58 protein-coding genes, 1 tRNA gene and 5 pseudogenes (2 of these 64 only partly in view) are annotated in these 55,358 nt (G+C 58.5%); 37 read left to right on the top strand and 27 right to left on the bottom strand.

Annotation, left to right across the window (positions count from 1 at the left end):
• Together FW789_RS14970 and FW789_RS14975 are read right to left on the bottom strand one after the other, a co-directional pair.
• On the bottom strand, nt 1–252 hold the beginning of the coding sequence (locus FW789_RS14970; protein ID WP_186701370.1) for an LrgB family protein. 435 nt of this gene lie to the left of the window's left edge; only the first 252 of its 687 coding nucleotides appear in the window; its start codon is at nt 250–252; the stop codon falls past the left edge of the window.
• Entirely contained in the window at nt 242–628 is a 387-nt protein-coding gene (locus FW789_RS14975) for a CidA/LrgA family protein (RefSeq protein WP_186701369.1), read from the bottom strand. Before FW789_RS14975 ends, FW789_RS14970 begins: the two co-directional genes overlap by 11 nt.
• 97 nt (nt 629–725) lie before the next feature.
• Between FW789_RS14975 and FW789_RS14980 the strand changes: the two genes are divergently transcribed.
• A complete protein-coding gene (locus tag FW789_RS14980) occupies nt 726–1,604 on the top strand; it encodes a LysR family transcriptional regulator (protein ID WP_103435992.1) in 879 nt (292 codons plus the stop codon).
• Here FW789_RS14980 and FW789_RS14985 read toward each other — a convergent pair.
• Complete coding sequence (locus tag FW789_RS14985) at nt 1,601–2,056, bottom strand: flavodoxin (RefSeq protein ID WP_446431671.1); 456 nt, start codon at nt 2,054–2,056, stop codon at nt 1,601–1,603. The two genes, FW789_RS14980 and FW789_RS14985, sit on opposite strands and share 4 nt — an antisense overlap.
• A 107-nt stretch (nt 2,057–2,163) precedes the next feature.
• Here FW789_RS14985 and FW789_RS14990 point away from each other — a divergent pair, with 107 nt between their 5' ends.
• Both FW789_RS14990 and FW789_RS14995 read left to right on the top strand, forming a co-directional pair.
• Nucleotides 2,164–2,601 (top strand): PAS domain-containing protein, encoded by a 438-nt coding sequence (locus tag FW789_RS14990; RefSeq protein ID WP_103435990.1) that lies wholly within the window; start codon nt 2,164–2,166, stop codon nt 2,599–2,601.
• Between the two features lie 65 nt (nt 2,602–2,666).
• On the top strand, nt 2,667–3,272 hold the full coding sequence (locus FW789_RS14995) for a hypothetical protein (RefSeq protein WP_103438692.1): 606 nt from the start codon (nt 2,667–2,669) through the stop codon (nt 3,270–3,272).
• A 3-nt stretch (nt 3,273–3,275) separates the two neighbouring features.
• Here the strand turns inward: FW789_RS14995 and FW789_RS15000 are convergent, their stop codons facing one another.
• A complete protein-coding gene (locus FW789_RS15000; RefSeq protein ID WP_103435989.1) occupies nt 3,276–4,202 on the bottom strand; it encodes a MerR family transcriptional regulator in 927 nt (308 codons plus the stop codon).
• Between the two features lie 215 nt (nt 4,203–4,417).
• Here FW789_RS15000 and FW789_RS15005 point away from each other — a divergent pair, with 215 nt between their 5' ends.
• From FW789_RS15005 to FW789_RS15020, 4 genes are all read left to right on the top strand, one after another.
• A complete protein-coding gene (locus FW789_RS15005; RefSeq protein ID WP_207073591.1) occupies nt 4,418–4,990 on the top strand; it encodes an antibiotic biosynthesis monooxygenase in 573 nt (190 codons plus the stop codon).
• A 75-nt stretch (nt 4,991–5,065) separates the two neighbouring features.
• Complete coding sequence (gene folM / locus FW789_RS15010) at nt 5,066–5,758, top strand: dihydromonapterin reductase (protein ID WP_446431672.1); 693 nt, start codon at nt 5,066–5,068, stop codon at nt 5,756–5,758.
• A 9-nt stretch (nt 5,759–5,767) separates the two neighbouring features.
• On the top strand, nt 5,768–6,064 hold the full coding sequence (locus FW789_RS15015; RefSeq protein WP_103435986.1) for a DUF1244 domain-containing protein: 297 nt from the start codon (nt 5,768–5,770) through the stop codon (nt 6,062–6,064).
• Nucleotides 6,057–6,398 carry a HopJ type III effector protein gene (locus FW789_RS15020; protein WP_186701365.1) on the top strand — a complete coding sequence of 114 codons (342 nt, stop codon included), beginning with the start codon at nt 6,057–6,059 and terminating at the stop codon, nt 6,396–6,398. Before FW789_RS15015 ends, FW789_RS15020 begins: the two co-directional genes overlap by 8 nt.
• A 40-nt stretch (nt 6,399–6,438) precedes the next feature.
• Here FW789_RS15020 and FW789_RS15025 read toward each other — a convergent pair whose 3' ends face one another.
• The 3 genes and pseudogenes from FW789_RS15025 to FW789_RS15035 form a co-directional block, all read right to left on the bottom strand.
• Complete coding sequence (locus tag FW789_RS15025; RefSeq protein WP_186701364.1) at nt 6,439–7,347, bottom strand: alpha/beta hydrolase family protein; 909 nt, start codon at nt 7,345–7,347, stop codon at nt 6,439–6,441.
• A 77-nt stretch (nt 7,348–7,424) separates the two neighbouring features.
• Nucleotides 7,425–8,636, bottom strand: coding sequence for an enoyl-ACP reductase FabV (gene fabV, locus FW789_RS15030; protein WP_186701363.1), 1,212 nt, complete (start codon nt 8,634–8,636; stop codon nt 7,425–7,427).
• Between the two features lie 86 nt (nt 8,637–8,722).
• Nucleotides 8,723–9,010 (bottom strand): annotated as a pseudogene (locus FW789_RS15035) (LysR substrate-binding domain-containing protein); the annotation flags it as partial.
• A gap of 203 nt (nt 9,011–9,213) precedes the next feature.
• Here FW789_RS15035 and FW789_RS15040 point away from each other — a divergent pair.
• Nucleotides 9,214–10,392, top strand: coding sequence for an acetyl-CoA C-acetyltransferase (locus FW789_RS15040; protein ID WP_186701362.1), 1,179 nt, complete (start codon nt 9,214–9,216; stop codon nt 10,390–10,392).
• A gap of 60 nt (nt 10,393–10,452) precedes the next feature.
• Here the strand turns inward: FW789_RS15040 and FW789_RS15045 are convergent, their stop codons facing one another.
• Both FW789_RS15045 and FW789_RS15050 read right to left on the bottom strand, forming a co-directional pair.
• Nucleotides 10,453–11,172 carry an SDR family NAD(P)-dependent oxidoreductase gene (locus tag FW789_RS15045; RefSeq protein ID WP_103435981.1) on the bottom strand — a complete coding sequence of 240 codons (720 nt, stop codon included), beginning with the start codon at nt 11,170–11,172 and terminating at the stop codon, nt 10,453–10,455.
• A 108-nt stretch (nt 11,173–11,280) separates the two neighbouring features.
• Nucleotides 11,281–12,249 (bottom strand): annotated as a pseudogene (locus tag FW789_RS15050) (5-methyltetrahydropteroyltriglutamate--homocysteine S-methyltransferase); the annotation flags it as partial.
• A gap of 251 nt (nt 12,250–12,500) precedes the next feature.
• On the opposite strand from FW789_RS15050, the gene FW789_RS15055 reads away from it, so the two are divergent.
• Nucleotides 12,501–14,039 carry a methylenetetrahydrofolate reductase C-terminal domain-containing protein gene (locus tag FW789_RS15055; RefSeq protein WP_446431673.1) on the top strand — a complete coding sequence of 513 codons (1,539 nt, stop codon included), beginning with the start codon at nt 12,501–12,503 and terminating at the stop codon, nt 14,037–14,039.
• Nucleotides 14,040–14,197: 158 nt separating this feature from the next.
• Here FW789_RS15055 and FW789_RS15060 read toward each other — a convergent pair whose 3' ends face one another.
• A complete protein-coding gene (locus FW789_RS15060) occupies nt 14,198–15,361 on the bottom strand; it encodes an MFS transporter (RefSeq protein ID WP_446431707.1) in 1,164 nt (387 codons plus the stop codon).
• Nucleotides 15,362–15,545: 184 nt separating this feature from the next.
• On the opposite strand from FW789_RS15060, the gene FW789_RS15065 reads away from it, so the two are divergent.
• The 8 genes and pseudogenes from FW789_RS15065 to FW789_RS15100 all read left to right on the top strand — a co-directional run bounded on the left by FW789_RS15065 (nt 15,546) and on the right by FW789_RS15100 (nt 20,752).
• The gene (locus FW789_RS15065; protein WP_101316326.1) at nt 15,546–16,514 is read left to right on the top strand and encodes an AraC family transcriptional regulator; all 969 of its coding nucleotides are present in this window, start codon (nt 15,546–15,548) and stop codon (nt 16,512–16,514) included.
• A gap of 11 nt (nt 16,515–16,525) precedes the next feature.
• Nucleotides 16,526–16,984: pseudogene (gene tnpC, locus FW789_RS15070) on the top strand (IS66 family transposase); the annotation flags it as partial.
• A gap of 77 nt (nt 16,985–17,061) precedes the next feature.
• Complete coding sequence (locus tag FW789_RS15075; protein WP_103435978.1) at nt 17,062–17,412, top strand: metalloregulator ArsR/SmtB family transcription factor; 351 nt, start codon at nt 17,062–17,064, stop codon at nt 17,410–17,412.
• Nucleotides 17,413–17,431: 19 nt separating this feature from the next.
• Nucleotides 17,432–18,721 carry an arsenic transporter gene (locus tag FW789_RS15080; RefSeq protein ID WP_207073584.1) on the top strand — a complete coding sequence of 430 codons (1,290 nt, stop codon included), beginning with the start codon at nt 17,432–17,434 and terminating at the stop codon, nt 18,719–18,721.
• A 10-nt stretch (nt 18,722–18,731) separates the two neighbouring features.
• Entirely contained in the window at nt 18,732–19,202 is a 471-nt protein-coding gene (locus FW789_RS15085) for an arsenate reductase ArsC (RefSeq protein ID WP_207073583.1), read from the top strand.
• A 57-nt stretch (nt 19,203–19,259) separates the two neighbouring features.
• Nucleotides 19,260–19,604, top strand: a pseudogene (locus FW789_RS15090) (NAD(P)H-dependent oxidoreductase); the annotation flags it as partial.
• Between the two features lie 223 nt (nt 19,605–19,827).
• Complete coding sequence (locus FW789_RS15095) at nt 19,828–20,430, top strand: hypothetical protein (RefSeq protein ID WP_446431674.1); 603 nt, start codon at nt 19,828–19,830, stop codon at nt 20,428–20,430.
• Between the two features lie 37 nt (nt 20,431–20,467).
• Complete coding sequence (locus FW789_RS15100; RefSeq protein ID WP_103435974.1) at nt 20,468–20,752, top strand: hypothetical protein; 285 nt, start codon at nt 20,468–20,470, stop codon at nt 20,750–20,752.
• 412 nt (nt 20,753–21,164) lie between these two features.
• Here the strand turns inward: FW789_RS15100 and FW789_RS15105 are convergent, their stop codons facing one another.
• The 3 genes from FW789_RS15105 to FW789_RS15115 form a co-directional block, all read right to left on the bottom strand.
• Nucleotides 21,165–21,800, bottom strand: coding sequence for a hypothetical protein (locus tag FW789_RS15105; RefSeq protein WP_186701356.1), 636 nt, complete (start codon nt 21,798–21,800; stop codon nt 21,165–21,167).
• Nucleotides 21,801–22,003: 203 nt separating this feature from the next.
• Nucleotides 22,004–22,561, bottom strand: coding sequence for a hypothetical protein (locus tag FW789_RS15110; protein WP_446431675.1), 558 nt, complete (start codon nt 22,559–22,561; stop codon nt 22,004–22,006).
• A gap of 105 nt (nt 22,562–22,666) precedes the next feature.
• Nucleotides 22,667–23,584, bottom strand: coding sequence for a LysR substrate-binding domain-containing protein (locus FW789_RS15115; protein WP_189691832.1), 918 nt, complete (start codon nt 23,582–23,584; stop codon nt 22,667–22,669).
• Between the two features lie 229 nt (nt 23,585–23,813).
• Between FW789_RS15115 and FW789_RS15120 the strand changes: the two genes are divergently transcribed.
• The 9 genes from FW789_RS15120 to FW789_RS15160 all read left to right on the top strand — a co-directional run bounded on the left by FW789_RS15120 (nt 23,814) and on the right by FW789_RS15160 (nt 30,422).
• Nucleotides 23,814–24,038, top strand: a complete 225-nt coding sequence (locus FW789_RS15120; protein WP_446431676.1) for a hypothetical protein — start codon at nt 23,814–23,816, stop codon at nt 24,036–24,038.
• A 9-nt stretch (nt 24,039–24,047) separates the two neighbouring features.
• Nucleotides 24,048–24,659, top strand: coding sequence for a transporter substrate-binding domain-containing protein (locus tag FW789_RS15125; RefSeq protein ID WP_446431708.1), 612 nt, complete (start codon nt 24,048–24,050; stop codon nt 24,657–24,659).
• A gap of 12 nt (nt 24,660–24,671) precedes the next feature.
• Nucleotides 24,672–25,334, top strand: coding sequence for an amino acid ABC transporter permease (locus tag FW789_RS15130; RefSeq protein WP_101316298.1), 663 nt, complete (start codon nt 24,672–24,674; stop codon nt 25,332–25,334).
• A 7-nt stretch (nt 25,335–25,341) separates the two neighbouring features.
• Nucleotides 25,342–26,061: an amino acid ABC transporter permease gene (locus FW789_RS15135; protein WP_150569989.1), complete on the top strand. Its 720-nt coding sequence runs from the start codon at nt 25,342–25,344 to the stop codon at nt 26,059–26,061.
• Nucleotides 26,031–27,533, top strand: a complete 1,503-nt coding sequence (gene argH, locus FW789_RS15140; RefSeq protein WP_446431677.1) for an argininosuccinate lyase — start codon at nt 26,031–26,033, stop codon at nt 27,531–27,533. Before FW789_RS15135 ends, argH begins: the two co-directional genes overlap by 31 nt.
• A complete protein-coding gene (locus tag FW789_RS15145; RefSeq protein WP_411563823.1) occupies nt 27,530–28,270 on the top strand; it encodes an amino acid ABC transporter ATP-binding protein in 741 nt (246 codons plus the stop codon). Before argH ends, FW789_RS15145 begins: the two co-directional genes overlap by 4 nt.
• Nucleotides 28,271–28,347: 77 nt before the next feature.
• Nucleotides 28,348–29,121, top strand: a complete 774-nt coding sequence (locus tag FW789_RS15150; protein WP_340613002.1) for an amino acid ABC transporter ATP-binding protein — start codon at nt 28,348–28,350, stop codon at nt 29,119–29,121.
• Between the two features lie 97 nt (nt 29,122–29,218).
• A complete protein-coding gene (locus tag FW789_RS15155; RefSeq protein WP_446431678.1) occupies nt 29,219–29,785 on the top strand; it encodes a DJ-1/PfpI family protein in 567 nt (188 codons plus the stop codon).
• 115 nt (nt 29,786–29,900) lie between these two features.
• Nucleotides 29,901–30,422: a GrpB family protein gene (locus FW789_RS15160; protein WP_446431679.1), complete on the top strand. Its 522-nt coding sequence runs from the start codon at nt 29,901–29,903 to the stop codon at nt 30,420–30,422.
• A gap of 31 nt (nt 30,423–30,453) precedes the next feature.
• Here the strand turns inward: FW789_RS15160 and FW789_RS15165 are convergent, their stop codons facing one another.
• Nucleotides 30,454–30,945: a helix-turn-helix domain-containing protein gene (locus tag FW789_RS15165; RefSeq protein ID WP_340613004.1), complete on the bottom strand. Its 492-nt coding sequence runs from the start codon at nt 30,943–30,945 to the stop codon at nt 30,454–30,456.
• A 483-nt stretch (nt 30,946–31,428) separates the two neighbouring features.
• Nucleotides 31,429–32,340, bottom strand: a complete 912-nt coding sequence (locus FW789_RS15170) for a LysR substrate-binding domain-containing protein (RefSeq protein WP_446431680.1) — start codon at nt 32,338–32,340, stop codon at nt 31,429–31,431.
• Nucleotides 32,341–32,482: 142 nt separating this feature from the next.
• Between FW789_RS15170 and FW789_RS15175 the strand changes: the two genes are divergently transcribed.
• The 3 genes from FW789_RS15175 to FW789_RS15185 all read left to right on the top strand — a co-directional run bounded on the left by FW789_RS15175 (nt 32,483) and on the right by FW789_RS15185 (nt 35,804).
• On the top strand, nt 32,483–33,241 hold the full coding sequence (locus FW789_RS15175; protein ID WP_446431681.1) for a sulfite exporter TauE/SafE family protein: 759 nt from the start codon (nt 32,483–32,485) through the stop codon (nt 33,239–33,241).
• Between the two features lie 541 nt (nt 33,242–33,782).
• On the top strand, nt 33,783–34,415 hold the full coding sequence (locus FW789_RS15180) for a hypothetical protein (RefSeq protein WP_446431682.1): 633 nt from the start codon (nt 33,783–33,785) through the stop codon (nt 34,413–34,415).
• A gap of 870 nt (nt 34,416–35,285) precedes the next feature.
• Nucleotides 35,286–35,804 (top strand): GNAT family N-acetyltransferase, encoded by a 519-nt coding sequence (locus FW789_RS15185; RefSeq protein WP_446431709.1) that lies wholly within the window; start codon nt 35,286–35,288, stop codon nt 35,802–35,804.
• On the opposite strand, the pseudogene FW789_RS15190 reads toward FW789_RS15185, so the two are convergent.
• Nucleotides 35,787–36,126 (bottom strand): annotated as a pseudogene (locus tag FW789_RS15190) (transposase); the annotation flags it as partial. The gene FW789_RS15185 and the pseudogene FW789_RS15190 sit on opposite strands and share 18 nt — an antisense overlap.
• A gap of 291 nt (nt 36,127–36,417) precedes the next feature.
• Here FW789_RS15190 and FW789_RS15195 point away from each other — a divergent pair.
• Nucleotides 36,418–39,663 (top strand): metallophosphoesterase family protein, encoded by a 3,246-nt coding sequence (locus FW789_RS15195; RefSeq protein ID WP_446431683.1) that lies wholly within the window; start codon nt 36,418–36,420, stop codon nt 39,661–39,663.
• 581 nt (nt 39,664–40,244) lie between these two features.
• On the opposite strand, the gene FW789_RS15200 is transcribed toward FW789_RS15195, so the two are convergent.
• From FW789_RS15200 to FW789_RS15245, 10 genes are all read right to left on the bottom strand, one after another.
• Nucleotides 40,245–41,117, bottom strand: a complete 873-nt coding sequence (locus FW789_RS15200) for a chromosome segregation protein SMC (protein ID WP_446431684.1) — start codon at nt 41,115–41,117, stop codon at nt 40,245–40,247.
• Between the two features lie 88 nt (nt 41,118–41,205).
• Complete coding sequence (locus FW789_RS15205; RefSeq protein ID WP_446431685.1) at nt 41,206–44,106, bottom strand: DUF927 domain-containing protein; 2,901 nt, start codon at nt 44,104–44,106, stop codon at nt 41,206–41,208.
• A complete protein-coding gene (locus FW789_RS15210) occupies nt 44,103–44,387 on the bottom strand; it encodes a DUF3077 domain-containing protein (RefSeq protein WP_446431686.1) in 285 nt (94 codons plus the stop codon). The genes FW789_RS15205 and FW789_RS15210 overlap by 4 nt, the downstream gene beginning before the upstream one ends.
• Nucleotides 44,384–44,665 (bottom strand): hypothetical protein, encoded by a 282-nt coding sequence (locus tag FW789_RS15215; RefSeq protein ID WP_446431687.1) that lies wholly within the window; start codon nt 44,663–44,665, stop codon nt 44,384–44,386. The genes FW789_RS15210 and FW789_RS15215 overlap by 4 nt, the downstream gene beginning before the upstream one ends.
• Nucleotides 44,666–45,221: 556 nt before the next feature.
• A complete protein-coding gene (locus FW789_RS15220) occupies nt 45,222–45,812 on the bottom strand; it encodes a hypothetical protein (RefSeq protein WP_446431688.1) in 591 nt (196 codons plus the stop codon).
• The gene (locus tag FW789_RS15225) at nt 45,809–46,078 is read right to left on the bottom strand and encodes a helix-turn-helix transcriptional regulator (RefSeq protein ID WP_446431689.1); all 270 of its coding nucleotides are present in this window, start codon (nt 46,076–46,078) and stop codon (nt 45,809–45,811) included. The genes FW789_RS15220 and FW789_RS15225 overlap by 4 nt, the downstream gene beginning before the upstream one ends.
• Nucleotides 46,079–46,124: 46 nt before the next feature.
• Complete coding sequence (locus FW789_RS15230; RefSeq protein ID WP_446431690.1) at nt 46,125–47,081, bottom strand: hypothetical protein; 957 nt, start codon at nt 47,079–47,081, stop codon at nt 46,125–46,127.
• Between the two features lie 297 nt (nt 47,082–47,378).
• A complete protein-coding gene (locus FW789_RS15235; RefSeq protein ID WP_446431691.1) occupies nt 47,379–48,674 on the bottom strand; it encodes a tyrosine-type recombinase/integrase in 1,296 nt (431 codons plus the stop codon).
• A 161-nt stretch (nt 48,675–48,835) separates the two neighbouring features.
• A tRNA-Thr gene (locus tag FW789_RS15240) sits at nt 48,836–48,911 on the bottom strand.
• A gap of 117 nt (nt 48,912–49,028) precedes the next feature.
• Entirely contained in the window at nt 49,029–49,439 is a 411-nt protein-coding gene (locus tag FW789_RS15245) for a pilin (protein WP_186701341.1), read from the bottom strand.
• Between the two features lie 215 nt (nt 49,440–49,654).
• On the opposite strand from FW789_RS15245, the gene FW789_RS15250 reads away from it, so the two are divergent.
• The 4 genes from FW789_RS15250 to yacG are packed head-to-tail and all read left to right on the top strand — an operon-like array spanning nt 49,655 to nt 52,552.
• Nucleotides 49,655–50,863: a type II secretion system F family protein gene (locus FW789_RS15250; protein ID WP_446431692.1), complete on the top strand. Its 1,209-nt coding sequence runs from the start codon at nt 49,655–49,657 to the stop codon at nt 50,861–50,863.
• 2 nt (nt 50,864–50,865) lie between these two features.
• The gene (locus FW789_RS15255; protein ID WP_103435971.1) at nt 50,866–51,732 is read left to right on the top strand and encodes a prepilin peptidase; all 867 of its coding nucleotides are present in this window, start codon (nt 50,866–50,868) and stop codon (nt 51,730–51,732) included.
• Complete coding sequence (gene coaE, locus FW789_RS15260; RefSeq protein ID WP_101316258.1) at nt 51,732–52,355, top strand: dephospho-CoA kinase; 624 nt, start codon at nt 51,732–51,734, stop codon at nt 52,353–52,355. Before FW789_RS15255 ends, coaE begins: the two co-directional genes overlap by 1 nt.
• Nucleotides 52,352–52,552: a DNA gyrase inhibitor YacG gene (yacG, locus tag FW789_RS15265; protein ID WP_101316256.1), complete on the top strand. Its 201-nt coding sequence runs from the start codon at nt 52,352–52,354 to the stop codon at nt 52,550–52,552. Before coaE ends, yacG begins: the two co-directional genes overlap by 4 nt.
• Nucleotides 52,553–52,574: 22 nt before the next feature.
• Here the strand turns inward: yacG and FW789_RS15270 are convergent, their stop codons facing one another.
• Nucleotides 52,575–53,255, bottom strand: a complete 681-nt coding sequence (locus FW789_RS15270) for an energy-coupling factor ABC transporter permease (protein WP_340613009.1) — start codon at nt 53,253–53,255, stop codon at nt 52,575–52,577.
• Nucleotides 53,256–53,505: 250 nt separating this feature from the next.
• On the opposite strand from FW789_RS15270, the gene FW789_RS15275 reads away from it, so the two are divergent.
• The 3 genes from FW789_RS15275 to FW789_RS15285 form a co-directional block, all read left to right on the top strand.
• Nucleotides 53,506–54,135 (top strand): DUF1780 domain-containing protein, encoded by a 630-nt coding sequence (locus FW789_RS15275; protein ID WP_101316252.1) that lies wholly within the window; start codon nt 53,506–53,508, stop codon nt 54,133–54,135.
• A gap of 132 nt (nt 54,136–54,267) precedes the next feature.
• Nucleotides 54,268–54,441 carry a DUF3094 family protein gene (locus FW789_RS15280; protein ID WP_101316250.1) on the top strand — a complete coding sequence of 58 codons (174 nt, stop codon included), beginning with the start codon at nt 54,268–54,270 and terminating at the stop codon, nt 54,439–54,441.
• 81 nt (nt 54,442–54,522) lie between these two features.
• Nucleotides 54,523–55,358 carry the 5' portion of an NAD(P)/FAD-dependent oxidoreductase gene (locus FW789_RS15285; protein WP_446431693.1) on the top strand. Its footprint extends 460 nt past the window's final position, so only the first 836 of its 1,296 coding nucleotides appear in the window; it begins with the start codon at nt 54,523–54,525; its stop codon lies off the right edge, out of view.

Genomic DNA, 55,358 nt, shown 5'->3' on the forward strand with positions numbered 1-55,358 from the left:
CGCCCGTTGCTGCCAGATGGGCACGGCGAAGGCCACCGTCACCGGGCCAAGCACGGCCATCAGCCAATGGGTATTGCGCGCGTACTCGGCATAGGCGGTGTGCAGTGGCACGGCCACCGCCAGCAGCAAAGCCGGCACCAGGATCAGCGGCGACAGCAGGTAACGCCCGCTGCGCCGGTACAGCCAGCGGCTGCCTAGATAAGCGGCCAGTGTCAGCGCCAGCCAGAACAGCGGCATCGGCTCAAGGCTCATGTCGCAGGCTCCAGCGGCACACCAGCTCGACCGTCACGGCAGTGACCACCATTACCAGCAGCGTGCTCACCGCGATCACCAGGAGGATGCGCCAGCCTTCATCGCGCAGCAGGCTGCCGTAATCGAGCAGGCTCATCAGCGCCGGAATGAAGAACAACAGCATTTCGGCCATCAGCCAGCCCGCACCGGCCTGGAGCATGGCCGGTTTCAGCAGGCCGCTGGCGAACAGCATCAAGAGCAGGGCCAGGCCGAGCACACCACCCGGAATGGGCCAGCCAGACCAGGCTGCAAGCTGGCTGCCGAACAGAAACAAGGCAAACAGCACCGCCAGCTCGCAGATCAGCCGAGTGAGTTTTTTAAGCAATACAGCGTTCATCAATGGGCTCCTCGACAGGTGCCCATTGTAAATTTGCCGTGCCTAGGCCAGAAGCGAATTGTTAGACTGCCTGCCATTCCAAAAAGGAATTCAGGCGATGGAATTCAAGCAGCTACGCAGCTTTGTCGAAGTGGTTCATCGCGGTGGTTTTACCCAGGCCGCGCAGACGCTGAATATCAGCCAATCAGCGGTGAGCAAGCAGGTGGCTCAGCTGGAGGATGACATCGGCCAGCAACTGCTCGAACGGCAGGGCTCGCAGATGCACCTGACCGCCGCGGGGCGCATCGTACTTGAGCGCGGCGAAGCGCTGCTGCGCCAGCGCCAGGAGCTGTTGAGCGAGCTGGATGATTTGAGCCAGATGCACCGGGGCGAGCTGCGCCTGGGCCTGCCACTGCTGGGCAGTGATGCGCTGTTTGCCGGGCTGTTCGCCGAGTACCGGCGGCGCCACCCGAACATCGTCATTCATCTGCTCGAAGGCGGCAGCCGCACCATTGAGCAGGCGGTACGCAGCGGCGAGCTGGAGCTGGGCGGCAGCCTGACGCCGAATGACGATGGCTTCGCCTTTCAGCCCTTCTGCAACGAGCCGCTGGATGCCCTACTGCCCGCCGGACACGCCCTGGCAGGCTTGACCGAGGTTGACCTGGGCCAACTGGCCGAGACGCCGTTCTTGCTCTATCAGCGCAGTTTCGTCCTCAACGACCGCCTGCTCAGCGCCTGCCAGCAGCTGGGTTTCACCCCCAAGGAAGGCGGGCGCAGCGGTCAGGCGGACTTTCTCGCGGCACTGGTGGCAGCAGGCCAAGGCGTGGTGCTGCTGCCGCGGGTGGTCGCCCGCGCACTGGAGCGCCCTGGGGTGGTCCGTCTGCCATTACTGGCCCCCGAGGCGCTGCGCTGGGACATTGCCTTTATCTGGCGCCGCGGCGCGTATCTGTCACGGGCAGCGCAAGCCTGGCTGGCATTGCTGCGCGAGCAAGCTTAGGCCTTCAGTGCGGCGGCCAGCTCGGCCAACCACGGCTCGGCGTCAGCCTCCGGGGTGACCGTTTCGCTGGCATCCAGACGCAGCATCGGCAGCACTTCGTGCACACCCAGTTCGGCAAACAGCTCGCGCATCTGCTCGCCGCCGCCGCAGTAGGTGTCGCCATAGCTGGAGTCGCCCAGGCCGATCACTGCGCCGGGCAGGCCGCGCCATGCCGCTGGCAGGCTGTCGCGAATAGCGCAGAACAGCGGCATAAGGTTATCCGGCAGCTCACCCATGCCGGTAGTCGAGGTGACAGCCAGCAGGGCTTGCGGGGCAAAGCCTTCGATGTCGGCCAGGCTGGCCCGCGCCGCGTACCAGGCTTCAAGGCCAGCGGCTTTGAGCAACGCCTCGGCATGACGGGCAACTTCTTCGGCGGTGCCGTACACTGAACCGGAAATAATGACGACTTTCATCTGCGGGAGGATTCCGAAACTGAGTAAAAACGTAGGATACTAGCATCCTGCAATGGCAAAAGGCCGCTTGAGGCGTAAGTCGCCGCTATTCAATCTCTGGTCCGCATATGATCAACGCTCAACTGCTGCAATCGATGGTCGATGCCTCCAATGACGGCATCGTGGTCTGTGAACAGGAAGGTGACGACACCATCCTGATCTACGTGAACGCCGCCTTCGAGCGCCTGACCGGCTTCAGTCGCGACGAAATCCTCTATCAGGACTGCCGCTTTCTGCAGGGCAATGACCGCGACCAACTGGCCCGCGCACGCATCCGCAAGGCCATGCTCGACGGCAAACCGTGCCGCGAAGTGTTGCTCAACTACCGCAAGGACGGCAGCCGGTTCTGGAATGAGTTGTCTATCACGCCGGTGTACAACGAAGCCGACCAGCGCCGCTATTTCATTGGCATCCAGAAGGACGTCAGCCGCCAGGTCGAACTGCAGCGCAGCCTGGAACAATGCCAGGCGCAGCTCGCCGATCTGAAATCCGAGCTGCTTAAATGAACCAACCGCCGCCGCCGCTGTCCATCCTGTCACTGTTGAAAAAATCGCCACATTCGGATGCGACCATGCAAGCAGATACCCTGCTCACTCAGGCCGAGATGAGCTTCATCCAAGATTTGCAGCATTCGCCGCAGCTGAACTTGGCTGACCCTATGTCCGGTCTGCTGGTCAACGGCGATCGCCAGTTGCAGACCTTGCTGACGCGCCTTGCGGCCAGTGATCAGGTTACCTTGCAGGCGCATTTCAACAACCAGCAGATCAGCTTTCCGCTGCAACTGGTCGAAGACGAATTCCACGCCCTGCATCTGCAACTCGGCTCTCCGGAAATCTACGAAGACGGCCCGCAATTACGCCCGTGGCGCTTGTCACTCGAAGAACCCTCGGCGCTGCTTGAAAGCAAAGACAAACGCAGCAACCTGTGGGTCCGGGACATCTCGTTCAAGGGTGTGTTGCTTGAAGTGCGCGGCCTGAAACAGGCGCCCAAGCGCTTCGACCTGAGCTTTGCCCCTGACGGCATTGCGCCGATCGGCCTGCACGGCGTGCTGCGGCGGCGTATCGGTGCAAACCTAGCCGCGTACGACCTCAGCCGCAGCCCGGCAGAAGAGATCGAGCGCTTGCGCGAATACATCCTCCAGGCCCACCGCAGCGCCCATCCCGAACTGCACGCTTAAGCTTCAAGTATCGAGCTGACCGGCCAGATACTGGCGCAAGCGTCGGCGCATCAGGCTGACCTCGGCTCCCAGGCAGACCACCGCACTGCCGGCCAGCGTGTCGTGAGCAAACTCCGCCGCCTCCCCTGCCAGCAGTAACGGGCAACCCAAGCCCAAACGTGCCAGGCGCTTACCCAACTCGGCAGTTGGCCGCTGATTGGAGAACAGCACCACCGCATCCGGCTCCAGCTGCCGACAGATCAGCGCCAGCTCCTGCAGCGGCTGACTGGCCGGCAGCAGTACCACGCCGATTTCTTCGCTGCCGAGCAGCAGCCCGGCCACCAGCAACTCCAGCTCCTGCAACGCGGTTGACAGCGGCGCCAGCACGACGCGCTGGCGCCGCGGTGCCCGCGCCAGCTGGAGGCGCATCAGCACCCGCCCGCGCAAGAACTGGTCGAGAAAACCCCACTCACTGGCATGACCAAAACCGCGCGGCGCCGCGCGCAGCGTGTGCCAAACCGGCATGAATATGTCGTTGAAGACCTGCTCCTGGGTAGTACTGGCAAATACCTGATCGAACAAACGATCGAGCCCAGCGCCGTCAAAGCACTGTACTGCCTCGCGCACCTGGGTACGCCACCTGGCCAGGTCATCGGCATTGCTTGCAGCACTGCTGTCCTGCGCCAGCGCCTGGCCACGGGCGAGAATGCTGCCGACCTTGCTCACCGCCACGCCGCGCTCAAGCCAGCCGAGAATGCTGCGTACCGCGTCGACGTCGGCCTGCGAGTACAAGCGGTGGCCGCTGTCGGTGCGAGTTGGCTGGATCAGGCCGTAACGACGCTCCCAGGCACGTAGCGTCACCGGGTTGACCCCGGTCAGGCGCGAAACCTCGCGGATTGGAAACAGCTCTTGGTGGTCCAGATCGGCTATAGGGAGTGCCTGCTCGTTCATGCGTGGTGAAAACCCGGATTTGATTAAACAAAGCACATTCTACGCCGGGACGGGCAAACAAATAACCAACCGTTCGCCCGCTGACACTGACGAGTCACAGTTTATCCGCGATAATCCGCGCCTGATTCTTGCATGCATGCCTGCGTCGCCCACCACCCCGGGCGCGCAAGCCTAAGGGCCGGCTACCCGCCAGCCCTGTCGCCAGGAGATACACAATGTCTACCCCACCCGTAACCCTGATGGTGTCGCGCCGCGCCGCCCATGGCCGCTACCAGGACCTGCTGACCTGGCTGCATGAAGGCGAGCAGCTGGCCACTGACTTCACCGGCTACCTCGGCTCGGGCATCCTCGCCCCGCCCGGTGATGGCGACGAATTCCAGATCATATTCCGTTTCACCAGCGAGCAGACCATGCACGCCTGGGAGCATTCGGCCTCGCGCCGCGCCTGGCTGCAACGCGGCGACGGCCTGTTCGAACGCCCCAGGGAGCAGCGCGTCAGCGGCATCGACGACTGGTTCGGCGCCAATACAGTGCAAAAGCCGCCGCGCTGGAAGCAGGCCGTGGCAATCTGGCTGGCGTTCTTCCCGGTCTCGCTATTGTTCAACCTGATCTTCGGCCACTGGCTCGGCGCACTCGACCTGCTGCCACGGGTGCTGCTCAGCACGTTGGGCCTGACGCCAGTCATGGTCTATGTATTCATCCCGCTGTCGACGCGGCTGCTGGCCAGCTGGCTACACCCGGCGCCAGCCGCCAGCGCAGAGCCCACGCGCGGGCTGCGCAGCGGCTGAGGCGCACCCCAGAGGGAAGCAGTTCGGGTATGCTGGGGCATCACTGCCTGCACAGACAAGTAGACCGCCCTGAACATGAACAGCCCCATTCTGATCACCGGAGCCAGCCAACGCGTAGGGCTGGCTCTGGCACTTGAACTGGCACAGGCCGGCCATACGGTGGTCGCTGCCAGTCGCCATGTCCATGCGCAATCTGCGCACCCCAACATCGTCCAGTTTCGCGCCGATCTGTGCCAGCAGGCCGACCGCGACGCCCTGATCGATCACTTGAGCAGCCACTACAACGGCCTGCGGGCGATCATCCACAACGCCTCGGTGTGGCTGGATGACGACCTGGTCAATCTTGAGCTGATGTTCCGCCTGCACGTCGAGGCGCCCTATCACCTCAACCTGGCCCTGGGCGACATGCTGCGCAAGGTCGACAAGGCCGACATCATCCACATCTGTGACGAAACCTCCTCGCGCGGCAGCAAGAGCCATATCGGCTACGCCGCGACCAAGGCCGCGCTGCAGAACATGGTGTTGTCGTTTGCCGAAAAGTACGCGCCGACGGTGCGCGTCAACGGTATCCTGCCGGGGTTGTTGATCCTCAAGGAAGGCGGCGACGAAGCCTACCGCCAGCAGACCCTGAAAAAAGCCCTGCTGGAATTCGAACCCGGCGCCGGGCCGCTGATCGAGGCTGTCAAGTACCTGCTCGACAGCCACTACAGCACCGGCAGCCAGGTGGTCATCAACGGTGGCCGCCACCTGAAGAACCGCATGATCTGAGAGAAGCCCATGACCCCACAACAACAGCTCGAACTCGAGGCCGCCGCGTTTCGCCGGCTGGTCGATCACCTGCAAAAACGCACCGACGTGCAGAACATCGACCTGATGAACCTGTCCGGTTTCTGCCGCAACTGCCTGTCCAAGTGGTACAAGGCGGCTGCCGATGAGCAGCAGGTAGACATCAGCCTGGATGACGCCCGCGAAGCGGTGTACGGCATGCCCTACGCCGAATGGAAAGCCCAATACCAGAAAGAAGCCAGCGCCGAACAGCAAGCGGCGTTCGAACAAGGAAAACCCCGTGACTGACTTGAACACCCTGCGCGCCAGCCTCGAAAGCGGCGAACACGCCTTTGCCGACACCCTTGCCTTCATCGCCGAGCACTACAGCTATCAGCCGCAGGCGTTTACTAACGGTAACGTGGAAAACGCCGCCGGGCAGAACGAAGGCTCGTGCAAGACCCTCGGCATGGCCGCGCTGGAAGGCTTGAGCGACCGCGAAGCGTTGCTGGCCTTTGGTGAGCATTACCGCAGCGTGGTCGCCACGCCAGATGGCAGCGACCACGGCAATATCCGTGCGTTGATCGCGTATGGCCTGGCTGGGGTGAAGTTCGCCCAGCAGCCGCTCAAGCGCCTGGCTTGATGACAATGGGGCTGCCTGCGTAGCCCCTTTGCTTGCGGCGTCAGCGCAGCCGCTGGCCGGGCGTGCTCGGTGACAGCTGGCCGTGTTGCAACCATTCCAGTGCAATCGGCCACAGCGTCTGCCTGAATCGGTCATGAAAGAAGGCAAAGTGGCCGATCTCGGCGACGCGTAGGTCTGCCGGGGCAATCCGCAGATGCGCGGGTTGCGCCTCGCTCAGATAAGCCAGTAAACGCTCGGTAGCAGCCACCGTACCGAACGGGTCATCGCTCAAGCTGATCGCCAATGTTGCCGCGCGCACCTGAGCGAATGGCTTAGCCGCCAGCAAGCGCCCGCTAGGACGCTGTTCGTACGCAGGCGTGGGCGTACTCCAGTCAGCGACAACCCCGGCCGGGGTATCTTCCAGCCAACCCAGGCGCTTGCCCGGGAAATAGCCCATCACCTTGGTCAGCAGCGGCATTGCCACATGCCATTTAGCCAACAAGCGCCAGCGCTGCGCCACGGCATAGTCGCGCCAATAGGCAAACTGCGCACCGACCATCACCACCCGCCGCACCTTCTGCGCCGAGGGCGCCAGGCCTACCGCCCAACCGCCGAAGCTGTGCCCGACCACATCCACTGGCTGCCTGGGGAAGTGCTCGGCCGCATACTGCAGCATTGCCTCGAAATCCAGTTGCCCCCAATCGCTCCATGACGCCGTGAAGCCACGCAACGACGGCGGCCGTGATTCGCCGATGCCGCGATAATCGAAGCACAGCACATCGCAGCCCTGGGCAAACAGGTAGTCGGCAAAACGCGAGTAGTAAGCGCAGCGCACCGAAGTGGCCGGGTTGATGATCACCAGCGGGCGCTGGGGATCAGGTCGAGCATGGCGCCAGACAAAACCGCCGAGGCTGTAGCCATCGGCGGCTTTGTGGCGCAGGGCGCTGGCGGGTTGGGTCAGGCTGCTCATGGCGGGCTCTTTGTTGGAGTCCGCTCACGCTAGCAAAATTTCAGCCCCACGCCATCACCAAACACACGCTTTGCAGATTACAGCTGAACGCAGTCGAACTGGACGTCGGTCGCCACGTCTGCGTCGTAGTCGACGTCAGCGCGCTCGAAGCCGAACAGGTTGAGGAACTGCTTCTTGTAACCGGCGTAGTCGGTCATTTCGAACAGGTTCTCGGTGGTCACTTGTGGCCACAGGGCCTTGCACGCGTCCTGGACATCGTCGCGCAGTTCCCAGTCGTCCAGGCGCAGGCGGCCTTTTTCGTCGACTTCAGCCGGCGCGCCGTCTTCTCGGAACAAGCGGTCGCGGAACATGCGATCGAGCTGGTCCTGGGTGCCTTCGTGCAGACCCTTTTCCTGCATGATCTTGAACACCATCGACAGGTACAGCGGCATTACCGGGATCGCCGAGCTGGCCTGGGTGACCACCGACTTGAGCACGGCAACGTTGGCGCCGCCCTTGATCTCGCTGGCGAGCTTCTGGTCCAGGCGCAGGGCAGTGTCGTCCAGGTCCTGCTTGGCCTTGCCCAGTGCACCGTGCCAGTAGATCGGCCAGGTGATTTCGGTGCCGATGTAGCTGAACGCGACGGTACGCGCCTGCTCGGCCAGCACGCCGGCATCAGCCAGAGCGTCGATCCACAACTGCCAGTCCTGACCACCCATGACGGTGATGGTGTCGGCGATTTCCTGCTCGGTGGCCGGCTCGATCGAGGCTTCGGTGATCACGTCTTTGTTGGTGTCGATGGCAGTCGACTTGTACGGCTGGCCGATTGGTTTGAGCGACGAGCGAATCACTTCGCCAGTCTGTGGCAGCTTGCGCACAGGCGAGGCCAGCGAGTAGATGACCAGGTCAACCTTGCCGCCCATTTCGTTCTTGATCAGCTCGATGACCTTGGCGCGGGCTTCATCGGAGAAGGCGTCACCGTTGATCGACTTGCTGTACAGGCCTTCAGCCTTGGCGAACTTGTCGAATGCAGCAGCGTTGTACCAGCCGGCGGTGCCTGGCTTGGTTTCGGTGCCTGGCTTTTCGAAGAACACGCCGAGGGTATCGGCTTTGAAGCCGAAGGCTGCAGTGATGCGTGCTGCCAGGCCGTAGCCGCTGGAAGCACCGATCACCAAGACCTTTTTCGGACCATCATCGCGCACGCCCAGCTTGCGGGTGGCTTCGATCTGGTCACGGACGTTGAGCTCGCAGCCCTTCGGATGGGTCGTGGTGCAGATGAAACCGCGAACCTTGGGATGAATGATGGCCAATGTCTGTACCTCGTCAGGTTTAGGCTAGGGAGCCGCGCCGCGCGGGCCGGTTCCGTTTGATCTGAGGGTGAGACTACCCCCGCAAGTTATCCGACACATATTACGGGCTGACGGGGGGTGGTTCCAACCGCAGATCGCCCCAGCTGCTCACGCAGCCACCGCATGAACGCCCGCGCCAGCGGGTCATCCTGGCTGTCGCGGTGCACCAGGCACGCCCACGCCGGGCCCCTGACCCGCTGCGCCGACAACGCCTGCAGTAAACCCTGCGCCACTGCACGTTGGGCCAGCAACTGGCTGACCAAGGCCACGCCCAGGCCCTCGCAGGCAGCAGCCAGGAGCAAGCCCGGATCAGAGAAGTTCAGCCCCTTGCCCCGTGCAGCTCAACATTGACGCCATTGCCGATGGTCGCGGAGGCATTCACTGCGTCACTCATCAGTGTCCGGCCGTTTGAAGGAGTGATTGATTTGCTTTCCAGATCAATGGCAAAGAAAAACAAACTTAACAAATGAACCGTTTGCACCGATGCTGGGTGACACTGCGTCGCCTCGTCGCGCTACCTTCATCGGAGAACAACAACATGCATGAAGTCGTCATCGTCGCCGCCACCCGCACCGCCATCGGCAGTTTCCAGGGCGCTCTGGCCAGCGTGCCGGCGGTCGATCTGGGCGCAGCAGTAATCAAGCGCCTGCTCGAACAGACCGGGCTCGACCCAGCACAAGTCGACGAGGTGATCCTTGGCCAGGTGCTGACCGCCGGTGCCGGGCAAAACCCGGCGCGTCAGGCTGCGGTCAAAGCCGGCCTGCCGTTCAGCGTGCCGGCGCTGACCCTGAACAAAGTCTGCGGCTCGGGCCTCAAGGCCCTGCACCTGGCGACCCAGGCGATCCGCTGCGGCGATGCCGAAGTAGTGATCGCCGGCGGCCAGGAGAACATGAGCCTGGCGCCCTACGTCATGCCCTCGGCCCGCACCGGTCAGCGCATGGGCCACGGCCAGTTGATCGACAGCATGATCAGCGACGGCCTGTGGGACGCCTTCAACGATTACCACATGGGCATCACTGCCGAGAACCTGGTCGACAAGTTCGACATCAGCCGTGAGCAGCAGGACGCCTTTGCCGCCGAATCCCAGCGCAAGGCCGTCGCCGCCATCGAAGCCGGGCGTTTCAAGGACGAGATCACACCCATCGTGCTGCCGCAGAAAAAGGGCGAGCCAAAGGTGGTCGAGCGCGACGAGCAACCCCGCCCCGAATCCACCGCCGAAGCACTGGCCAAACTGCGCCCGGCGTTCAAGAAAGACGGCAGCGTCACCGCCGGCAACGCCTCCAGCCTCAACGACGGCGCAGCGGCGGTACTGCTGATGAGCGCGGCCAAAGCCACCGAGCTGGGCCTGCCGGTGCTGGCCAGGATTGCCAGCTACGCCAGTGCTGGGGTTGACCCGGCGATCATGGGCATTGGCCCGGTGTCGGCAACCCAGCGCTGCCTGGCCAAGGCCGGCTGGCAGTTGGCCGATCTGGACTTGATCGAAGCCAACGAAGCCTTCGCCGCGCAGGCGCTGGCGGTGGGCAAGTCGCTGGAATGGGATGCCGACAAGGTCAACGTCAACGGCGGCGCCATTGCCCTCGGTCACCCGATTGGTGCATCCGGTTGCCGCGTGCTGGTAACCCTGCTGCACGAGATGATCAAGCGTGATGCCAAAAAAGGCCTGGCGACCCTGTGCATCGGTGGTGGTCAGGGCGTGGCGCTGGCGATCGAGCGCTAGGTTGGCGATGTGTGAACCGGGCTGGCGGCGTGTGCCGGCAGCCTGGCTGCTCAAGAAGGTTCAGAAGCGCTCGTCAGCGATGGCTGGCAGAGTCAGCTCACGTACGTAGCTGGCTGGCGACAAGCTGAGCAATGTGCGCACCATCAGCACCACATCGTGCACCGGAATCAACTCCCCTGCACCGCGTGCTGCGGCTTCGGCCAACGGCACTTCAAGGCCATCTTCGGTATTCAGATAGCCAAGATTGAGGCAGGTGACGCCGAGCTGTTGATCTCGGTAGCCTTCGCGCAGCGCTTCGGCGATACCGCGCAAGGCGAATTTCGATGCGCCAAAGGTAACTTCAGGGCGACCGCTCTGACTCAGGCCGGAGGTCGAGCCGGTGAGGATGATTCGCGGCGCTTGGCTGCGTAACAGAACCGGCAGCAGACGTTTGATCAGCAGGATTGTCGCGGTGATATTGCAGCTGACCATGTGCTCCAGCTGCTCATCATCGTCGCTTGAAAAACTGTAGCCGGCTTCGAACGCCTGCGTCTCCCACAAACCAAGGTTGTAGATCAGGGCATCGATACCGCCCGCCTCTACTGCATGTGCAATCTGCTGCGCCGCCAACTTGGGCTGGCCCATGTCCGCTGCGATCCACTGCACTGCAATGCCATCGCGAACCGGCAACGGTTCAGGCTGCGTGCGTGACACCCCGATCAGCGTATCGCCCGTTGCTCCCAGCCCGTCGATCAATGCCTTGCCCAGCCCTTTGCTGGCACCCACCACCAGAACTTTCATCCCAACACTCCCTGTAGGCCGGATGGCCGAGCGGCATCGAAACAGAACTCGGCAGGTGCGGCAAAGCCAGGTTGTATCTGGATATGAACAGTGGCTCGCCTGCTACGCGGCGCGAGCCTGGGCTAAGTCCGATTGGTTGAGCGCCTTGGTCAGCAGTGCTACCTGCTGGCACTTGTCAGCGGCGAGGGCGAGCTCATTGTTGCGCTCGGCATCGTCTTGCTCGTCAGCGCTATGCAGCAGTGGGCACGATGGCGCGACCCACAACCGGTCGCCCAGGCGCTCGGCGGCGAGGCGCAGTACGTGCAGCGCGTCGTCCAGGTTCCAGTGCCCGCTGTTGCGGCCACTGACTACGCCCAGCGAAAGCACCTTGTACGCCGGCAGGCGATCAAGAATGGTCGGGAATTGTTCAGGGGCCTGCACCAGGTCGATGTGCAGGCCGTCGACCGGGAGATTGGCGGCCAGGCCGAGGTTGGCGTTCAGGCCGCCAAAGTAGGTCGCGACCAGCTTTTTCAGCGGCGCACGCTGAAGGATGTTGTAAACCCGCTCGTAGGCATTCTTCCAGGACTGTGGCAGTTCCAGCGCCAGGATCGGTTCGTCGATCTGTACCCACTCCACACCTTGCGCAGCCAGCTGGTTGAGGATCTGGTCGTACAGCGGCAGCAGGCGATCGAGCAAGTCCAGTTTGTCGAAGTCGCCACCTTGGCATTCACCCAGCCACAGGTAAGTCAGCGGGCCGAGCACGACTGGCTTGACCGCATGGCCGAGCGCTTTGGCCTCGTTTACCTCTTCAAGCAGTTGCTCCCAGTTCAAAGCGAACTGCTGATCAACGCTGAGCTGCGGGGCCAGGTGGTGGCTGTTGCGGTCGAACCACTGTGTCAGCTCCAGCGCGTGGTCGCTGACTGGCAGCAGCTCGATGCCTGCGTCTGTCTGCAGCTGCCAGTGCTTGGCACGCAACTCACGGCCCACCGCACGCAGGCCGGCTTCATCCAGCGCGCCCGTGAGGAACGCCTGCTGGGCCTTCTTCAGTTCGGGATCGCAGCCGATGCGTGGAAAGCCGAGATTGTGTGCCAGTGCCATGAGAGGTGTTCCTTGCCGTTGAATTTCAATGGGGCAAGTCTGTGGGAGATGCGATGCTGAGACAAACTCATATAATTTATGATCATCTCAAGAAATTCTCATACAGCGCTTTGACGTACACCGACTTGAGATTGGCCCAGCCGCGCCATGGCATGTCTTTTCCACACCTGTCACCAGCGCAATCAGACAAGCCAACCTCACCCATCTGCCGCACAATGCCGGCCAGATCCACTGCCGCTGCCGAGCCCCGCATGAGCCTGCTGAAAACCGCGCTGCATGAGCACGCCTTCGTCTGCATCATGGAATTCGTGCCCAAGCCCTCTGCCGAGCGCTTCGCCGCGCTTGAAGCGATCATGGCCCGCAAACAGCTGTGCGGCTGGCCACTGACCGTGTCCATCGGCGACCGCGTCGGCAGCCCGTTAGATATGTCACCGCTGGACGCCTTCAATTCGCTCGCCACACCCGTACCCGCCCTGCTGCATTTCTCCGGTAAGGCCCGTGAGCGCCATGACCTGCTCAGCCAGCTGCAACACATGGATGCCGCCGGCCTCGACCAGTTGCTGATACTCACCGGCGACCGCTTGCCCGGGCACACGCCCGGCCAACAGCCCGTGCGCTACCTCGAGTCCGTCCCCGCCCTGCAGATCGCCCGCCAGGCCCGCCCCAACTGGCTGCTCGGTGCAGCCCTGAACCCGTTCAAGTACCGTGAAGAAGAAGGCGCTGCGCAGTATCTCAAGGCAGAGAAAAAGCTCAGTGCCGGTGCTGACTTCCTCACCCTGCAGCTCGGCTACGACGATCAAAAACATCAGGAAGCGCTGCAGTGGATGGCTCGTCAGCGCACACCGAAACCGCTGATCGCCTGCCTTATGGCGCTCACCCACGGGCGCGCGCAGATGCTCGAACACGTTGCCGGCGCCGTCGTCACTCCGTCCATGCGCGACGTGCTCGCGGCTGAGCTGGCAGTGTCCAAAGCGTATGCCCAGGCGCGCAGTATTCAGCGGCTGGCGTTGCAGGTGGTCGGTTTGAAATTGATGGGCTATGCCGGCGTGCACCTGTCCGGAGTGCATGAGCTTGCCCAGTTGCAAACGCTCGAGCGTGAACTGGGGCAAGTGCTGGCAAGTGTTTACACCCTTGAACAATGGGCGCCTGCCTGGACTGCCAGCTGGCAGATGCCGGACCTGCCCGCAGTGACCTTCACCCCGCCCGGCGCGGACTGGCGGCTTGGCCAGTCACGGGTCAGCGCCAGCCCGCGGGAGCGGGTTCGCTATCGCTTGTTGTCGGGCATGCACGGGTTTTTGTTCGACCACGAGAACTGGGCCAGTCGTGCGTTTGGCTGGGCGGTGACCAGACCTTTGTGGGCGACACCTGGCGCCGCACGCCTGCTGCATGGCCTTGAGCGCGGCGTCAAAAGGCCCTTGGTGGGTTGCGACACCTGCGGCAGTTGTCGCCTGCAAGACACGCTTTATATCTGCCCAGAATCCTGCCCCAAAGGTCTCGCCAACGGCCCCTGCGGCGGCACCTCGCTGAACCGCTGCGAGTTCGGTGATCGCGAGTGCGTGCATGGCGTGAAGTACCGCGTGGCGAAGACTGTGGGCGAGACCGATGTGCTGCGCGAGCGATTGATCCCCTGCGTCGAAGTCGAGAGCCGGCATCGCAGTTCGTGGCCGGTGTGGTTTCAGCCTGCGCCGGTGGTCAAGGTTGAGCCGGTTGCTGGGGTGGCTGCGGTGCGGCGGGCTGCTGGTTCGGAGTCTGTACGGCGTAAGACAGAGATTGCTGAGATGGATAACTGAGGCTGCCGACGAGTCACTCCAGCGGCGTACGCTTTTGACTCAATGCGCAATCGAAACGCCAGATGCGACAAGCGTGAGGCCTGGGCCCACGTTTAGCCCATTTACCAGCCGTGGCCGCTGGTACAGGTAGCGAGATAAACCTGTGACGAAAATGCCGATCAAGGCACCCCCCCTTTCAGCACAGCCCCATCTGCCGCAGGAACTCGCACACGCAGTGCAATCAGCAACGCGGCCAGCAGCATCAGCACGGCCGCCGCCACGAATACGCCTGCGCTGCCACCGAGGCTGAACATTGCCCCACCCGCTGCTGCGCCTGTGGCGATGGCCGACTGCACAGACGCTACCACCATGCCTCCAGCGCTCTCCGCTTGATCAGGGACCGCGCTGGCGACCCAGTTCGACCATGCCACCGGCACACCCCCAAAGGCCAGGCCCCAGACCGCCAGCAGTACAGCCTGCCCTGGCACCGAAGCTGGCAACAAGACCAGCGCCAGTGCCGCAACGCCTACCAACGCTGGCATCAACACCAGGGTGGCCAATGGGTGACGAGTGAGCATCCACCCGGCCACCAACGTGCCGACAAAGTTCGCTACACCAAAACCCAGCAACATCAGCGACAGGCCCTGCGGGCCAATGCCGGTCGTATCTTCGAGGAATGGCCGAATATACGTGAACATCGCGAAGTGGCCGCTGTGCACCAGCACACAACCGAACATTCCCATAGCAATGCCTGGGCGCTGCAACACTTCAAGCACCATACGCAGCCGTGCCGGCCGACGTGGCGCAAGGCTCGGCAGCGTAAGCGACTGGAAAACCAGGGTCACCACCCCCACCGCCGCCGCTGCAAAGAACGCACTGCGCCAGCCATAGAGCCCGCCCAGATAACTACCCAGCGGGACCGCGACCACCGTCCCGACGGCGATGCCGCTGAAAATGATCGAGAGCGCTCGCGGCAACAAAGCCACGGGCACCAAGCGCATCGCCACCGCTGCCGCCATGCTCCAAAACCCACCAAGCGCGACGCCGAGCAAGATACGCATCAACAACAGCACCGCGAAACTGGAGGAAACGGCGACCAGCAGGTTGGATGCGATCATCAACGTGGAAAACCCCAGCAACACCCAGCGCCGATCGATACTTCGAGTCAGGCCTGGCACCAACAGGCCAGCGAACAGCGCCACCACCGCTGTCACCGTTACCGCTTGGCCAGCCAGCGCTTCGGACACCCCCAGCTCGGTTGCCATCGGCGTCAACAGGCTGGCCGGAAGGTACTCAGCGGTCAGCAAGCCAAACACGCCCATCGCCAACGAGAATACGGCCATCCACGCTGGAGTTATGGGTTCTGCATACGGCGCGGCGCCGCGACGGCTGTCGGGTAAGGCATTGCATATAAGGTCAGTCACTTCATGGATCTCCCAATCTTCAATTGCGACCGGTAGTCTAGGCGCGAGAATCCGGATGATCTATGATCGAAAAACTCAACTTTTTGATTAAAACACCGGATCGATGTCGACAGACCAATTTGCCCTTTCTTCCGACCTCATCAACGAGCTGTTGCGCGGCATGCGCCTGCGCGGTGTCGAGTACCGCCGTATCCAGGCGGGCCCAGCCTTCGGCTTGGCCTTTGCTGCCAAACCCGGGCATGCTTGGTTCCACTTCCTGGCGGTCGGCAACGCGGTGCTACGTATGGAAGACGGGACGACCTATGCGCTGTCCGCCGGTAACGCCGTTTTCATCTGCCATGGCGCGGCCCATCACTTGCTCTCGCATACGCAGGTACCCGTGCAGGACATTGATCTGCTGGACGGCGAGCCTCTCGGCGAAACCGTAAGCGCGGTGGACACCGGAACCGATCCCGGCTCCATGCCGACCACGCTTTTGTTCAGTGGATGCATGGAATTCGAATTGGGCAGCCTCCATGGCCTTGGCAAGCTGATGCCTGGCCTGATGCTTATTGATGCCGGCGGCCAGCGTTACCCCGGGCTGGTGCCTATTCTCACCACCATGGAGCGCGAGGTCAGCGCCGCACGCGTTGGCTTCGCCGGCATCCTCGCGCGATTGGCCGATGTGGTCGCCGCCATGGTCGTTCGCGGTTGGGTCGAGTGCGCCTGCGGCAACGCCTCCGGCCTGGTTGCCGCTCTGCGCGATCCTCGGCTGGCAGGTGCACTTCTGGCGCTTCATCAGCAACCGGGCCGAGACTGGACCGTCGAGCAGTTGGCGGAGCAATGCAATACCTCCCGCTCGGTCTTTGCCGAGCGCTTCCAACTGACGATTGGCATGAGCCCACTGCGCTACGTTACCGAAGTGCGAATGCGGCTTGCCAGCCAGTGGCTCACGCTGGAAAGAGTACCTATTGAAGAGGTCGCGCAGCGGTTGGGCTATACGTCTCAGGCGGCCTTCAGTCGGGCGTTCAAGCGAGTTACGGGCACGACGCCTGGGTTGAGTCGCAGGTTGAGGCAGTTGGCTGCCACCTGAAGTTGAGGGGAATTAGTGCCGAGCCGGAAAGCACCGAATGTGTCTGCGGCTGCCAACTCCAACGCATCGGCGAAGACGTCAGCGAGAAATTGGATTACACGCCGGGGGTGTTCACAGTTGAGCTGCATGTGCGAGGCAAGTGGGCCTGCCGCCAGTGCGAAACACTCACCCAGGCGCCGGTGCCCGCCCAAGTGATCGACAAGGGCATCCCCACTGCCGGGCTGCTTGCACATGTGTTGGTGGCCAAGTTCTCCGACCATCTGCCGCTGTACCGGCAAGAAAGGATCTTTGGCCGAGCAGGCTTGGCCATCCCGCGTTCAACACTGGCTCAATGGGTAGGGCAAACCGGCGTGCAGCTCCAGCCCTTGGTGGATGCGCTGCGCGAAGCAGTGTTGACCCAACACGTTGTGCATGCTGATGAAACACCCGTACAGATGTTGGCACCAGGTGAGAAGAAAACGCACCGCGCGTAGAAAAAAGCTGCTTCCACTGAGGTATTTATATCTGTAAATTCGAATATGTGCATAAACGAATATACAGGTCGGCCATGTCCTTTCAGCCCCACACGTTCTTCAAATGCCTCGGTGATGAAACTCGCGCCCGAATCATGCTGATGCTCGCTGCCGAGGGAGAGCTATGTGTCTGCGAATTGATCTGGGCGCTCGACGATCACCAACCAAAAGTGTCCCGACACCTTGCTCAGTTGCGCACCTGCGGGCTGCTGGAAGATCGCCGTCAGGGCCAATGGATCTATTACCGCCTTCATCCAGAACTCCCTCAGTGGGCAGTGGAGGTACTCCACACGACCCTTGAGGCTAACCGTTCCTGGCTCGGCGATGATCAAGGTCGCCTTGCTTCGATGGAAGGTCGCCCAGTACGCCAGGCTTCCTGTTGCTAAGTGTTTCTGGAGAACTGACATGCTGTTGGCAATTTCAATATTTCTGGTCACGCTGGTACTGGTGATCTGGCAACCCCGTGGACTTGGCGTTGGCTGGAGCGCGTCTGCTGGGGCGGTACTCGCATTGTTGACCGGTGTCATCACGCTCAGCGATATCCCAGTGGTCTGGCACATAGTGTGGAATGCCACGGCAACGTTCATCGCGGTGATCATCATCAGCCTTCTGCTGGATGAGGCGGGCTTTTTCGAGTGGGCAGCACTTCATGTGGCTCGCTGGGGAAGAGGCAGCGGCGCACGCCTGTTTGCACTGATGGTGCTCTTGGGGGCAGCGGTTTCGGCCCTGTTTGCCAATGACGGCGCAGCATTGATACTGACTCCCATCGTGATCGCGATGCTGACCGCGCTCCGCTTCAGTCCAGCGGCGACCTTAGCTTTCGTGATGGCTGCCGGTTTCATTGCCGACACTGCCAGCCTGCCGCTGGTTGTCTCGAACTTGGTGAACATCGTCTCTGCCGACTTTTTCGATATCGGATTCGCCCGGTACGCCTCAATCATGTGGCCGGTGAATCTGGTCAGCGTCGTGGTGACCCTGGGCATGCTCTGGTTGTTTTATCGAAAGGAGGTGCCGCTGGAATACTCGCCGGAGCAACTAAGGCGGCCAGAAAAAGCCATCAAAGATCGCCATACGTTCCTTGCAGGCTGGTGGGTGCTGGTACTTCTATTGCTCGGGTTATTCGTCCTTGAGCCGCTTGGTATTCCTGTCAGTGCTGTCGCCGCCGTATGCGCCTTGGTGCTGCTGATCATTGCCGCAAAGGGGCATGTGATCTCGACACGCAAAGTGATGTTCAACGCCCCCTGGCAAGTCGTCCTGTTTTCGCTTGGCATGTATCTGGTGATCTACGGGCTGAAGAATGCCGGGCTGACTGAAGGACTCAGCTCGCTGCTTGGCACTTTCGCCGACCATGGCCTGTGGGCTGCCACGCTGGGTACCGGTTTCACCGCCGCGTTGCTGTCATCCGTGATGAACAATATGCCCAGCGTGCTGATCGGTGCCTTGTCGATCCAGGGCAGTGGGGTATCGGGACTCGCACACGAGGCCATGGTGTACGCCAACGTCATTGGCTGCGACCTCGGCCCGAAGATCACCCCCATCGGCAGTTTGGCCACGCTGCTCTGGCTGCACGTCCTGGCCCAGAAAAATATCCGCATCACCTGGGGTTACTACTTCAAGGTTGGCTGCGTACTCACCTTTCCCATTTTGCTTACGACACTGGCAGCACTCGCCGTGCGCTTGAGCATCAGCGCTTAGGAGTTGCTTTATGAAGATTCTGTTCATGTGTACGGCCAATAGCTGTCGTAGCGTCCTGTCCGAGGGGCTCTTCAACCATGTCGCCCCAGACGGCTTCACGGCCATAAGTTCGGGCAGCTTCCCCAGCGGCAAACTCAATCCGCGAGCGCTGAGCACTCTGCAAGGATTGGGAATCGACACGTCCGGCCTGTACAGCAAAGGCTCGGAAGTCTTCGTAGCCACACCACCCGATATCGTCATCACCGTGTGCGACAAGGCGGGCGGCGAACCTTGCCCGGTGTATTTCGGCCCGGCCATCAAAAGCCACTGGGGGCTGTCCGACCCGTCTGAGGTCGACGGCACTGATGAGCAGGTTCAGGCCGCATTTGAAGCGACCGTTGAACGTATCAAGAGGCGATTTACCGCGTTCTTCAACTTGGATCTGAAAACGCTTCAGGGCGCTGATCTGAAGCAGGCTCTGGATCGGATCGGAGCCCTGTGATGAGCGAATTTGATAGGGACTCTGTCAATACTTTTCCAGCTCTTGATCTGTCGCTGATGGATAGACGGACAGGTGTGGTGCTCTCCGGAACGACAGGGAGCGATGTCTGCGGTGTTCAAAGCGCAGATTGACTGGATCTGACCATGGGGTGCCGTACGCACCACACAGGGTACGACTCTTGCGGTGATGCAGGTGTGCGGCGGCTCGCAGTCCTTCAACGCAGTGAAGCAAGTGCGGGTTCTGGGTCGGTGGATGCGCATGCTGACCATCCCGAATCAGTCGTCTGTGCCCAAGGCGTATCTGCAGTTCGACGAGGCAGATCGAAAGAAGCCTTCACCGTACTACGACCGGGTAGTCGATGTGATGGAGGAACTGGTGAAATTCACTCTGCTGGTTCAGGAGTGCTCAACAAGCCAAGAAGCCAGTCGAATCGTTCTGACCTCGTTCTTGCACGTGTGTTGAGCCTACCCAACCGTCACACCCTCGCTCACTTGCCTGGCTCGAGCGAGAAGCTCGTGATAAGGCACGCAGACCAATAGCCATTCCCCCCGAGAAAAGCACTGCGGGTGACGAATAAACCCCTGCAGACGCGGTCATAGCGAAAATTCTGCAGGGAAATGGGTCAATGACGACACGCTTGAGATTCTGTTTAGTGCTGTTGCCGATGTTCGCAGGTTGCAAGTATCTTCCCCACACCGATTACTTTGTCGCACCAGCGAATGAGCCGAATCCGGCCTGGATTCGTGTCGTCAATTTCACCCAGCATGCGGCAATCTACCAGACCGACAACGGTGTGAAGACCGGCGGTGTGGTGCGTACCGGGCCTCTCCCCTTTACCAATACCCAAGACATTGGCATGCCCAAAGCGGGGCAAGACCTGACCTGGGACTACTACGAATCGACGATTCGGCCGGGCCTGGAAACAACTGTGTATATGACATGGGAGGGCTCGCGTACCAGGACCTGCTTTGTCACAACCCAATTCACACCTGAAGCCGGGCGCTACTATCAGTTCCTCCTCACTTCAGGTTCCAGTGGAAAATGCACGCTGTCCCCAACGCTAATCGAGCGTGACAAAGAAGGTACGGGCTGGCATCTGGTCCGTAACGAAAATGTAACCTACAAGAATGCTGGGCCAACCGCCGAGACCTTCTACACCAACAGTCAATTCGAAAACCCTGACTACCAGCCACCGCCCGAGCTGTACCCAGGCACAGACGTCAGATAGCGGCTACCCCTCAGGCCCAGCGACTCAGGTACCAGATATGAAGCCACAACCGCTGCATATGGTTGCTGATGTGAAAATACCTTGCGCCTACCGCCCCAGCGTCTCGACGATCGTGTTGTTTGGTCTTGAGGTTGCGGGTGAGCACGAGCCGCCGGTATACATGGAGATTCGCTTCGTGGACTACGCCAGCCAGCAGATTGAAGGCGATCATTTGATGATTACGCTGGAGCTGGCTCTGGAATCCGCCGAGCAGGATTACGGGATCAGCAAGGATGATTGGCGCCAGATGAGCGACGCAGAAATTGCCCGTATCCGCTGGTAATGATCTGATGGTCAAGCCAGCACAGCACCGCGTGAGCCTAATGAGTACACGCGATAGGGGACTAATGAAAGCCTGGGAATGCCGGCCCCTGACAGCCAACAGTTGGCACAGTCCGGGGTGAATTCAAGATACCCGCAGGCGAGCCCGTGTCGTTTGTCTACAACCGCGATCGTTGCTACAACAGGTTCACATTCGTACCGCAACCGGGGGCAGACTACGAACTTGTCGCGTCGGGGTAATCCAACTGTACGGTGGCTGTCAGGCAGCTTCCACATGGATCGGAGCCAGGCAAACCCGTGGCGTTGGACGACAGCAAAATGTGTCGGTTGGCAGACAATTACTGAGCGTGCCAGGCTCAAAGCTGATCCGCTTGATGCCACAGCGTTAGGTGCCGCAGCATTATCGCAATGAGCTAATTATTCGGTTTGTTAGCGGGCAGTGGTGCCGAATGAATTTCGTCGAACATAGCGGTTGTCACCGATGCAGCGTAGACAATGTATTTCACGTCATTGGCCTCATCCTTGACTTCATAAATCTCACACAGAAGGCTTCTCTTGTCCTTCGGCAACTCTATAGACGACCAAGAGGCAGGACTCTTGAAGTTAAACTCAGGGCCCTTGTAGCTTAATGACCTGATACCAACGACCGTTCTCTTATATTGTTGCCTGTCAGGTCTCTTAGCGTTTTCATAGCTGCCTCTGAACGATCCCAGCGACCCAGAGACCACATCTACGCACGCCTTGTCCAGCGCGGTCGCGTAATCAGCTACGGCATAAGTGCCAACGGTTGCATGATCGGCGTAGAATTTTTCACGCGGCGACAGGCGCTCCTCCAGAGCGTTGGAGGCATGGTTTTCACCCTCGAAATAGTATTCGATATACCCTCGAGAAATATCCACCCTGTCATATTTCTTTCTTTTCTCTACTACTTCGCTGAACGAATACCAGCGTTGCTCGATCCGATGATGCTCGACCTCTAGCGTGTTCGCTAAAACCTTAACAGACACCGCCGAACCCAACAGGATGAAAGCAATCAGTAGATTTTTCATGGCTAACCTAAAACAGAGATTTTAATTAATTTTGCTTGAAAGGGATGAGATTTTAATTAGCGCCCTTCCACCGCCAGGCCTGACACTGAGGCTACTGCTTCTCCCTCCGTTTCACAGACCAGCATCAGATTGTCCCCCTGCTTACGCTCGGCAAACGCAACCACGAATGCCACCTTGGCGAAGGTACTGTTCACTCAGCCGTGTCACGGCCGGTACAGCGGGAATGCTTCCATCAGCGGCGGGATCTCCTGCCCCATCGCTATTGCGCTCTCGGTGGGATCGTTCGGTTTTGGAATGGTCCGGGCGAAGTGAAAAATGATCGTCTGGCCGGTGGTGCCATCGGTGTAGTACTTGAAGTAGCTAATCTCCGAAAACTGCCCGTCCTTACGGACTGAATCGGGGTAGTACATCATCGCGTAGTCGATCCCGGTTCTATTTTTTGTCAGCAGAACTGCCGGCATGTTCGGGTTTTCCTGCTGATGCAGCTGGATGGCACGTTTGGCCAGGTCGAGGGGCTTGAAGCGGTTCATCTCGCGAGGCACGACAGTAAAGTCGACCATCTCGGTCCAGGCATCCATGCTTTCATCTTCAGGGAAATATTCCCACAGGCCCTGCTTCTGGAACTTGAGGACAAACGTCTTCCCACCGAACTGCACCGATTTGGTTTCGGCGATGGAAGGGCTGGCCTTGGTGGCGGTGAGCGGCGTGGAGCAGCCGGAAAGCAGGAGCAAGGTCGATAGCACAAGCAATAGGGCTTTCATTTCAATCCTTGAAAAAATGCATCAGGCAATTTTTTGCGCAGCTAACAATAGCTCAAGGCAACTCTGAATACTTGCTTTATCTAGCGGGCCGAGAAGTCACGTTGCCTACCGCTCCCTCTCCAAACTCCCCCGCGCCGCCTCCCTCAACATCTCCCCCGCCAACACCCGAAACCTCTGCGTCAGCACGTTCTCAGGCCGGTCGGACGACAACAGCAAATACGTATAAAACCGCAACTCAGGCGCAAACGGCCGGATGTCGATATCGGTATGCAGGTACTCGTTGGCCACCAGCGGGCTGACCACGCTGACGCCCAGCCCAAGCCCGACCAGTGAGCAGACAGTGGCAGCATGGGTCGCATCCATGTTCAGCACGCGCGGATCTTCTTCGGCAAACAGTCGGTCGAGCCGCGTGCGGGAGCCGTCGGTGTGCGACAGCGAGATGAATTCCTCGCCCTTCAAATCTGCCGGTGTCACTACCTCCAAGGCACCAAGCCGATGCCCTTTGGGGAAAATGCACACGCCAGGCACATCACAGATGATTTCCGACTGCACCCCCGCCATGTCCTCGGCCACATACGACACCAGGCATACATCGCAGAAACGGGTGGCCGCCCAGTGCGCGACGTTGGGCGAGTCATTGGTGTGGATCGATATATGCACGTGTGGGTTCTGCTGGCGAAAGCGCTGGATGATCGCCGGCAGCAGGCCGTGGGTCAGCGACGGCACAGCGCCGATGCGCAAGCGCCCGGTGCCGCCGCGCTTGAGGTGCTGGGCGGAGTTTTCCAGGCTATGCAGGCCGATGAAGGCGCGCTCGACGTCGGCGAAAAACTGCGCGCCTTCATCGGTTGGCACCAATCGCGCGCCCACCCGCTCAAACAATTTGAAGCCGTTGGCCCGCTCGAGTTGTGCGATCAGGCGGCTGACATTCGGCTGCGAGGTATGCAACGCCTGCGCCGCCGCCGTCATGGAGCCGCTGACCATCACCGCGCGGAAGGTTTCGATCTGCTTGAAATTAATGGCCATATCATTTCTGCATGACTAGTTGATGGATTGTCATTTGATTGCATGACCCGAAGATTTTATAACTAGATCTACATCGACGTCTGCCCCGATGCAGCGCGATGCCAACCGAGCGCATACCCGCAACAACAAAAACAAAACCGGTGCTCAAGCTTCATTTCAGCTCTGCCCTTGTACTCATCGTTTCGCCGCACGCCAGTGGGGCGATGCAGCCCGGTAATCAGGAGGCATCATGTCGTTCTCGTATAAAAAACTAAGCGCTGCGCTGGCCCTTTCGTGCGTGTCCATGGCGGCGGTGTCCACCGCACTGGCCGTCGACTTGCCGGCCGTTCCTGCAGCTATCAAAGAGGCAGGCCAGCTGCGAGCTGGCGTGCGTTGCGACCAGCCGCCTTATGGCTATCAAGACAACAAGGGCGACTTTGCCGGCGTCGAAGTAGAGATGGCCAAGCAGGTGTGACTGTGGTCCCTGGGCTCCAAGGACAAGGTCAGCTTTACCTGCGTGACTGCCGAAAACCGAGTGCCGCAACTGCTGGGGCGCAAGGTCGACTTCCTCATCGCTACCCTCGGCGTAACCCCGGAGCGTCAGCGCGTGATCGACTTCACCACGCCCTACCGCTGGGGCGCGAGTGACGTGGTGGTGAAGAAGGACAGCCCGGCGCAGAAGATCGCCGACCTCAAGGGCAAGACCCTCGCCACGCTCAAGGGCTCGGTGCAGGCCAAGTGGTTCGAAGACCACATGCCCGACGTGAAAACCCTGCGCATGAACAGCGCCGCCGATGCCCTGCAAGCCTTCCGCCAGGGCCGCGCCGATGCCTACACCCACGACGCCGCAACGCTGGTGGTGGTCGCCGACAACGACAAGGACGCGCGCCTGATCGGCGAACCGTTCCAGATCTCCGATGCGGCCATCGGTGTGCGCAAGAACGAAGAGCAGTGGCGCGACTTCCTCAGCGCGGCGGTGCTGCGCATGCGTGAAGAGCACCTGTACCGCGGCTGGGTAGAGCAGTTTGTACCGAAGAATATCCAGGGCTATTACATCAGTGTGTTCGAGCAGGCCAAACCTGCCGAATCGCTCTGATCGGCCGCGATCATGGATTTCGACATCCATTACTTGATAGCGCAGTGGCCTGCGCTGCTCGACGGCGTGTTGATGACGCTGAAGATCACCGCGCTGGCCATCTTCTTTTCAATGCTGATCGGTGTGCTGGGCGGCGCGGTGCGGGTGATGAAAGTGCCGGTGCTGTCGCAGGCGGTGGTGCTGTACGTGGAGTTGATCCGCAATACGCCGATCCTGGTGCAGTTGTTCTTCATCTTCTACGGTCTGCCGGCCATTGGCCTAGGGTTGTCGCTGTTCTGGTCGGGGGTGGTGTGCCTGTCGCTGTGGGCTGGGGCCTACCAGATCGAGAACATCCGCGGCGGCCTGGCCACCGTGGAGCGCGGCATGCGCGAGGCGAGCCTGGCACTCAGCCTCAAGCCGGCGCAGTACTTTGCCCTGATCGCCCTGCCGATCGCGTTTCGCACCAGCCTCCCGGCGATGCTCAACACCGCGATCTCGCTGCTGAAGAACTCTTCGTACCTGCAGGCCATCGGTCTGGCGGAATTGACCTTCGTCGCGGTGGACCGCATCGCCACGGACTTTCGCGCCATCGAGATGTTCACGGCCATCTGCGTCATGTACCTGGTGCTGGTCGGCGTGCTCGCGCTGCTGACTGCGCGCCTTTCCGCCCACTTACAACGCCCTTTCCGGCAGTGAGGCGAGCATGAACTTCATCTTCGAAAACTGGAGCTTCGTTTTAAAAGGGTTGTTGATGACCCTGCAGCTGGCGCTGGTGGTGCTGTTGTTCACCACGCTGATCTCGGCCGTGCTCGGCGTGCTGGCCACGGTCAAGAACCGTGTGCTGTGGTGGACGATTCATGCCTACGTGGAGCTGTTCCGCTCCATTCCGCTGATCGTCAACGTGTTCTTCATCTTCTTCGGCGCGCCGATGTTCGGCGTCGATCTGAGCCCGTTTGCCGCGGTCACCGTCGGCCTGACCTTGTGGGGTAGCGCCAACGGTATCGAGATCGTGCGGGGCGGGTTGGAGTCGGTGTCCCGCCACCAGTGGAAAAGCGCCTGGGCGCTGGGCCTGCGCCCCTGGCAGATCTACCTGCACGTGATCGTGCCGCAGTCGATGAAAGCCATTCTGCCGGCCTATACCGGGCTGCTGACGATCCTCGTGCAAGCCACGTCGCTGGGTGCCCTGGTCGGTGTAGGCGAATTCCTCAAGGTCGGCCAGATCATCATCGAACGGGAAACCGTGATGACCGGCGTCAGCCCGGCCTTCTCGGTCTACGCCGTGGTGTTGCTGGTGTACTTCGTCATCTGCTCGGCACTGACCTGGCTTAGCCGTTATCTCGAACGTCGTCTGGGTCGCCCGGCGGTACGTACTTCCATTGGAGAGGTTCCAACATGCAAGAATCCAAAGTCAGTCGGCGTCTGAAAGAAAGCACCGCGCCGGAAGTCAACGAGTACATCTATCGCCCGCGCCTGGAAGGCTTCGCCAGCGGTTTCGCCAACCTGGGCAACGTCAACAAGGCGCACATCCTGATGCTTGCCGAACAGGGACTGATTCGCGGCGAACATGCCAGTGCGCTGGCCAAGGGTGTGCTGGACATGGAGCAGGCCGGGCCGGATGCGGTCGAGCTGGACCCGTCCCGCGAAGACGCCTACTTCAACTACGAAGCACACCTGATCGAGCAGATCGGCGCCGACATCGGCGGGCGCCTGCACACCGGTCGCAGCCGCAACGACATACTCGCCACACTCGACCGCCTGCGCTGCCGCGAGCTGTTGATGGACCTGATCGATGAGCTGGTGACCGTGCGCGCCACGGCCCTGCGCTGCGCCGCGATGTACGCCGAAGTGGTGATGCCCGGCTACACCCACCAGCAGCCGGCGCAACCGATCACCTACGGCTACTATCTGAGCGCGGTGGAACAGGCGCTGGAGCGCGACAGCAAGCGCCTGATCCAGACTCTGGAGTCGATGAACCAGTGTCCACTCGGCGCAGCCGCTTTCGCCGGCACGCCGTTCGACATCGACCGCGCACGCACCGCGGAGCTGCTCGGCTTCGACGGCTACCTGGACAATGCGCTGGACGCCATCGGCTCACGCGACTTCCTGCTCGAAAGCCTGTCGCACCTGAGCCACCTGGCGGTGTTCTGGAGCCGCGTCGCGCAGGACTACTTTGTCTGGAGCACCCATGAGTTCAACCTCATCGACTTCCCCGACAGCGTCGCCGCCACCTCCAGCATCATGCCGCAAAAGAAAAACCCCACCGTGCTCGAGTACCTCAAGGGCCGCAGCGGGCACATCGTCGGCCTGCTGATGGGCGCCAGCGTGAGCATCAAGGGCACCAACTTCTCCCACACTGGCGACGGCAACCGCGAAGGCACCCGCGGCTTCTGGGAAGCCGCCGAAGAAACCCTACGCTGCCTGAAACTACTCGACCTGGTGCTGCGCACCGCAACGCCCAACATCGACCTGGCGGTACGCCGCGCCGGTGAAGACTTCTCCACCGCCACCGGCCTTGCCGACCTGATGGTGCGCGAAGTCGACCTGTCGTTCCGCGAAGCCCACCATGTGGTCGGCGGCGTGGTGCGGATGGCCATGGACCAGGGCCTGCCGGCCAACCAGATCACCACGCAGATGGTCGATGCCTGCGCCCTCGAGCAACTCGGTCACGCCCTCAATCTGCCCGAGCAGAAAGTCCGTGATTGCCTCGACCCGGTCAGCAACGTGCAAGGCCGCAGCTCCGCAGGCGGCCCCTCGCTCGGCTCACTCAAGCCAAGCCTGGCACGTGCCAGCGAGCGCCTGAGCGCCGAGCGCATTGCCAACCAGCAACGCCGCGAGCGACTCAGCGCGGCCGACCTCAACCTGCAAACCCTGACCCGGGCACAGGCGGGCGTATGAGCACGATCCTGACGGTTCGCGACCTGCACAAAAGCTTCGGTGCGCACGAGGTGGTCAAGGGCGTGGACATGGACGTTCAACAAGGCGAAGTGGTGGTCATCATTGGCCCCAGCGGCTCGGGCAAGTCGACCTTCATCCGCTGCCTGAACAGCCTGGAAGAGCCGTCCCTCGGCACCGTGGTGATCGCCAATGGCGACTCGGCCAATGCCGGTGACCGCAAAGCCCTGGCCAGGCTGCGCGAAGAGGTGGGCATGGTGTTTCAGGACTACACCCTGTTCCCGCACATGAGCGTGCTGGCGAACATGATGCTCGCCCCGGTCAAGCTCAAGCGCTCGAGCAAGCAAGAAGCCCAGGCTCACGCCCTCGCCCTGCTCGACCGCGTCGGCCTGCGGCACAAGGCCGAGCACTACCCGGCGGAGCTGTCCGGCGGCCAGCAACAGCGGGTGGCGATCGTGCGGGCTCTTGCGATGAAACCCAAGCTGATGCTGTTCGACGAGCCCACCTCGGCACTCGACCCGGAGACCGTCGGCGACGTGCTCAACGTGATGAAAGGCCTCGCGGCCGAGGGCATGACCATGATCGTCGTCACCCACGAAATGGGTTTCGCCCGGGAAGTGGCCGACCGCGTGGTGTTCTTCGACGGCGGCAAGATCATCGAGATGGGCCCGCCATCGGAAATCTTCAGCGCACCAAAGGAGCATCGCACCCGGCAGTTCCTGGAAAGCGTCCTGCACTGACTTCAACATCCTCTTCCACACCCGGCGTGCCCGCCTCCACCGGGACGGCGCGCCTGTGCTCCGGCAAGGAGTTTCAAATGAGTCAAGCGACCGGCAAAGCCCTGGATCCACTGGGCGCACAGACCATGATCCAGATGGAGAACGTCAACAAATGGTATGGCGAGTTCCAGGTACTGAAGAACATCAACCTCAGCGTACGCCAGGGTGAACGCATCGTGCTGTGCGGCCCATCTGGCTCGGGCAAATCGACGACCATTCGCTGCCTCAACCGCCTCGAAGAACACCAGCAAGGCCGCATCGTCGTCGACGGCACCGAGCTGACTAGCGACGCCAAACAGATCGAAACCATCCGCCGCGAAGTCGGCATGGTTTTCCAGCACTTCAACCTGTTTCCGCACCTGACCATCCTGCAAAACTGCACCCTCGCCCCGATGTGGGCGCGCAAGATGCCGCGCAAGGAGGCGGAGGCGGTGGCGATGCATTACCTGGAACGGGTGCGCATTCCCGAACAGGCGCACAAATACCCCGGCCAGCTTTCAGGCGGCCAGCAACAGCGCGTCGCGATTGCCCGGGCGTTGTGCATGAAGCCGAAGATCATGCTGTTTGACGAACCCACCTCGGCGTTGGATCCGGAGATGGTCAAGGAAGTGCTGCAGACCATGGTCGACCTGGCCGAAGACGGCATGACCATGGTGTGTGTTACGCATGAAATGGGCTTTGCCCGGACCGTGGCGCATCGGGTGGTGTTTATGGATCAGGGGGAGATTGTTGAGGAGGCTACGCCTGGGGAATTCTTTGAGAATCCGCAGAGTGAGCGGAGTCGGTTGTTTTTGAGTCAGGTGCTGCATTGAGTGGGAGTGGAGCGCAGCGTCTGGGCCGGGGCGGACAGACATTGATGTTCCTGTGTTTCCGTCATATGTTGCGCGCTTTCATGGAGGATTCTGTCTGATGGCACGCGTGGCTTTGATACTGACCCCCGGTTTTGCGGACTGGGAATATGCCTTCATCGCGGGTACGGCGTCCCCGTTTTACGGGATACACGTCAGGTTCTTCTCCCCCACTACTGGACATTTCCGTTCGCAGGGTGGATTGGCGGTAACGGTCGATAGCAGCTTGCAAGAATGTCTGGACTGGAAACCGGACGTTGTCGTCGTCATTGGAGGGATGGTCTGGGAACGTGAAGAAGCCCCCGATATTCGCGACTTTCTGCATGCCAGCCGTTCAAGCGGAGCAATCATTGCCGGTATCTGTGGAGGAACGCTGGCACTTGCAGGAGCCGGGCTTCTGGACACGGTTGCTCATACCTCGAACAGCGCTGATTTCCTGCAGGCTGTCGTCGGTTACGAAGGCTGCGCGCTTTACCAAAGCAGCTCAAGAGCGGTGACGGCAGACCGCATCATTACTGCTCCAGGCACCGCCCCCGTTAGCTTCACCTGCGCAGTGTTTGAAGGTGCAGGGCTGTCTGCAGAGAGCATTTCTCAGTTCAGATCAATGTTGGCGGCGGAGCATGGCTGATCGCGTCGTCCCGGCCTGTCGGGTACATGCCCGATAGTTCTTGATCAGACGCTAGCGAATGCATGTCTTCTGAGGGAAAATTCGGTGCTCTAGGTACCGCCGCCAAGGAACGGAAATGGCACTGACCAGCAAGATAACCCCGTACAACCCCACTTGGCCCACCCAATTTATAGCGGACGAGTCGCTCATCGCTTTGGCCTTTGGCGATGAGCTGATAGCCATACACCATGTTGGAAGTACCTCTGTTCCAGGCCTCGCGGCCAAGCCCGAGATCGACGTGCTAATCGAGGTTCATGATCATCGCAATGCGTCGACGCGGGACGAGGTGTTGATGGGTTTAGGCTATGTACGAGGAAGTGATCTAACGCAAGGCCATCACTTCTATCGGCGTAATGTGGATGGGATTCGTACGCACAAGCTTCACGCGTGTACCTGTGGTCACCCTGCGATCACCCAGATGTTGGGGTTCAGAGATTTGCTTAGGCGCGATGCCTCGATCCGCCAGCAGTATGAAGCGTTGAAGCTTCAGCTGGAGTCGAGCAATACGGATGGAATGGCTGAGTATCTGGAGAAAAAATCACCGTTTATTATCGAGGCGCTACGTCATGCGGGGATATCCACTGCATGCAATCAATAAGAGCACGCTCGCCGAGCAGGCCTTGCGTTACTCACTTTTCCTGACTGCTTTCCCGTGCCCGTGGCGAGACCGGCTTCGACACTGCCTTCTTCGCTCTGGCTGCCGCAGGGCTTTTCCCTCGTTTCGGTCCGGCCACCACATAGGCGCTGGCCAGCGGCGAATGACTGGCCACCGGCCGCGCAGCCACGGCGATTGGGCCATTAGCCTTCAACTGGCCGACATTGTTGTCCACGACGGCTGCAGTAGTCTTATCTCTGGCAGTCATCACCATCCCCATCCGCACGCCAAACAGACGTAGCACGGCCTCCAACGTGCTGAGCTTCGGATTCGACTTGCCGCTCTCCAGTTCGTACAGGCTTTTCGTGGACATCTTGCACATGGTCGCGAAGGTCGCTTGATCAAGCCCGGTGACCTCGAGCCGCAGCCGGCGGATGGATGTCCCAATTGGATCGAGCCCCGCCGCGTTGCGCTGGACGATGTCCTCGACGAGCTGAGCGCGCTCTTCAGGCTGTAGTTTTTTCATCGCAGTCCCCACTCCACGAGTCGCTTATCCAGGTTATTCACAGGTAGAGGGGCTGCATTGCGCATCGATGCAGGCGCAGCGATCAACAGATCGGGTAGCGCCCTGAATTCATCAGCCGCGTTCTTTCAGCAACACGCTCGGCTCCCTGCACCGCCGGCGAACGCTTGGATCGTCAGTCTGAACGGCATGTCTACACCTTTAATCAGCATACTAATGCCGATTACCATACTGTACAGTGCGTAAACCGGCAATATACTGCCGATTAACAGCTTCAGATGGGAAAAAATGGTACTGGACTATCGGCGGGGTTAGGACCACCTTATAACGACTCGGCTCCTTTTTCGGCGTTCAGCGTATGACCTCAAGATCAGAGATCACAAGATCTGGCCAGGTTTGATCAAGCGCGGATTAGCGTCAGACCAACAGCCGATTGGGCGAACAAGGCTGAGCGCCCCGTAACCTCATACCAGTGCTGAGCCGCGTTTATAGTCGGGGGCTTTCGCCTACGCCACGAATCATTTCCAGCAACGTCCTCACCCGCAGCGGCAGACTTCCAGCCGGGTAAACCGCATGCATCTGTGGACTCTCACCACTGCTGGAGGTGAGTCTGTATTCCGGACAAACCCGCAGCAGGCGCCCCGCTTCCACTTCAGGTTCCGCCATCCAATCCGCCAGGCGGGCGATCCCAACGCCCGCCAGGGCTGCCTGGAATACCGCCAGACCAGAACTGAAACGAAATTTGGGATGAACCCGAAAGCTGATGGCCTGCCCCTCGCAGCGAAAATTCCACTCTTTGAGAATCCGCGGCGCCGTATGCAAGATCAGCGAATGCGAGGCCAGGACCTCGATGGAGTCGGGCACGCCTTTGCGCTCCAGGTACCCGGGGGCGGCATAGAGATGGCGTGAGTAAGTCCAGAGCGCGAAACCGATCAAGTCGCTGGATTGTGGAAATGCCCCGCGGATCGAGAAGTCCAGCTTGCTCTTGGCCGGGTCAAGAAGCTCATCGGTGAAAATCACATCGATGTTGACGTCTGGATAACGCTCGCAGTATTGCGCAATCAATCGCGGCAACACCCCGTGTCCAAGTACCTCGGGGGCGGAAAAACGGATCCAGCCGGAGGCCAGGCCGCTGAGACCGGCCAGGTCTTCATCCACCTCGCGTTGCAGTTCGAGCATTTTGTAGGCGTGGGGTAACAAGCACTCACCCGCCTCAGTCAGGCTCACGGTATTGGACGAGCGATTGAACAACTTGAGCCCGACACTTTCCTCAAGGGCTTGAATGGCGCGGGTCAGTGCACTGGGGGAACGTCCCAAGGCCCGCGCCGCGGCGACGAAGCTGCGCTTGCGAGCTACGGCCGCAAAGGCTTCAAGTTCCGCCAACATGTTCAATGCCACGCACCACCTCATTGCACTTTTCACAATGCGACATTGCAACACAGAAAAAGCCCTTCCGTTAACCTTCCCGTCAGCCCAGATCAGCATGTCCTCTGGTTGCAGCGATATGCGCCACCCACCTAGATAGTCAGAGCCTTAGTTCATGGTCGATATTGTCATCCTTTGCGTGTTCGCTTTCGCTGCCGGCCTGATCGATGCGGCGGTGGGCGGCGGCGGACTGATCCAGATACCCGCGCTGTTCAACGTACTACCCAGCGCTCAACCGGCTGCGCTGCTGGGTACCAACAAGGTCGCGGCCGCCTGCGGCACCGCATTCGCGGCTCGCTCCTTCATACGCAAGGTGGTGATCGACTGGGGGCTTGTGATCCCCGCGGCCTGTGCGGCCTTTGTCATGGCGTTCTTCGGCGCCGCCACGGTATCGTTCGTACCGCAGTCAGTGATGCGGCCGGCGGTGCTGGTGCTGATTGTGCTGATGGCGATCTACACCTTCTGGAAAAAAGACTTCGGCGCCCTGCATAAACCTATGCGCATCGGTACCAAGGAAAAGCTGCTGGCGATCAGCATCGGCGGCGCCATCGGTTTTTACGATGGCCTGTTCGGGCCCGGCACTGGCAGCTTCCTGATCTTCCTGTTTATCCGCTGCTTCGCCTTCGACTTTCTGCATGCCTCGGCATCGGCGAAACTCGTGAACATCGCTACCAACATCGCGGCACTGATGTTCTTCATCCCGACGGGTAACGTGCTTTACCTGATCGCGATCCCCATGGCGGCATTCAACATTCTCGGAGCGCTCACTGGCACTTGGTTGGCGGTTCATAAAGGCGTGCCCTTTGTCCGCACGCTGTTCCTGGTGTTGTTGGTGATTCTGATCAGCAAACTGTCTTACGACCTGTTCTTGTAGAGCTCAGGCGCGAGGCGACTTTTTACCGCGTCATGGGTTTCGCACTCGCGAATACTTGAAAGCAACGCGTCCAGATCTGTAGGCATAAAACGGACTCCTGTCCGTTGGAGTTGGAAGGCGCTAGCGCTTCAACTTGCTGGCCTGTACTTTTAGAAACTTCCTTCCAAGACGCTACTACTGTCAATCTTACCTAGCAAAAACTAACATATGACAGGCCGACGAATCCGTGAATGGACTTCGAAACGAGGAATTACAGAAACAACAAAGCCCGCGCTAGGCGGGCTTTGCGGGGTGTTTCGTAGACAGTCATAGACTTCAGGAAACTGGTCTCTGGTGCGGAGACAGGAATCGAATATGGCTAATTCAACCTAGATATTACGGGGCATAGCGAGAACAGTCGACCTACCGTATCCCTAAACGTATCCCTAAATCGAAGTCCACCTTAGCCACCCGGTGATAGACAGATCATTGCCTCGTGGGTACCTTCCACACCTTTCCGTTGCTCCGGCTGAGGGGCTCTTAGACTTAAGGAGTTTGGTAGGTGGGATGGCCACAATGGTTGACGTCTGAAAAAGTCATAGGTTGCGTACTCGCCCTGTTGGTTCCAGGGGCATACACACTTGCATACCAGATCCAACAAGGACGAATAGAAGATCGAGATAAAACAATTGAAGCACGAAACAAAGAAATCGATTCCCTTACGACTGCAAAAACTTGGGATGTTCCAAATACGATCAATCGATTGACAGATATCAGTAAGACACTGCAAAAGCAATTCGCCTCTATAGAAGAGCTCAAAGCACTTCGGAGCCAGAATGAACTATTGAATTCTAAAATTGCTTCGATTGTAAAGGAGGACAACGAGAAGGGAATCAAGCTACAAGCCCTATCTGAAAAAAACCAAAATCTTGAAAAAAGCCTTGCGAAAGCGATCGTATCTGACGAAGTGGTTGATATTCGGCAAGGTGAGGCTAAGCAACTGATAAAAAACCATCTCGTCCTTGGAGTGGAATCAGTCTACCCAACCAGTGGTATTTATGGTGTGTTGGGGAAAGAGCAGGTAGCGATGAAAGTGGGGGAGACGAAAGAGTTCGGTGCCCTCGGGAAAGACTGCCGCCTAACTCTGACTAGTACCGCATATCCTCGGGCATCTTTTAGTTTTGTGTGTTTCTAGCACACGGAGCTTGGGTTAGGTGGTCAAGCAGCTTACGCAACAAGTCAACGCGTGAGCACAGTTGCAGCAGTAGGCAGTAGCAGAATGCTGATGGCCCATGCTAACCCACTGTCAGTTTCGACCTGGGACCCTGAAGGCACTCGGACGGTACGGGGTCAGAAACCCGCGGTGCCTTGCTAGAGACAGGTTGACAGTTGACGAGGTTGACAGCCTCCCTAGGAAAGGGTGAGTAGCCAGGAGAATGATCGATTAGGTGCACCACCCAGATGGGTGTGTTCACTAGGTTCACCAGTTCACTAAGCTGGGCACCCTGCTGCTAACAAAGTCCCGCGGGTTTCCAGCCCCGTATTTTATGATTTTCTGCAGGGTCCCCAGCACAATTCTCACTCCCCCTCTCTCGCAAGGCCTGCGACTACCGCCCTCGCTGAAGGACACTCCGTGCGTGGGGCGGGGGTATAAGCGTAGTTTTTAAGGGTTTCATGTGTTGCAGGTGTTTCTTATAAATTAAGTTATTGATTTTAAAGGAATATTCATACTAACCACTCTCTCAGGTCACCAGTGTAACAACCCGGACCAGAGTGTATCGGTGTTACTTAGGCCTTCCGCTTTCGGCCTAAAGCGCACATCCTCAATCCCTCCATCCTCCAGCTACATGTCCTCCCCGGGGTGGACAGAGTGATGGTGAAATAATAGCCTCAAGGCTTCGAGATGAACTTCACAAAGGGATTTATGTTTACCATCACACGTCATGCCACACCTGTTGATCCCGCCACGTGCAGGGCTGTCCTTGATTTGGTTGGTGAGAACGTCACCGCGTTGAGTATGTCAAGTCCACCCAGAACTCATCCTCTATTTGACGGCTACAAAACCATGCTGGAGGAAGAGGTTCGGACCTACATTACGCGCCACGACCTACCCCAGATTGAGTTGCTTACAGCTTCGACGGATGACGGCAGGATCGTAGGTTTCTTGTTATTCGGACTGGTCCAAACCGAAGTGCAGGAGTGCAATATTTATTACACGGCCGTGCAGAAGCAGTTCCGTCGTCAAGGCATCATGAGCAAAATGATGCAGGTGATTCTGGAAATTTCTCCAGCTATAGGACTCTCTTGTGACATAGCAATGGTGCCAATCTATAAGCGGTACGGTTTCCGGATAGTAAAGGGTAGGGAAACACAGGTCGTTATGTTTATTGAAAATCCCACCGGTATCACTCCCGTAATTGATCCAGCAGACCTAGAAAAACTAGAGGTCGTTGATGAAGCATTCAGGTGGGCGGTGCAAAGGTCCAACGTGAACGATATGCGTCGCGCTGATAGGGCAATGAAGTCACATTTAGCGGCACGCAAAGCTAAGGTTCGACAATTTGTGAAGGTGAATGCTGACTAGAGCACGGATCTGATCAATTAATGCGAACGCTCGTGCTCCTCGGCCATAAGGGGCGGGGTGGTTTTTTGATCGATTTTCTACGTTCCAATCGATTGATCCGGGCTTCCAACTCTTTGACTTTTTGCTGCTCGGCGTCAGCGCTCTACCGGCCGGTGTTACGTCATTTCGCACTTCCTGGGACTGGTTAACCCATCGACGCAGGGCCGACCTCACCAGCCCAAGCGAACGCGCGGCATCGATATGCCTGTAGCCTTGGTCGAGTACCAGGTTGGCAGCTTCGCGCTTGAAATCTGGGGGTACAGATACGACGTCGCTTGGTCATCAGACACCTCTCTATGGCACGTATTCCCGACTAAACGGGTGTCCGGCTTCGTTAGACCACTACCGTAAGCCGAGCCATAGCAGAGCACCATCTTCAGAGTTTATGATAGCGAAAGGATGGCCGAAGGCGGCTGCGTCCCATCCTAGTATGACAGCGAATCGCTTTCGCAGAGCTTGACCGCGACGCAGAAGAGGCAAGCATGCTTAGGCCAAATACCATTACTGGTTTTCTAACTGAACCTCCGCTGACAGAAAAGCGTCAGCACGGGTATTGCTTTTTTGGAAGGAAATGATGAAGGAAATCTCCTGGCTTCATCTCAGCGATCTTCATGCGGGAATGCATGGGCAAGGATGGTTGTGGCCAAATCTCAAGCACGCATTGTTCAATGACCTACGGAGCCTGCATAGTGTTAATGGTCCTTGGGATTTCGTAATTTTTTCAGGCGACCTAACCCAAAGAGCATCAACTGAGGACTACTCTAAATTAACCGAAGTGATACTAGAGTTGTGGGGACTGTTCAAAGAGTTAGATTTTAACCCGTCTTTATTATGCGTTCCCGGTAATCACGACCTGTTAAGACCCCCGAAATTTCAATCTGAAACGATGGTGCTAGAGGGGTGGTGGAGCACACCTGAAGGGTTTCATGATGAATTCTGGAATATAGGAAACCCATATCTCAATTTAGTCAATAGGAATTTTGAAAACTATCGCACTTGGCTTATGTCACTGGACAGCTTTGGCATAAAATCAATTTCCACACAGACAGGAATCATAGTTGGTGACTCGTCGGGCGTAATTGAAAAAGACGGTATAAAGTTAGGGGTCATAGGGTTAAACTCTGCTTGGCTCCAGCTTGGAGGTGGGAATTACAAAGGAAGATTGCACGTCGACGTAGCTCAAGTTTGCAATGTGACTGCAAACGACCCCGAGAGATGGTGCGCAAACAATGACTTCAATTTACTTGTAACGCACCACCCACTAAACTGGCTAAGCCAAACTAGCCAAGCTAATTTCAAAGAGCTCATTGCGCCTGACGGGCGCTTTACCTGCCATTTATTTGGACACATGCACGAACCGAACCATCAGACTATTTCTACTGGGGGAAGTAAATTTAGAAGGGAGTTACAGGCTGCATCTCTATTTGGACTGGAAAAAATTCAAAGCACTGGAGTTGAAAGGATTCATGGGTATTCTTTAAATAAAATCTCTTGCGATGATGGAAGTGCAGAGCTGTCTTTCTGGCCTAGGAAAGACAGACTGGTAGCAGGTAACCGCAGAGTGGTGGGGGCTGACCCATATTTTGAGTTTGAGGTAATAAAAGATACATTAATTGCTTCAAAAGCATCAGCCCTAGCACCAAGCTATCCAAAGCATACTCCTGCTGTAGCTCTCTCAGAGCTCGCAACTACAACCGAGGGCGTTCTCGATACATTTGCATTAAAAATGTCGCTGGCGCCGGAGCATCTTAATGTTAGGCGGGTAGAGATCGATAAACTAATTGAGGCCCTCGAAAAAAATAGGTGTGCATGGGTTATTTCTGAATGGGGAATGGGTGAAGATGGCTTTCTTTGGGCCCTTCAGCAGAAGTGCAAATCCAAGATAACCAACTACATAGCCATCAACATGGCAAACTTTAAAAGCCTGCACAGCTTTCAAGAAAGCATAAAAAGTGACACAGGCCATTCACTTGAAGTGCTGTGTAGTGCGCTTGAGAATATCAACGGGGTAGCCCTGTTGCTTGATGATATTCCGGTGGATATAAACTGGAACGAAGAGAAAACGCAGGAACTGCTAAAGCTGGCAAGGATATTTCTGGATTTCGCTCCTTATTTGAATGTAATGTTGAGGGCCAGGGTTCTCCCTACTAATGGCGAATACGCTGAGATTGATTTGAAGCCATTAGATAAAGTAGATACTAGGCTGTATGTGTTAGATCACCCGAATGGCGGATCTAAGTACGGTGCGTATGACGTCATTGACAGGATATATCGCAACACTGACGGAATACCATGCGTAATTGATTCCGTCCTAAAAAACTTATCAGTGACCGGGCTATCTGGGCTTTCAGCTATTTCCTCAGATGTAGCAGGAAAAGAAGTGATCGTATCAACGGGCAATGATGCATTGAAAGACATGCTCCTTGATATAGGGAACTCGCCAGATCCCGCATTAAAACGTAGCTATGACCTCCTTAAAGCACTTACCATATTCCCTCAAGGTGAGCAGCTCCAGAGGATAAAATACTTAAACCCGAGAGCACCATTTTTCTATTCTAGCGTTCACGAACTCAAGGGTCGCGGGCTGGTTTCGACAGTAGAGACAGAAAGCCTAGGAATACATCAGCCTAATGCCGAAAACACAATCATTGTAAATAGGCTGGTTAGAGAAGTTTTAATAAGCATGTTGGATCCCGTGCAATTTAGGAGTTTAAATCGCAAAGCTGCAGACCTTTATTTCGGGGACCGGACTTCACAAGGGGTTTTTAAGCCACCGAGATCGTTAAGATTCGACAAGCCTGGCAAATCAAGTTCCGAAATCTCCAATGCCGCAGTTATTATCCAGCGTCTCGCAGTCGATGCTGCGTACTCTAAAGACAAGCTAAAGATTAATTATGTCGTGGAGCTTGCTTCGTTTCATGCAAGCGCTTTGTTTAATGGCGGCTACTTCAAGGCAGCGTGTGATTTTTTTCAAGATATCTTCCCGCTGCTATCCGAGCACATCACTGACAAACAGCATGCATACTTCACCACGAAACATGCCTTTGCGTTAAGGATGCTGGATGGTGACGTATATTCCGAGCAGGCGAGAGATATGATTTTAAGCATAGAGCCAGACTTGCTTGAAAAATCAGATCGATTACATACGGAAATTAATCTCGCTCTCTGCCATCACTCGCTTAAATCATCTGCCGAAGCTATATCAAGCGCAGAAAAAGTAATTGCACTGGACAAAAGGTCTAACACGGCAGTGCAAGCCCAATGGATCATTCTTCAGAATCAACCTACTGACCCTGAACGAGAGTCAAAAATAAACGAGCTGCTTAAGATTGCAGAGAAGAAAAAAACATCTACTGTTCTAAACAGCATTAAGCTTGAGAAAGCCAGGAAGGAACAAGATCCAGGAACTCAGAGAAGCATGTACGAAAGCATATTACTTCAAGCCAATAGCGACGGCGACACATATGATGCGACAAGGGCGATAGTTGCGCTAGGTGTAGCTAATGCTGATCGGCACACTTCGCAAGATAAAAGCAGACTCATACAAGCATATCATTACCTTTACAAGGGTGGTTTCCTTTATCTGTTTAATAGCTGTCATGACGCGCTCTGGACGATTTTTGAGAAAGAACACGACATGACGAATTTGCTGCAATTATTTAAGTATAGCTCTTTGGTTTGGCGATTGCGGGGTGATGAAAGCAGAGAAAGAAAAGCAATAAATAAATTAAGGTCTTACGTTTCCGGCCAGGCAATTGAAGTTTCCGCCTCAAGCCAGACGATGGCTTATTACATTTTTAGAAGTGCGCCTAGCAGTTGATATTTCGTACCTGGCGCGACTTCAACATATGGGGCAAGTAGTTCTTTCCCCATATGTTAACCTTTCAGAGTTCATAATCTATGATCTCTATAGGCACATGCTTTTTACGAGCATATTAAAAGGCGCGCGACCGCCCCCCCAAAAAAGCTCGACCATTCCAAAAATTTCACATATATAATGTCCTTCCCATCGATACCAAAACCGGCCGAAAAGCATATCCGACAGAACCTACTCAGCACAGCCATACTACTAAAAAGAAGAAGGGGCCTTCTGGCCCCTTTTCCATTTTCGACATGCAGACTGTGGATGCTTACCGCCGCCCAAGGTGATCCTCTATCCGTTGGATCTCTAAATTGATTACGTTGATGGAACTAACCTCGACTGGGGTCAATGACTTGTAGTTTCCATTGATTATTTTTACCAGTTTTATGAGGTGGAGCTTTCGGGCGCCTAGATCCTCCAGCAGTGACTTTGTACTTTCAGCGTTTTTACTCATGACGACACCTAAGAATTACGCGGAGGGGGCATGGGGCTGATGCACCACACAATTGACATCATGTGATGCAACCTTACCTGCACCGTTACGATGCTTCGGCTTCAACGAAAGTGTCGGCTTGCAGATCAATGATGTGCTGCGGTCCGTACTGGTAGCTGAGCTTAAGCAAATCGCTCCAATCCCACGCACAGGAGTCCAACTCGTTTCGGATCTTCAAATCATGGAATGCATTCTGCTCCCAGCCCATGTAACGCTTACCGGCATATAGCTTCGACCCTATAGCTATCAACTGCTGAACGGCTGCATCCCACTCCTCCTGAAGCCGCTCGGTAGCAAGGCGCACTGCTGATCGTTCTATTTTTTCAGTCTCGCGGATTGCCTCTTCGATATGTTCGTCGATGAGCTTTATCTCTTGCTCCAATGCCGAAACGATCAAGCCCTGACGGCGTTGCTGCTCCTGTTCAGTTGCCAGAGCCTTGGCAGCTTTCTGTACATCAGCAGCAGCCGTTTTCTCGCCATCGGCATCGCCCCAAGCGACAGCCTGTGCATACGCACGAGCAGCCTCTTCTTCGGCTTGTCGAGCATCCTTGATTGCTTGCTCGTTACGTACTCTGAGCTCTTCCAGTCGCGTTGCCAGAGTTTTCCTTTTGCCCTGAAGGTCGCCCTTGTCCAACAACCAGTTTTCCATTTTTTCCTTGTAACCAGCCATCAGTTCTGCGGTGTTGGCTTTACGGTCGAACCACGCGATGTCCTGGTCGATGACGGAGATCTTGTATTCGATGTCGCCGACTTTTGACTTTGCCTCTCGCAGGCGGACCAGAAGGTCGTCGCCGGCTGAGGTCGCTGCGAAGCTTGAGTCACTCAAGTGCACTTCCCATTGGGCAATTTGCCCTTCGAACTCCTGGAGCTCTGTTTGGTGTTGGCTGCGCTCGGTATTCAGTTTTTCAAGGCTTTTCATTGATCTGTCATCCATAAAGTTGAGGTGTGATTTGAGCGGCTGGCGAGGCCGGACGTGCCGGCGTATGCCTCATGTGCAGGGGCTGCTATCAGGCAGCCGCAGCCTCAGCCAACGGCGCTTCGGTGTTGGGCTCACTCAGCACCACATAGCAGCGCTGCATCCCCATGCCAGGCAGTCTCACAGTGCAAGACGCTTTTCCGTCCTTGCCGCTCTGTAGAACGCCTCGCTCTATCAACTCACGGTTCACGGCTGTGATGTTCATTCCCCGGAACACCTCTGATCGCCATGCCTCGGGAAGCACGTAGTAAGTGATGGTGGTGTGCATGGTGTCGCCCATGCCGTGTTCCATGGTTTTGCGGAACCCCAAACGGTCTATCGTTCGCGGGCCATGCTCATCAGTCTTAGCGGCAATGGATTCCCACCGCGTAAACCTGCTCTCGCCAAAACGTTCAATGACCTGGCGCAGGCGGGCCATAATGGCTTCACCTTCCATGTTTCCAGCGCCGCCGCGTTCGGCTAGCCATGCATGCAGGCAGACGCGGGCAGCCGTGAGCGCAGCACCGTCTGGCCAGTTGGTTACTCCCAGCGCGGTGGCCAGCTCGCCGGCAGCACCAGCCAGCGCGAAACGCATTGCCGCGCGCTGCACCTGACCACTCGCCGAAGCAGGGACGTTCTGCGCGATAAACTGCTCGACCGTGCGGCGTAAGATGCTGATCCAACCCGGTAGCTTACCGGGCGCGCACACTGCATCCAGGAAGGCCGTCAGCGGTGTACCGTAGAACTTACTCACTCGGAGCTTAAGAGCGTCTGAAAGCGCCGCTGCATCATCGAACCCGCACAGGGTGTCGAACATGCCCAATCCTTTACTAGCGTTCGCTGGCACCGCCAGCATGCGCACTTCCATACCGGCCTTGAGCTCCTTGTTGGCCTCGGCCATGTGCTGCGCCAGCGTCTTCTCGCCAGTCGAAAGGAACAGCAGGCGCCACTCCTGTACCGAGCGGCCTGCTTGTCCTCGATCATTCGCCCGGGCTTTGCCGGTGCCGTTACCCAGCATGTAGACGGTCTCGCCGATAATTCGGGCATCACACATGCCGATTTCGTCAAGGATCAACAGTCCATCGGAGTGCGCCGCCGCTATCGACTCCAAGGCGTTATCGGTTGATCGCCAGGAACGCACCAGCCGTGGTCCGCCGTAAACCGACGCTGCTACTTGCAGATGCGTGGTCTTGCCGCCCGAGCTATCGCCATACAGGTGAAAGCCTCCTGACTCGTGGCCAAGGAGATGAAGCAAGGGGCCGGCAAAGGCAGTGCTGACTACAAACGCCAAGCGATGGTTACCAACGCACAAGGCGCCGATCTGGCTCTGCCACTGCTCAAGGCTGCCCGCCTCGTTGATTGGCGGTAGCTGAGCGCCGGCGTCATAAAAGTGCAGATGCTCGCCATGCTGGCCGATCTGGCGATCAGGCAACAGGAATGCGTTGTTGTGCCAGCCCAACCGGGTAACCAATCGGGCCCGCTGCGAGCTGTCGAAACCCTGCAGGTAACTCTGCAGGTCATTGCGCGCATGCCTGCCTGACCTAGAACCGGCCAGGCGCAGCCCCATGTCGACCAACGGACCCAATACGTCTTTTCCGAAGTCGCCTGTCATGGTCCTGGCCGGGATGTTCCAGCGCTTCTTTTCACCGTCGGGGTCATCGAACTCGACGAGTAGACCCCAGTTGTGTCCCTTCTCGTCGCGGGTGCGCGCAAGAATTTCAAGTGGTGAACATACGGGGCGGGCGTCACCATCTTCAGTGGCGTAGAACACACCGTCTTCTGTCAGGCGGAAGCCCGTCGGGAGAGTTTCCCGGCTGGGCCGGGTCTTAGCTTTCGCCGCTTTGCTCGGCTTTGCATCAGCGACTTTGACAGCCAGCTGAGAATTTTGATTCGAGCCACCGAACAGCTCTCCGGTCTCAGCGAGCAATGCGAGGTGTGAGGCAGTCCACCCCTTTTCCAACGCATCGGCGGCATCATCTCCGTCGCTCCAGCGCCCGCCTTTGGCAAAGCCCGGAGTTTCACCCTTGAGCACGGGCTTGCGCTTGAACACTGATAGATCAATGGTGCGTACTTCACAGCCCATTTCCGCCAACTTGGCAGCCACCGCCTGCATGCACTTGGCACCGCTGTCATCGTTGTCCGGCCACAGCAGCACCCTACGACCCTGCAACGGTGTGAAGTCCGCCTTATGCCAAGAGTTGGAACCGTTCGGCCAGCAGGTGGCAACGTGTGTGGGCAGAAGTGCCTGGGCTGCATCAGCGGCCTTCTCTCCTTCACACAAAATCACCGGGGCGTCTGGCTGTTTACTCAGATTATCCAGGCGTAGCAGAGGGCGTGGCTCAGCTAGCCCCTGCCAGCGCCATTGAGCCGGCCCTTCCGCGCCGCGCACGCACCAGGTGAGCGGCGCAAATACCTTCTTGGTGGGTTCATCTTGACTGCCGGCGACATCGAAGCGATAGAGAACCATCAAGGGTTCGCCTTGCCCGTTGCGGTAACACCAGGCTTTCGACGGAGCCCCATGCTGTCGGTGCTTACTCGGACATTTCGCCATCGCTTCAGCGGGAATCGGCAGTATCGCCTGCCACTCTGTGGAGGCGGAATTTTTCGCCGGCTGAGTCGGGATTGTCGCGCGGGGATCAATACGCAGAAACTCCACCAGCTTCTGGCATGCATCAACGTCAGAGCAGCTTTCGAGATAGCGCACCAGGTCGATCAAGTCGCCGCCTTTGTCGCCCGTGGCAAAATCAGCCCACGTGCCCTTGGTCAGGCTGATCTTCAATGAGCCGGCGTGCTTGTCATTCCGTGTGGGGTTTGGTGCTGTGTATTCCTTGCCACCGTCTACACGCTTTCCGTCCGGAAGCCAGTGCGAGAGCACCTGATCGATCTGACGCAGCGCCTCGGCTTTGACCTGCGCAAACGTAGGGCGACGGCTGTTGGCTTTCGTCCCACTCATGCGCCACCGCCCTGGGCAGCTTGAAGCCCCGCTGCGACGTCATCGATGAGGGCTTTCGTCATTTCCCCGAGGTAATGCGCAGCCCAAACTACCGTCCCACTCTCACTTTCCATCCCACCCCGTAGGGTGAGCTTATTGATACAGTCCATAAGGAGAGAAGCTTGTTCAAGTGCCTCCTCGCACGAAACGCCAGCATTAATGCGGAACAGTGGTTCGCCCTGCGAATTGCAAGTAGCAAAGGTGGCGCCGCCGACGGTGTTGATCTCTAAAACGGTTTTCATTGCGCACCCCCGGATACCGAACGGCGACTGGATTCGTCAGCATGAATCACCAGCGTGCGAATCAGCCCCAGTGTCCCACGGACGTCCCAGAGGGCAGCGGCGATGACGGTGTTCGCCAAGCGAGGGGCGTCACATTCGAACTGATCTTCCAGCAACAGCAGAACAGCGTTAGCGCGCTCCACTGCGCAAGTGATCGCATCAATTGGAACGCCAGCATCAGTTTGAGTGGGAACTGTGAGGAGATCTTCCGGAAGGGCCATGCTCAGCGATGTGCTCATTGCGCACCCCCGGTATTTTCCAGGGCGCGAGCTTTGGTCATATGATCGTTGTAGCGGGCAAGGCGGGTACGAAGGCTGGAATCGGCGTGAAGAGCGGCGAGAGCCAATGCTCGATGGGCAGCGGCGCGAATTTTGGACGGACGGAGGGCGTGCATTGGGTGTTGCTCCTTGAGTTGAGGAGCCATCACCGCTTGCGGCCAAGCAAGGAATGGTGACGGCTGTACGCGGGTTGGCCGACCGGGACTCAAGGCACCCGGCACACCCGAAGGTGTCCCACGCACAGCCGCCATAACACGAAACTGCGGGCACAAAAAAAGCGCCTGCGATCGTATGGTGGGCGCTTGTGCGCCTTGAGTTGCTCGACCGGCCAAGGTCGGTCACTGAATTTGCAGCGACAGTCGCAGAGTAACCGTGAGCGTGCAGGAGCGCAACAGTTGCGTTCACTTGCGCAAGCGCGAAGAGGGCATTAGATTGAGCAGGCATGAAGAATTACCTCAACGCCCTCGGTAGCCGCCGGGGGCGTTTTCGTGTGAGCAGTAAGTGCCGCTGATGTCAGTTACCGGACATCGGTGGGTGCGCTTTCGCCCTTCAGCCAGGCAAAGATCCTCGCGTCTTCCCTGCACCGTCGGCGATACTCCTCAGCGAGCCACTCTTCACGGTTTGCAACGCACTCAGCCACGAAGGTGTCCAGGTCCGTCTCGTCTCTTCCAAACGCATGACTCTGTTCGCTGGTGGCCTGCTCTTCATCTAGATCGTTTGCGACCCAGCCGCCCCAAACATCGGCATCGTTCGAATAGGGGTAACTCTCATCGGTGAACCAGTACGTTACCCATTCAGCCAGTTGACTTGCTGTGAGGCCCAAACGCCGCTGTTTGTCCATTGCGAACGGCCCTTCTCCCACGATGGTGGAGAACTCGCGGCGGATTCCATGCTTCCTCATGAAAGCGGGCATTTCCCAGGGGTTTGCACGAAGTGGAATTGCAAGGCCATCTGGGTTGAAAAAGAACGCCTCTTGGGACTGACCGTTCCAACTCACCCCTGCAATGATCCTGTGGCGCCAGTTAATATCCGCAGGCTTGTAGAGGCAGAACGCTGCGCCATATGAATCATGGTATGGGCCGGTGAAGTGATAACGGCGCACGCTCATGCTGCCACCCGATCACGAGCCTGAATACGGCTACGCGTCCATGCTTGAACCTCGGAAAGAACCCAGGCTACCGGGGCGCCCCGGGCTGTGCTGTTGCTCAGCTTCACGGGCAGCGGGAAGCCACTCTCGGCCTGCTGCATCAGCTTGTAGATCGTGGGACGGGCCAACCCCACGATGGCCATCACTTCCGTGATGCGTATCAGAGTGGTCTGGGGGTCGCGCCCAGAGTGATGCGAGTTTGCTGCGGAGGAAGTGGTCATAGTCATGCCTATATCTACAGAGACAGGCACAGACTAAAAACTCAAAAACGAATCAACACGGTCCGCTCGTTTTTCTTTTTTTCCTAGGGCCATATTCTCCCAGCTCTCTGAGATTTTCCCTAATCGTGTCCCGTGTTCCGATTCCTTCTACACCGACCAGCCTGGATAGCAGTGCCTTAGGTTCAATTTCAGGATAAGACCTCTTGATACGCTCAACCGCTGCGCGGGTGAGCTCCCGCTTCTTCACCTTTCCATCTTGAGTAACGGTACCCGGCTGACTGTTCCCCTTGCCTGCCAAGCGAGCCCTCTCGGAACTTTTCACGGTGTAGATTTTGTCGATCATAGTCGGGAAAAAACTACCTGGCTGAAGCGTCCCAGAGCTCAGCGCAATTTCAGACTGTCGATAAAGGTCAGCAAGCATCAACACCTTTTCCGACTCAGCCACCCACTGAGCGAAGATCTCTCTCACCTCAGCTTCCCTGCCCGGTTGGGTGCGACGTTGGCGCTCAATCATGGTTTGAAAAAACTCGGGATCATTCAGCCTTAGGTATTCGGCTAAGTCAGGGTTGATGTCGTAGACATTGAGCTCAACATTACCCAACCAATCAGCCAGCATCTGAACAGCGTCCAGCGCTTGCGCGAAGGCGTAGCTCGCCGCCATTCGAGAGCTAGGAATAGCTTCAACTCGACCTAGCACCTCACGCACTACATCCGGCAGAGAAAAAGACTGGGCATAGCACACTCGCTCGTAGATGATATCTCGTTGGCTGAACGTCTCATGGATTACCCGCCTTGCCTGACTGGAATACCCCAAGCCGTCTTCGAGCCAATATGAAGCGGACTCGTTTATCACATCGAATGCCTGGCGAAAGTGCTCACGAAACTCAGGGAAAAGTGCAGCTTCCGCTACAGCATCCTCCATGACCTGGATCTCATCGAGCAGGCTACTGATTTCAGTATTCGCCAGCTCGAACGTGAATTGCTCCACCTCATTTTCGGACCAGATCACGCCCCACGCCCCCTTGATCGAAAACTGAGCCTGCGCGATAGATGGTCGCTAAGTTGCCGACAGGGCCGACAGGGCCGACAGGCAACAGTAGTGCGAAACACCATATTGCGTTGATACACCTGCTTGTCTGCGTGGGCCAGCGATGTGTTACCAGTCCGAAGGCTAGGATTTTCAACGGTTCCACCAGCCTCGAAACACGGGTTACACATGAAACACACCAATTGGTGGCTAGGATCCACGAGCATTGACGACCGTACGCATAGCGGGCTCTCGATGCCTCACGCGTTTCTTCAAATCTCAAACGTCGCTCGCTCCAGCATCTCGGTGGGCAAAGTCGTACGGGGTGATCGCTTCCACTCGATTGGCGTCCAAATAATCTGCCCACCACTGCACCATGAGTCTTCGCTCCTGGATGTGTTCTGCTTTGTGGATATACGCTGCGCGCACCGTGTTTCTCTCCTGATGGCTCATCTGTCGTTCGACCGCGTCTTTACTCCACAACCCCGACTCAACTAGTGCTGAACAAGCCATTGTCCTAAAGCCGTGGCCGCACAGCTCTGACTTCGTGTCATACCCCATGCGTCGAAGGGCCTTATTAACGGTGTTTTCGCTCATGGGTTTCCAGTGATGGTGATCACCTGCAAATACCAAGTCGAATCGGCCGGTCAGATCACGGATTCGCTCCAGGACACTTACTGACTGGCGACTGAGCGGTACCAGGTGTGGTGTGCTCATCTTCGAACCGCGATGGGAGTTCTTTACACCCTCGATAGGCGATCGCTCACCAGGGATTTCCCACATCAATCTCCCCATGTCGATCTCTCCCCAGCGAGCGAATCGGAGCTCACTGGAGCGGATAAACACCAGCAATGTCAGCTGCACCGCGAGCTTGGTCAAGCCGCGCCCGCTGTCGGAATCTATCCGTTGGATAAGCTCAGGTAAGCGCTCGAATGGCAAAGCAGGCCGGTGCGCTGTTTTGCGAGTAGCCGTGGCGCCTTGCAGATCGATCGCTGGGTTGAAATCCAGATGGCCATGCTGAACCGCCATACGGAGGATGCCCGTCATGTACTGGCGTAGGCGTGCAGCCGTATCCAAGGTGTCCCGCTTTTCCGCCGCTTTCAGCGGAACTAGCAGATCCCGTGTTTTGAGCTCCGCGACCGGACGATCACCGAGAGTGGGCAATAGGTGGGATTCAATGCGTCGCCACACGGTGGAGGCATGACCAGGTGTCCATTTACGTGCGCAGGCCGCGTGCCACTGCTGAGCCAGCAAACGGAATGTATTCGCCCGGGCATTGACCGCTTCAAGCTTATCCAATCGTGCTTGCTCGATGGGGTCCTTCCCAGCAGCAAGAAGCTCAAGCGCCTGAGCGCGTCGCTCCCTGGCCGCTTTCAAGCCGAGCGCCGGATAGTTGCCAAACGTTGCTAAACCATCACGGCCATCAGGTTTGGTGTACTTCATACGCCAAGTCTTGACGCCTGACGGCTTCACCAGCAGGTAGAGGCCTTTGCCATCGAACAGCTTGTAGTCCTTCTCCCGAGGCTTGGTCGCATCGCATTTGGGATCGGTGAGAGGCACCACTGTGCGCGCCATAGGGATACGTTTCCTTGTCGAACCGAGATATCCCTAACCATATCCCTAAATCGTGTAGATGCCCAGAGACAAAACAAGACAAACAGAAACAACAAAGCCCGCACCAAGCGGGCTTTTCTGGGCGTTTCGTAGACAGCCATAGACTTTTAGAAACTAGTCTCTGGTGCCGGAGACAGGAATCGAACCTGCGACCTTCGCGTTACGAGTGCGCTGCTCTACCGACTGAGCTACACCGGCGTATCGCGAACGTACCACTAGCCGCAACGCTTAGGCAAACCCCTGCTTACCAGCAATCGCGCACCTGCGGACGTAACTCAAGATCGCAACCGCCGGGGCAAGTGACCGGGTTAAGCGTTATCCCGCCTTACACCCCGAAGGAGCCAGATCCTCTTCAATACTGGTACTACAAACCCACCCCGCCGCCGACCGGCTCAGGGTAATCACCTTGCCCACCACATTCCCCGGCGCTTCCACCAGCGTGCAGGCGATGCTCCCTACCCCGCTAGCAGCAACGCCACTGGCAGCAATCGCACAATGCGCCGTAGTCGCCTGTCCGCCCAGAGCAGCCACATCGGGCACGTCCTTGCCTTCGTTCAGGCGCAGGTCCATCGCGGTCTTCAGCGCGGATATCTCCAGCAACCCGGCTGCGGCTTTGGTGCGGGACTGGTGGTTGGTGTACATCGGTACGGCGATGGTGGCGAGGATGCCGATGATTGCGACAACGATCATCAGTTCGATCAGGGTGATGCCTTGTTGGGCTTTCATGAACGCGTTTCCTTGTTGATTCGGCTGAGCCTTCATCCACTGTGGACGTCAGCCTGGCAGGCGCGCAGTAGGCCTCAACAGACACCTTTTGTCACCCCTGCTCGGCTGGACGTCATGTTCGCTGAACTACTCTAGTGAGCATCTTCGCAACCCGCCCATGGATGGGCGCGGCAAGCTGTTACCGGGCTTGTCGCATCAGCCGCAAGGAGCTGTGCATGAGTACTACATCGCGTATTTACACCTGGGAGGGCACCGACCGCAGCGGTGCGCGGGTCAGCGGCCAGTGCGAGGGGCGCAGCCCGGCGTGGGTGCGGGCTGGGCTGTTGCGGCAGGGCATCAGCATTGCGCGGCTGCGGCCGGTTGGTGGCTGGCAGCTGAGTTGGCCGCAGCGGCGGGGTAAGCCGGATGCGGCGGGGTTCAGTCGGCAGTTGGCGACGCTGCTGAAGGCGGGGGTGCCGTTGTTGCAGGCGTTTGAGGTGATGGGGCGCAGTGGTGGCGACGAGAGTCTGGGGCGGTTGCTGGTGAAATTGCAGCAGGATGTGGCAGCGGGGTTGGGATTGGCGGATGCGTTGCAGCGCCAGCCGCTTTGGTTTGATCGGCTGTACTGCAACCTGATGCGGGTGGGTGAGCAGTCGGGCAAGCTGGATGGGCAGTTGGAGGAGCTGGCGAACATGCTTGAGCAGCGTCAGGCGCTGCAGCGGCGGGTGCGCAAGGCGATGATTTATCCGCTGCTGCTGTTACTGACGGGGCTGGGGGTTTCGGCGCTGCTGCTGCTGGAAGTGGTGCCACGCTTTCAGGGGTTGTTTGCCGGTTTTGACAAGAGCTTGCCGGCGTTCACCCAGTGGGTGCTCGACTTGTCCACAGGGCTGGCGCGGCATGCGCCTTGGCTGGGGGTATTGATGGTGTTATCCACAGTGGCGCTGCGCTGGCTGTATCGGCACAACGCCGCGGCGCGCTTGTGGATATCTTTGCGGGTGCTTGAGGTGCCGGTGCTGGGGCGGTTGCTGGCGCAGGCAGCGTTGGCGCGCTTTGCGCGTAGTTTGGGCACGGCGTACGCGGCGGGGGTGCCGTTGCTGGACGCATTGGCGACGGTGGCGTCAGTGAGTGGTGGCGTGGTGCATGAGCAGGCGATCCTGCGTTTGCGCCAGGGCATGGCCAATGGGCTGGGGTTGCATCAGGCGATGAGTGCGGATCGGTTGTTTCCGCCGTTGTTGGTGCAGCTTGCGGCCATCGGCGAATCCAGTGGCACGCTGGACCAGATGTTGGGCAAGGCGGCCAGTCATTATGAAGAGCAGGTGAGCCAGGCGCTGGATCAGTTGACCGGCTTGCTCGAGCCGGCCATCGTGCTGATCCTCGGGGTACTGGTCGGTGGTTTGGTGGTGGCGATGTATCTACCGATTTTCCAGTTGGGTAGTTTGGTCTGAATATGAATCTGTGGACGCTTTTGACCGCACAGCCGGTTTATTTCATCTGTTTGGCGACACTGTTGGGCTTGCTGGTGGGCAGCTTCATCAATGTGTTGGTGCACCGTTTGCCGATCATGCTGGAACGGCAGTGGCAGCGTGAAGCGCAGGAAGTGCTGGAGTTGCCGGTCGCCGAACATGGGCGGTTTGATCTGGCGCTGCCGGCTTCGCATTGCCCGCACTGTGGGCATCGGATCCGGGCTTGGGAGAATATTCCTGTGCTCAGTTACCTGCTGCTGCGGGGACAATGCGCGGGCTGCAAGGGCGCGATCAGCAGGCGTTACCCGCTGGTGGAGCTGGCCTGCGCCGGGCTGTCGCTGGTGGTGGCATGGCACTACGGACCTGGGCTGCAGGCGCTGTCTGCGCTGTTACTGACCTGGTGCCTGCTGGCGTTGAGCTTGATCGACAGCGAGCATCAGTTGCTGCCCGATGTGCTGGTGCTGCCGATGCTGTGGATCGGTTTGATGCTCAATGCCACGGGTATGTTCGTGCCGTTGCCGGACGCGCTGTGGGGCGCGGTGATGGGCTACCTGAGCCTTTGGACGGTGTTCTGGCTATTCAAACTGGTGACCGGCAAGGACGGTATGGGCTATGGCGACTTCAAGCTGCTGGCGATGTTCGGCGCCTGGGGCGGCTGGCAGGTGCTGCCGTTGACGCTGTTGTTGTCGTCGCTGGTCGGGGCACTGATCGGCCTGTGTTTGCTGCGTTGGCGTAATGCTTCGCTGGGCACGGCGATGCCGTTTGGTCCGTATCTGGCAATTGCGGGGTGGATTGCTGTGCTCTGGGGTGATGAAATGTACGCCTCTTACCTGCAACTGCTTGGAATCTGATGACCACTGCGGCGTTTTCCCCTTGGATCCTGGGCCTGACCGGCGGCATCGGCAGCGGCAAGAGTGCTGCGGCCGAGCGTTTTGTCGAGCTGGGTGTGCACCTGGTCGACGCTGATCAGGCTGCGCGCTGGGTGGTCGAGCCTGGGCGGCCAGCGTTGGCCAGTATCGTCGAGCGCTTTGGCGCAGGCGTGCTGCAGGGCGATGGCCAGCTCGATCGAGCTGCACTACGCCAGCTGATTTTTGCCGACCCTGAACAGCGGCGCTGGCTTGAAGCGTTGCTGCACCCGTTGATCGGGCAGGAGATCTTCAGCTATCTGGCCAAGGCCGAGTCGCCCTATGCGGTGTATGTTTCGCCGCTGTTGATCGAGTCGGGGCAGTATCGCAAGACCCAGCGCGTGCTGGTGATCGATGTGCCGCAGGCGCTACAAGTGCAGCGTACATTGCAGCGCGACGGCACCAGCCCTGAGCAGGTGCAGGCGATTCTTGCGGCGCAGGCGACTCGTGAGGAGCGCTTGCGGCATGCCGACGATGTGCTGGTGAATGATCGCGATGTGCCTTGGCTGCACGAGCAGATCGACCAGTTGCACCACTTTTACCTGACTTTACGAGGAGGCCAGCCATGAGCCAGCCGTTGTCCGTTGATTGCCCAACCTGTGGCGCACCTGTGGAATGGACCGAGGCCAGCGTCAATCGGCCGTTTTGCTCCGACCGCTGTAAATTGATCGACCTTGGCGCCTGGGCGGCCGAGGAACACAAGATTGCTGGCGCGCCAGAATCGGAAGATGAGTTGTATTCGGCTGATCTGGAGCCGCGTCACTGAGTCCATGTCTGGATGATGGGCCTCAGCGCTCGTCATCCTTCCACGGCGCCTGCAGGTAGCGGGTGCGGTTGAAGGTCTCCAGCCATTCCGGGCAGAACACCACCAGTGCGCTGAGGACCATGCCGTTGATAAAGGCTTCGGGAAACATCATCAGCCACAGGTAACCGACAAAGTCCGTTAGCCACTCGGGCATGGCGAACAGGCCATCGACCCAGAGCAGGCCCAGCGCAGCCGTCAGGCACAGCAGGGCTGACAGCGCAGCGGCGAAAAAGCCTGAAAAGATATAGATAAACAGGTTACGCGGCTGCGCGCGCTCGACCAGGATTGCGCAGGTTTCGGTGACCAGCACTGGCAGGCCGACGATCAGCAGGCCGTTGATGCCGAGCGCGGCCAGGTCCTGTCGGCCCAGCGCCAGCAAGCCGAGTTGGGCGATGAAGCCGGCGACGATCGCCAACGGCCAATCGAGCAGCAGGGTTACGGCAGTCATGCCGATGAAGTGGTAGGAGACGCCGGTGTCGAAGTCGCGGCGCACCAGCCACAGCGCAAACAAGGCGAATATCGCGCCGAACAGCAGGTGTTGGCGGCGACGATCGCTGCACAGTTCGATCCAGCTGCTGCGCGATATTGCCCAGAGCAACAGTGGCAGGTAGGCCAGCCAGCCGAGGGTGAGGCTGGTGGTGGACAGGACCTGTGCGCTGATCACGTTTGATGTCTCCTGTGTTGACTATCCATTCTTCCAAACTGGCGCGCTCGGCGTAGGAGCGGCCGTGTGTCGCGAAAGGGCTGCGCAGCGGCCCCACATTTTCAGCTTCGCCGCTGATATCGCCGGGCCAGCTTCGCTGGCCTTTCGCGACACAAGGCCGCTCCTACGGGACCGCGTTGACCTGGAGGTGGGCTGATTTACATCGTTAAACAACATCTTACCTTCACAGATTAGCGGCTAAGCTTGAGCCATGGATGACTCAGATTACCTGCGCCTGCTCACAATTCAGGCCGAACAGGCCAATGCCTTTCTGTCCAATGCCCGCAAATGGGAACGCGAGCGTTGGGTCTGTCAGCGCCTGCTGCAGGGGCTGAACATTCCCTACCGCAACGAAGACTTCACCCCCGCCGGGCAGGAGCCGCCGGACGTGCTGTTTCGCGATGCGGCGTTCGAGGTGTTTTTCGTGCTCGATGAGGGTCGGCGGTTGAATGACGAGTGGCGCGAAGAGCTGCAACGGCGGCGCAGTGCTTTCTCGCTGAGCCAGCTGGTACGCCGTGAAGCCCGGCCCAGACGCATCAGTGCGCAGGAATTGCTGCTGCGCCTGGCACCAACCTTGCGCAAGAAAGCCCACAATTACCGCGAGCGCGGCCTGGAGCTGAACGAGCTGGATATCATCGCTTTTGCCAGCCTCAAGCGTGAAGTGCTCGACCTGAACAGCCATTTCCCGCCGCCGACCGAATACCTGCGCCAGGGCTGGCGGTCGTTGTCGCTGGTCGGACCAACCTTCGCCCGGGTGCTGTTCGCCCACCCAGACGCGCCGGATTTTCTGCGCGGCAACCTGGGACGCAGTATCGTTTTCGATGTCGGGATCAGTCTTTGATCCACTGCCGAGAGTCTTTGCAGCGGCGTACACTCGGCGGCATAGACAGAAAGTATTATCATTCGTTGCTGCCTGGTGCGCGAACCCTGTAGCGTTCGTGCAGTCTCAAGCGTCTATCTGACGAGGCCCGCCATGACCAGCCGCCTGAATCCTGAAGATCAGCGTCGCGTCGATGAGTATCTCAAAGCTCCTCAGCACCAAGTCGAGCGCAGGCCTTTTCGGCCATGGCTGCTCCTGGCGCTGGTGGTGGCAGTGACCATCGGTCTGGGCCTCTTGAGTCGTTTGTTGAGTGGACTGGTGCTATGAGCTGCGTTGCGCTCGCCCTCCCCTCGGCCACGACGCCGGCCCTCAGGGCCAAGCATTCGTTTAACCTTATGAGATATCTCCATGACACATCGCATCGTGATTGTCGGCGGCGGCGCCGGCGGCCTGGAACTGGCGACCCGCCTGGGTAAAAGCCTGGGCAAGGGCAAAAAGGCCGAAATCACCCTGGTCGACGCCAACCTGACCCACATCTGGAAACCGCTGCTGCACGAAGTGGCGGCCGGCTCGCTGAACTCTTCGGAAGACGAGCTCAACTACGTCGCCCAGGCCAAATGGAACCACTTCAACTTCCAGCTCGGCCGCATGAGTGGTCTAGAACGTGAGAGCAAGCAGATCCAGCTGGCGGCAACCCTCGACGAAAACGGTCGCGAACTGCTCCCGGCGCGCACACTGGGCTACGACACGCTGGTGATTGCAGTTGGCAGCAATACCAATGATTTCGGCACCTTGGGCGCGGCGCAGCACTGCTTGTTCCTCGACAGCCGCAAGCAGGCCGAGCGCTTCCATCAGCAGCTGCTCAATCACTACCTGCGCGCCCATGCCGGTAATGCAGCGGGCGAAAAAATCAGCGTGGCCATCGTCGGTGCCGGCGCCACGGGCGTCGAGCTGGCCGCCGAGCTGCACAACGCCGCGCACGAGCTGGCAGCCTACGGCCTGGACAAGATCCAGCCGCAAGACATGCACATCACACTGATCGAAGCCGGCCCGCGCGTGTTGCCGGCATTGCCTGAGCGCATCAGCGTGCCAGTGCACAAGACCCTGGAGAAACTCGGGGTAACGGTGCTGACCAACGCCTCGGTCAGTGAAGTGACCGAAGATGGCCTGAAAACCGCCTCCGGCGAAGTGATCCAGGCCAGCCTCAAAGTATGGGCGGCAGGTATTCGTGCGCCGGGCTTCCT

The sequence above is a fragment of the Pseudomonas sp. 1121_17 genome, assembly GCF_052850745.1.

Coding starts and splice junctions, on each gene's coding strand:
- FW789_RS14980 (WP_103435992.1), top strand. CDS start 726: ATGGAATTCAAGCAGCTACGCAGCTTTGTCGAAGTGGTTCATCGCGGT.
- FW789_RS15015 (WP_103435986.1), top strand. CDS start 5,768: ATGACCCCACAACAACAGCTCGAACTCGAGGCCGCCGCGTTTCGCCGG.
- FW789_RS15060 (WP_446431707.1), bottom strand. CDS start 15,361: ATGGCCGTATTCTCGTTGGCGATGGGCGTGTTTGGCTTGCTGACCGCT.
- coaE (WP_101316258.1), top strand. CDS start 51,732: ATGACCACTGCGGCGTTTTCCCCTTGGATCCTGGGCCTGACCGGCGGC.
- FW789_RS15185 (WP_446431709.1), top strand. CDS start 35,286: ATGCTGGAGGAAGAGGTTCGGACCTACATTACGCGCCACGACCTACCC.
- FW789_RS15155 (WP_446431678.1), top strand. CDS start 29,219: ATGGCACGCGTGGCTTTGATACTGACCCCCGGTTTTGCGGACTGGGAA.
- FW789_RS15245 (WP_186701341.1), bottom strand. CDS start 49,439: ATGAAAGCCCAACAAGGCATCACCCTGATCGAACTGATGATCGTTGTC.
- FW789_RS14990 (WP_103435990.1), top strand. CDS start 2,164: ATGATCAACGCTCAACTGCTGCAATCGATGGTCGATGCCTCCAATGAC.
- FW789_RS15120 (WP_446431676.1), top strand. CDS start 23,814: ATGTCGTTCTCGTATAAAAAACTAAGCGCTGCGCTGGCCCTTTCGTGC.
- FW789_RS15255 (WP_103435971.1), top strand. CDS start 50,866: ATGAATCTGTGGACGCTTTTGACCGCACAGCCGGTTTATTTCATCTGT.
- FW789_RS15000 (WP_103435989.1), bottom strand. CDS start 4,202: ATGAACGAGCAGGCACTCCCTATAGCCGATCTGGACCACCAAGAGCTG.
- FW789_RS15210 (WP_446431686.1), bottom strand. CDS start 44,387: ATGAAAACCGTTTTAGAGATCAACACCGTCGGCGGCGCCACCTTTGCT.
- FW789_RS15025 (WP_186701364.1), bottom strand. CDS start 7,347: ATGAGCAGCCTGACCCAACCCGCCAGCGCCCTGCGCCACAAAGCCGCC.
- FW789_RS15110 (WP_446431675.1), bottom strand. CDS start 22,561: ATGAAAGCCCTATTGCTTGTGCTATCGACCTTGCTCCTGCTTTCCGGC.
- folM (WP_446431672.1), top strand. CDS start 5,066: ATGAACAGCCCCATTCTGATCACCGGAGCCAGCCAACGCGTAGGGCTG.
- FW789_RS15215 (WP_446431687.1), bottom strand. CDS start 44,665: ATGAGCACATCGCTGAGCATGGCCCTTCCGGAAGATCTCCTCACAGTT.
- FW789_RS15150 (WP_340613002.1), top strand. CDS start 28,348: ATGAGTCAAGCGACCGGCAAAGCCCTGGATCCACTGGGCGCACAGACC.
- FW789_RS14975 (WP_186701369.1), bottom strand. CDS start 628: ATGAACGCTGTATTGCTTAAAAAACTCACTCGGCTGATCTGCGAGCTG.
- FW789_RS15115 (WP_189691832.1), bottom strand. CDS start 23,584: ATGGCCATTAATTTCAAGCAGATCGAAACCTTCCGCGCGGTGATGGTC.
- argH (WP_446431677.1), top strand. CDS start 26,031: ATGCAAGAATCCAAAGTCAGTCGGCGTCTGAAAGAAAGCACCGCGCCG.
- FW789_RS15225 (WP_446431689.1), bottom strand. CDS start 46,078: ATGACTATGACCACTTCCTCCGCAGCAAACTCGCATCACTCTGGGCGC.
- FW789_RS15105 (WP_186701356.1), bottom strand. CDS start 21,800: ATGAAAAATCTACTGATTGCTTTCATCCTGTTGGGTTCGGCGGTGTCT.
- FW789_RS15195 (WP_446431683.1), top strand. CDS start 36,418: ATGAAGGAAATCTCCTGGCTTCATCTCAGCGATCTTCATGCGGGAATG.
- FW789_RS15220 (WP_446431688.1), bottom strand. CDS start 45,812: ATGAGCGTGCGCCGTTATCACTTCACCGGCCCATACCATGATTCATAT.
- FW789_RS15280 (WP_101316250.1), top strand. CDS start 54,268: ATGACCAGCCGCCTGAATCCTGAAGATCAGCGTCGCGTCGATGAGTAT.
- FW789_RS15130 (WP_101316298.1), top strand. CDS start 24,672: ATGGATTTCGACATCCATTACTTGATAGCGCAGTGGCCTGCGCTGCTC.
- FW789_RS15065 (WP_101316326.1), top strand. CDS start 15,546: ATGTCGACAGACCAATTTGCCCTTTCTTCCGACCTCATCAACGAGCTG.
- yacG (WP_101316256.1), top strand. CDS start 52,352: ATGAGCCAGCCGTTGTCCGTTGATTGCCCAACCTGTGGCGCACCTGTG.
- FW789_RS15100 (WP_103435974.1), top strand. CDS start 20,468: ATGAAGCCACAACCGCTGCATATGGTTGCTGATGTGAAAATACCTTGC.
- FW789_RS15075 (WP_103435978.1), top strand. CDS start 17,062: ATGTCCTTTCAGCCCCACACGTTCTTCAAATGCCTCGGTGATGAAACT.
- FW789_RS15165 (WP_340613004.1), bottom strand. CDS start 30,945: ATGAAAAAACTACAGCCTGAAGAGCGCGCTCAGCTCGTCGAGGACATC.
- FW789_RS15200 (WP_446431684.1), bottom strand. CDS start 41,117: ATGAAAAGCCTTGAAAAACTGAATACCGAGCGCAGCCAACACCAAACA.
- FW789_RS15160 (WP_446431679.1), top strand. CDS start 29,901: ATGGCACTGACCAGCAAGATAACCCCGTACAACCCCACTTGGCCCACC.
- FW789_RS15135 (WP_150569989.1), top strand. CDS start 25,342: ATGAACTTCATCTTCGAAAACTGGAGCTTCGTTTTAAAAGGGTTGTTG.
- FW789_RS15045 (WP_103435981.1), bottom strand. CDS start 11,172: ATGAAAGTTCTGGTGGTGGGTGCCAGCAAAGGGCTGGGCAAGGCATTG.
- FW789_RS15040 (WP_186701362.1), top strand. CDS start 9,214: ATGCATGAAGTCGTCATCGTCGCCGCCACCCGCACCGCCATCGGCAGT.
- FW789_RS15205 (WP_446431685.1), bottom strand. CDS start 44,106: ATGAGTGGGACGAAAGCCAACAGCCGTCGCCCTACGTTTGCGCAGGTC.
- FW789_RS15275 (WP_101316252.1), top strand. CDS start 53,506: ATGGATGACTCAGATTACCTGCGCCTGCTCACAATTCAGGCCGAACAG.
- FW789_RS15095 (WP_446431674.1), top strand. CDS start 19,828: ATGACGACACGCTTGAGATTCTGTTTAGTGCTGTTGCCGATGTTCGCA.
- FW789_RS15005 (WP_207073591.1), top strand. CDS start 4,418: ATGTCTACCCCACCCGTAACCCTGATGGTGTCGCGCCGCGCCGCCCAT.
- FW789_RS15080 (WP_207073584.1), top strand. CDS start 17,432: ATGCTGTTGGCAATTTCAATATTTCTGGTCACGCTGGTACTGGTGATC.
- FW789_RS15235 (WP_446431691.1), bottom strand. CDS start 48,674: ATGGCGCGCACAGTGGTGCCTCTCACCGATCCCAAATGCGATGCGACC.
- FW789_RS15145 (WP_411563823.1), top strand. CDS start 27,530: ATGAGCACGATCCTGACGGTTCGCGACCTGCACAAAAGCTTCGGTGCG.
- FW789_RS15175 (WP_446431681.1), top strand. CDS start 32,483: ATGGTCGATATTGTCATCCTTTGCGTGTTCGCTTTCGCTGCCGGCCTG.
- FW789_RS14995 (WP_103438692.1), top strand. CDS start 2,667: ATGCAAGCAGATACCCTGCTCACTCAGGCCGAGATGAGCTTCATCCAA.
- FW789_RS15055 (WP_446431673.1), top strand. CDS start 12,501: ATGAGCCTGCTGAAAACCGCGCTGCATGAGCACGCCTTCGTCTGCATC.
- FW789_RS15085 (WP_207073583.1), top strand. CDS start 18,732: ATGAAGATTCTGTTCATGTGTACGGCCAATAGCTGTCGTAGCGTCCTG.
- FW789_RS14985 (WP_446431671.1), bottom strand. CDS start 2,056: ATGAAAGTCGTCATTATTTCCGGTTCAGTGTACGGCACCGCCGAAGAA.
- FW789_RS15250 (WP_446431692.1), top strand. CDS start 49,655: ATGAGTACTACATCGCGTATTTACACCTGGGAGGGCACCGACCGCAGC.